The organism is Arenimonas sp. MALMAid1274, from assembly GCF_049195245.1.
In the GTDB taxonomy this organism is placed as follows: domain Bacteria; phylum Pseudomonadota; class Gammaproteobacteria; order Xanthomonadales; family Xanthomonadaceae; genus Arenimonas.
Map to the genome: position 1 here is coordinate 1 of NZ_JBMIRR010000019.1, position 52,722 is coordinate 52,722.

Sequence of the window (52,722 nt, forward strand, 5' to 3'; positions counted from 1 at the left end):
TGGAGACTTACGCGTGTTGAAGTCTATTCTTACTTGGAAGAAGGCGCGGCGTTGCCGCCGTTGCCTTGTCATGGCCAATAGGCCTAACTAATCATTCAAGCCGACGCCTTCGGCGCGGCTTAACTTAGGCGTTAGGCGTCAAGCAAATGTCCCGTCGCAAAGACAGTCAAACCTGGGCCATTTACTGCCGGAGCTTTCTGGTCACGGTTGGTATCGCAGTTGCCACCTTCGCGACGCTGCATCCCGCGGACTTGCTTGCTATCTCCGAGCACGGATATGTCTATGCAGCGCTTTATGCGCTAGCGGCGTCGGTGATTCTGGTAGGCCTTCTTGGTTCGACTCGATTCATGCAGGGGGTTGCGGAAGTAGTTGGCCACGACACATTCAGCGTTGTTCTCCTCGTCGTCGCTTTTCCCTTGTATCTTGTTATAAGGCCCTTCTACAGGTCACGCGGATAGCTCGTGGGCCTAACCAATCATTCAAGCCGAACCCACTGCCTGGGTCGGCTCAACTCAGGCGTTAGGCCTCATGTCCAACACTGCGCGCAAACTCCTCCTCTGGATCGCCGTGTTCGTGCTGTCTTTCCCGTTACTCAATCTCAGTGGCTGGTTTGGCGTTGGCATCCCCCTTGGTCTCGTCCTTTCGATCCTCTACTGGTTCGATCTCGCGCAAGAACTACGCAACAACCCAAATCCGAGTCGGCGAGTTCGCGTAGCCAGTGTCTTGATGGGTGTGCCCCAAGCAATGTTCGGCCTGGTGTGTGCTGGAATAGGCGTAGCAATAGTCGCCTGGGTCCTTTACAACACTTTCGTGGAGCGTCAACCCAGCTACTCAGGCGGCTTCCTTACCCTCGGTATAGGGCCCGCGTTGATTTTGTTCGGCTTGGGCTGGCTGGCGACGGCATTTCACCGCAACACAAACGGGCCGGATGAGGCCTAACTGATCATTCAAGCCGACGCCTTCGGCGCGGCTTAACTTAGGCGTTAGGCCTCATGAGCAAGCAAAAAGGATTGCCAGATTCCGCGCTAGCGGCTCGTGTTGTCGCAGGCGTGCGGGCGATCACCATGGAGTGGCCATTCGTCACCTCCGCCTCGGATCATTTCGCGGGCTACTTCAACGAGCTTGGCATAACCTTGACCATCGATTCCGATGCCCGAGACGATGACGTTCTGTCACTCCAGAATATGCTGCTGGCCTACCTAGACAGCTTCTGGGCTAAGGAGAAGCCTGATTTTACTTGGATGGTCATGTTCTCCGATGGAACAAAGACGATGGTGCCCCTAGTTCTTGGCGACGGTCCACGCTCTGGCTCTGATGATCTCCGGGCATGAGGCCTAACAATTCATTCAAACCGAACCCGCTTCGCGGGTCGGCTCAATTCTGGTGTTATATCTCTGAGGCCGCGTCATGACGAAGAACGCTTTGCTGATCTTGCTGCTCGCGATCCTCTTGCCACTTGGTAACGCAGGCGCAACAAGGCAAAAGGAGGCGTTGGAGAGATATAGCTTGCCGTCACTTTCCTATTGGCTGTTTAGCAAGGATGTTTGCGGCGATGCCGCATATGTTCTGGATGCGGACGGGTATGCTCACCGCGTGATTGTCGGTAGTTACATCGGCAGGAATCAGGGGCGTATCTCCAAGATAACTGAGCAAGCGATTGAACTGGTTGAACTCTATCCCGATGGCGAGGGTGGTTTGTACGAAAAAACTGCACAAATTGAGTTCGCGAACTAGGCTGAATCCACTTGCTTTGCGAGAATGCGCAATCCAACTAGTCATTCAAGCCGACGCCTTCGGCGCGGCATAACCAAGGCGTTAGGCCCCTATGCGAGCCTTATTGGCAATTGAAAGTGATCTTTGGCATGACGGCGACGGCCTGACCCGCTGTCGACTGCAACTATCCAACGATTTCTTTTCGGCCCGCACTTCGGCTTGGGGCAATGACGACCAGCATCTGGCCCTTGCATCCGCGCTATCCGGCTTCCCTGTTGCTCCATCTTCGGAGGTGGTCTTCCGATTTTGCACGCCAGGTACCGGCACCTGCGAACTTCACTACGCCTGTCTGGATGGAACTGGACATCTAGGCCTATGGGCGCACATTGAGGCGGAGGACCCGGCAAACAACGGGCGGCACGAGCGAGGCTCGCTGTTCATGCGATGCGATCCGGCGGGAGTCGACTCGTTCGTTGCCTCGCTCCGCGGGTTCATGGCAGGCTCGCCGAACAGGGCTGAGCTATCCTGGCTAGGGCCCTAACTGTTAATTCAAGCTGACGCCTTCGGCGCGGCTTAACTTAGGCGTTAGGCCTCAGATGTCAGTTCAAGGCAATCGAATCAGCTTGCGCCACGTGGCGATAATCACCGGTGCTCTCGTGCTTGCAGGAGCAGCCGGGCTCGCGTTGTTGGCCTATCGGGGCACAGGGCCGGTGCCAGTTGTCGTTAAGGCGGAGTGCCTTCCCACTCCGGGCAGCATCAAGAGTCTCGGCCCGGCTCTTGGCGCTGAGGAACTGGCAGCGCTTTCTCCGACTGACTCCGTCATCCTTCGAGAGCTTCGCCCACATCTCCAACCAGGCGACACGGTGCACCGGTTTGAGACAGGAGTCACCGGCGGACTTATGGGTCTTCGAGGTTCCTTCTATGTCGCTCAGCACGTATCTTGGATACGCTAAGGCCTAACTCAACATTCAAGCCGACGCCTTCCTGGCCCCGTATCTCATCTGGGCCAGCGCGCGGGCCGGCGGCGATGCAAGGATTCTGCTGCTAGGTGCTGGGCGCACCCCATAGGCTCGACGGCGCGTCCCCCCCCAATCATTCGTTCGAGTGGACTTGGCGGCATCACCCAACCATCATCCGACGACATCCCCCCGGCCACGGCACGAGGCGTCAGCTGTCATGAATCCAGCAAAGGTTGTCCGCGAAAAGCTGAAGAAGTTCACCGACCTGCCGAACATCGGTCCCGCCGCCGCCGGGGACTTCGAGGTCCTGGGTTTCACCAGTCCCCTTCAGCTGACGGGCGCGGACCCGCTCGAGTTGTACAGGACGCTCATCCGCGTTACCGGCACCCATCAGGACCCGTGTGTCCTGGATGTCTTCATTTCGGTCACGGATTTCCTGGCCGGCAATCCCCCGAAACCATGGTGGCACTTCACGGACCAGCGCAAGCAACGCTACGGGGACCTTCGCTTTCTTGATTCTCATCGGCCATCGTGACGCTGCGAAATGCCGCGGGGCGCGTGATGCCGCCGCCGGAGGCGTCCATGGAGAACCTCTAAGGGAGGTGCAGGATGGCCATCGAGATTCTTCAAGACGACCTAGCCTCGACGCAGGTCCACGCGCTCATCAACGAGCACCTCAATGGCATGCACGGCAGTTCCCCGCCTGGCCATGTGAATGCGCTCGCGATCAGCAGCCTGCAGGACCCCAGCGTCACCTTCTGGACGGCATGGATCGACGGGAACCTGTGCGGATGCGGCGCGCTGAAGCAGCTGGATTCGCGGACCGGTGAGGTCAAGTCCATGCGTACACGCCCCGCCTACCTGGGCATGGGCGTCGGCCAGTCCATTCTCGACAGGATCATGCTGACGGCAATCGAGCGCGGCTACTCGCGTCTGTTGCTCGAGACCGGCACCGGCCCCAGTTTTGAGCCCGCCCATCGGCTCTACCAGCGCAATGGCTTCGAGTGGAGCGGCGCGTTCGGCGACTACACGGCCACGGACTTCAACGTCTTCATGGTCAAGCGTCTCGGCTAGTCCTTCTTTGGACATGGCACGGGGCTTTCGGCAAGCGTCGTCCGGGGCTGGTGGCTCGGCGGAACCGCCTCCAACAGGGCGAGATGCTTGCCGTCCCGCGTGCGCTGACCTACGCTCCGGACGGGTCGTCGGTTCACGCCGACACCTTGCCCGGGCGCTCGCCCCCATCCACGGTCCCAGGAACGTCCATGACCCGATTGCTGCTTCTCTTTGCACTGCTCGTCCCGGCCACCCTGTCGGCGCGCGATTTCCAGTCGGAGGCCGAGACCCGGGCTTTCTGCGACAAGGTGATGACCCAGGTGGCGACCGGCGACCTGAAGGGCGAATTCGACCTGATTAAGGAAGCGTGGTTGATGAACTCATTCAATTTCTCGGACTCGGTGCTCGACGAGCTCTGATGAACCCTGCCCCTGGCCAGCCTGGATTGCTGGAAGACCTGATCATTCGCAGCGCGGACAACGCCGCGCTGCGGCCGCAACTGCTGGCCGCCCTGCGGCAGTCACGCATCGCCGTGCCGCTGGACAAGGGCCTGGAGAACGGCGCCTTGCCACCCGACTTCAAGCCCCTCACCCTGAACGCCGACCAGGGCTTTCCCGTGCTGGCCATCTTCACCCGACCGGAGAAGGCCACGCCCTGGATCAAGCAGCAGCCCGCTTTCCAGCACGTGCTGGTGACCGGGTTTGAATGGGCGCTTCGGATCACGCGGCCGCCGTTCGGCATCGCGGTCAATCCGGGCTACAAGTATTCAATTGCCCTGACGCCCGACGAAGTCGCGGCGCTGCGGGTGGAAGCGATGTCCGACCACTGAACTGCCGACCACCATCGCGAAGCCAGGAGGAGCCGTCCCATGACTGAGGCCAAGACCAAACCCACGTCGGCCAGCATCGAAGACTACCTCGCATCGCGCGCTTCGCCGGCGCAACTGGCCGACTGCCGCGAGTTGATGTCCCTGCTCAAGCGCGTCACCAAGGAATCGCCAAAGATGTGGGGCCCGAGCATCGTCGGCTACGGCAGCTACCGCTATCGCTATGACAGCGGCCGCACCGGCGAGGCCTGTGCCACCGGCTTTGCCATCCGCGGCCGCGAACTGGTGGTCTACATCGTTTCGGAAACGCCGGACCAGCAGCAGCTGCTGGCCAGGCTGGGCAAGCACAAGATGGGAAAGTCCTGCCTGTACATCAAGAACCTGGCGGACGTGGACCCGAAGGTGCTGGAAGCCCTTGTGAAAGGCTCCGTGGCCGAGATCCGACGTCGCCATCCCGACACGGCGCCGTAATCCGGCGTCCCGGCGACACCTGCGCGCACACGCAGACGACATCGCTCTCAGCCCGCCTTGTTCCCGACGCCCCGCTGCGACAAGCTTGCACGCAGCGCCCACCGGAAGCCTCCCGTCATGAAGCCCGCCTGCCTGCTGCTGTTCGCCCTCGCCTGCCAGCCCGTGCTGGCAGCCGTCGATGACTTCGACACCAAACTGGCGAAGGCCCGCGAGAACCTCGCCTCCGAAGCCGGCGCCGCCTACGACCGCAAGCTGGGCCTGGCCATGCAGGCCCTGCCTGCGTTGGTGCCGGCGATGAAGGACTGCGCCACCCGGCACCCGGAACAGCAGGATGTCCACGGCTACTTCGAGTTCACCGCCGGCGCGCCGTATCGCGTGGTGCTGCGGCCCGCGTCGCCCTACGCCGGCTGCCTGGAAAAGGCCCTCTCCGGCCACGACGTGCCCGCGCCGCCGCAGCTGCCCTGGTACAACCATTTCCTGTTCGCCACCGATCCCGCCGGTTAGCATTGGGCTCCGACAACAATGGATACCTCCATGACCTCCAGGTTTGCCCTGATCGCCCTCGCCGTACTGCTGGCCGCCTGTTCCGCTGCGCCCGCGCCGGAACCCGCGCCGTCCGCTGCGCCCGCAGTGACCGCCGATGCCGCCCCCGCGGCTGCGCCCACGGCGTCCGTGCCGGCCGTCAGTGCCCCGGCCGATGCCGACGACGCGCAGGCCTGGCTGCTCGGCACCTGGGAGCTCAGCTACGACCCGGACAACAGCCCCAAGGATCTGCTGGTGTTCGCCGACGGCGGCGCGCTGCAGATCCAGGACGCGCAGGGCGTCAAGGCCTACGACGGTCGCTGGTCGCTGAGCGGCTCCACGCTGTCCATGGCCTTCCAGGTCAATGGCCGCGAGGTCGCGTTCGACGCCACCGTCTCGCCCGCGCGCGACCGCATCACGAATGAAAGCGGCGCCTACTACACCCGCGTTCCCTGAGTCGCCGCAGCTCCTGACCCGCTGAGCCATGGCCACCGAATCGGGCAACGAACTCCTCAACGTGGTGGTGCTGCTGGGCGCCGCGGTGGTTGCCGTGCCGCTGTTCAAGCGCCTGGGCCTGGGCTCGGTGCTGGGCTACCTGGCCGCGGGCTTGGCCATTGGTCCCTTCGGCCTGGGACTGTTCTCGGACCCGCAGGCCATCCTGCACACGGCCGAGCTGGGCGTGGTGATGTACTTGTTCGTGATCGGCCTGGAAATGCGGCCCACGCACCTGTGGAGCCTGCGCGGCGAGATCTTCGGGCTGGGCTCGCTGCAGATCGGCCTGTGCGGGCTGATGCTGACCGGCGTGGGGCTGGCCTTCGGCTTTCCCCTCGGCGTGTCCTTCATCAGCGCCATGGGCTTCGTGCTCACGTCCACGGCGATCGTGATGCAGCTGCTGGGCGAGCGCGGCGATGTCGCCCTGCCCCGCGGCCAGCGCATCGTGGCGGTGCTGCTGTTCGAGGACATGCTGATCGTGCCGCTGCTGGCGATCGTGGCCTTCATGTCGCCGGCCGATGCGGCGCCGGTGGCGGCGGTGGAACGCTGGCGCGCGATCGGCATCGGCCTGGGCTCGCTGGCCGCGCTGGTGATGGCGGGCGTGTGGCTGCTCAACCCGATGTTCCGTGTGCTGGCCAAGGCGCGCGCGCGCGAGGTGATGACCGCCGCGGCTCTGCTGGTGGTGCTGGGCGCGGCGCTGCTGATGCAGCTGGGCGGGCTGTCGATGGCGATGGGCGCGTTCCTGGCCGGCGTGCTGCTGTCGGAGTCGAGCTTCCGGCACCAGCTGGAGGCCGACATCGAGCCCTTCCGCGGCATCCTGCTGGGCCTGTTCTTCCTGGCGGTGGGCATGTCGCTGGAGCTGGACGTGGTCTGGGCCAGCTGGCCGCTGATCGCCTCGGGCGTGCTGGCGATGATGGCGGTGAAAGGCCTGTGCATCTATGCCGTGGCGCGACTGATGAAGAGCGGCCACGCCGAAGCCCTGGACCGGGCGGTGCTGATGGCGCAGGGCGGCGAGTTCGCCTTCGTGCTGTTTTCGGCCGCGGCTGCCGCCGGCGTGATCGACGCCCGCGTGAACGCAAACATGACCGCCATCGTGGTGCTGTCGATGGCGCTGACGCCGCTGTTCGTGATCGCGCTGCGCAAGCTGTCCAAGGCCGCGGCGCCGTCGATGGAGGGCGTGGAGGAAGCGCGCGACCTCAAGGCCAAGGTGCTGCTGATCGGCTTCGGCCGCTTCGGCCAGATCGTCAGCCAGCCGCTGCTGGCGCGCGGCTTCGAGATCGTGATCATCGAGACCAGCACCGAGGACATCCGAAACGCCGCCGACTTCGGCTTCAAGGTCCACTACGGCGACGGCACCCGCATGGACGTGCTGCACGCGGCCGGGGCCGATGAGGCTTGCGCCATCCTGGTCTGCATCGACGACCGCGCCGCCGCCAACCGCATCGTCGAGCTGGCGCGGCCCGAGTTCCCGCACGCCAAGCTGATGGTGCGGGCGATCGACCGCGAGCATGCGTTCGAGCTGGTCAAGGCGGGCGTGGATTTCCACATCCGCGAGGTGTTCGAGTCGGCCATGGCCTTCGGCGAGGCCACGCTGCGCGAGCTGGCAGTGTCGCCGGAGGAAGCGGCCCAGGTGCTCGCCGACGTGCGCCGCCGCGATGGCGAGCGCTTCGAGCTCGAGACGGCCGGCGGCCTGTTCGCCGGGCGCGCGCTGATCTACGGCAACGCGGTGCCGCACGGCCTGAAGGCCACGCCCCAGGCAGCCGCGGCGGAACCCGAACGCAGCGACTGAGCCGTCGCGGCGCGCCGGCCCTGCGGTTGCCCTAGACCTCGCGCTCCATGCCGGGACGCGCCAGCACCACGTCACTGCCGAACTTCGCGCGCATCTGTTCGGCCAGCGCCTCGCGCGCATCGTCCTCGCCGTGCACCAGCAGCACGGGCGGGCGGTTCTCGATCTGCGCGTACCAGGCCAGCAGGCCGGGCTGGTCGGTGTGCGCCGACAGTCCGCCGACCGTGTGCATGGTGGCGCGCACGTGGATCGGCTCGCCGAACAGCCGCACCTCGCGCGCGCCGTCCACCAGGCGGCGGCCCAGCGTGCCGTGGGCCTGGTAGCCCACGAACATCACGTGCGCCTGCGGGCGGCCCAGGTTCTGCCGCAGGTGGTGCCGGATGCGGCCGCCGTTGCACATGCCCGAGCCGGCGATGATGATCGCGCCGCGCTCGTGCCCGTTGATGGCGCGCGACTGCTCCACGTCCGCGGTGAACTGCAGGTTCGGCAGCCGGAAAGGATGCGGCCGACCGCGCCACACCTTCTGCGCCTGCGGGTCGAACAGGCTCTCGTGGCGGTCGTAGACCTCGACCCCCTTCGCGGCCATGGGGCTGTCGAGGAAGATCTTCCAGCGCGCCAGCTTCCACTCGTCGAAATAGCGGGCGAACCAGTACAGCAGCTCCTGGCTGCGGCCGACCGCAAATGCGGGGATCAGCACGTTGCCACCCTCGTTCCAGGCCCGCTCCAGCACCTCGCCGATCTCGGCCAGGGTGGCCGCGCGTTCGCGGTGGCGGCGGTTGCCGTAGGTGGATTCCATCAGCAGCAGGTCGGCGCGCGGCACCGGCGCGGCGTCGCGCAGGATCGGCGTGCCCTTGGGGCCGAGGTCGCCGGAGAACACCAGAACGCGTTCGCCGCCGTCCTCGCGCACCGCCAGCTCGACGCTGGCCGAGCCCAGGATGTGGCCGGCATCGCGCAGGGTCAGGCGGATGCCGGGCAGGATGTCGTGCGGCGCGCCGTAGCCCAGCGGCCGCACCTGGGCCAGCACGCGCTTCACCTCGGCTTTCGTGAAGAGCGGCTGGTGCCGGGCGTGCCCGTCGCGCCGGTGCTTGTTGTCCTGCATCGCGTCCATCTCGGCCAGCGACGCGGCGTCCTCGAGCATGATGCGCAGCAGGTCGGCCGTGGCCGCCTGCGCCCAGATCGGCCCGGTGAATCCGCGCTTGACCAGCAGCGGCAGGCGCCCGCAGTGGTCGATGTGGGCGTGGCTGAGCACCACCGCGTCCACGCGCGCCGCATCGAAGCCGAACGGCTCCTCGTTGCGGCGCTCGTCTTCCTCGCTGCCCTGGATCATGCCGCAGTCCAGCAGCAGGCGATGGCCCGCGGCTTCCACCTCGTGGCAGGAGCCGGTGACCTCGCCGGCGGCACCGTGGAAGCGTACGCGCATGGCCGGGGCGGCGCGCCTCAGCGCTTGGCGCCCATCTCCTGCAGCAACTGCGGCGCCGGGTAGACCTTGTCCATGATCCACAGCATGTAGCGGTGGTCCACGGAGATCATGCGGGTCATGGCTTCGTCGAACACCCAGTTCGAGCTCACCGATTCCCAGTTGCCGTCGAAGGCCAGGCCCACCAGCTCACCCTTGCCGTTGAGCACGGGCGACCCGGAGTTGCCGCCGGTGATGTCCAGGTCCGACAGGAAGTTCACCGGCACCGCGGCGCGCTGCTGCGGGCTCATTGCCGCGATGGCGTCGAGCTGCGCCTTGGGCGCGTTGAAGGGTTCGGTGTCGGTGGCCTTGGCCACCACGCCATCGAGCGTGGTGAAGGGCGTGTACTCCACGCCATCCCGCGGCGTGTAGCCCTTCACGTTGCCGTAGGTGATGCGCAGGCTGAGGTTGGCATCGGGATAGACGCCCTCGCCCTGGCTGCGCTTGTACTCCTGCACGGCGGCCAGGTAGACCGGACGGTAGCGGCTGCTTTCGCCGCTGCGCGCCTTGGCGGTGTCCTCGAGCTGCATCATGGCCGGCTGCAGGGCCACCACCAGCTTGAGCAGCGGATCGGTGCTGGATTCGAAGCTGGCGCGGTCGGCATTGAGCAGGGCCAGGCGGGCATCGGTGCCGCCCAGCGTGGTCCTGGCGTAGGTGTCGTCCAGCGCGCGCTGGATCGCGGCCGCGTCATTGCCACCCAGCCAGGCATCGATGGCGGCCACGCGCTGGTCGGCCGGCAGCTTCACGTATTCGCCCAGCCAGTAGGCCAGCAGCTGCTTTTCCATCTTCGGGTCGTAGCGGCGCTCGAGCTGGCGGATGGCACCGTCGAAGCCCGGCAGGTCGCGTTCCTGGTACCCGGCGGCGCGCTCGGCGTTGGGCTTGGCGCGTTCGATCGACAGGCGGTACAGGCCGCGCACGTTCGAGAGCAGTCCGGTGTTGGCGAACTGGCCCACCAGCGCGTCGCGCAGACGGGTCTTGCGGGCCTCGGCGGCCACGGCCACCAGGCGCGCATGGGCGTCCAGCGCGGGCTGGCCGTCCTTGCCGCGGCTGCGCAGCCAGGCCAGCACGGCGTCTTCCTGGCGGCGCTTGCTGTCCAGCGCGTCAATGCGTTCGAAGCCCTCAAGCTGGCCCTGCCAGTTCTTCATCGCGTTCTGCCAGCCGCGGATGGTGGCGGCGTACTTCACGGCGATCTCGGGGTCGGCCTTGCCGGCGGCGTCCACCAGGCCCACCACGTCCTGCAGGTACTTGCCCTGCACCGGATACTGCCACTCGGCCACGGACTGGAATTCATCGAACAGCGCGTAGCGGTTGGTGCTGCCCGGGTAGCCGGCCACCATCACGAAGTCGCCGGTCTGCAGCGCGTCGGTGGCCAGGCGCAGGTGCTGGCGCGGCCTGAAGGGCACGTTGTCGGCCGAGTACGGGGCCGGCTTGCCGTCCTTGCCCACGTAGGCGCGGTAGAACGCGAAATCGCCGGTGTGGCGCGGCCACATCCAGTTGTCCACTTCACCGCCGTAGTTGCCGATCGCACCCGGAGGCGCATAGACCAGGCGCACGTCCTTGATCTCGATCTGGCGGAACAGGCGGTAGGTCTGGCCACCGAAGAAGCTGTAGAGCGTGCAGCGCATGCCGGGCTCGGTCTCGCAGTCGCCGATCAGGGCCTTCTGCGCGCCTTCGATCGCCTTCTGCCTGGCCAGGCCGTCCTGCGACGGGTTGGTGGCGGCCAGCACCTGGTCGGTGACGTCGGTGATCTGGTCCATCACGTAGACGCGGGCGTTGGGGCCGGCGGAGACTTCCTGCGCGCGCGTGGCGGCGTTGAAGCCGTCCTTCATCAAATTGCGCTCGGCGGTGGAGTTGAGCTGGATCGCGCCGTAGGCGCAGTGATGGTTGGTGACCACCAGGCCCTCGGGCGACACGAAGGAGGCGGTGCAACCCCCCAGCGCCACCACGGCGCCCATCGGATCGCCGGTGAGGTCGGCCAGCTGCTTCGGATCCAGCTTCAGGCCGGCCTGGCTCAGGGGGCCGGCGATCTCGGGCAGCTGCTGCGGGACCCACATGCCTTCCTTGGCCTGCACGGCCAGGGACGCGGACAGGGCGACGACGAGTACGGCAAGACGCATGGTGGCTTTCCTTGGGACGCGGGCAAGACCCCAAGCGTACCAGCGCCCGCATGGGCGCGGGCCGGTGGCCGGTATAGACTTTCGGCAGGAGACAATCGGGAGCGGATATGCGGGCGACGATGAGGGTCGGGCGGGTCCTGGTCTTGGCAGCCTTCGGCACGGGCTCCGCGTGGGCGCAATCACCCGATGCCGCACTGTCGGCCCGCTGGGACGCGGTCTGCGCCGGCGCCGTTCCCGCAGGTCCGCTGGCGGCGCGCTGCGCGGAGATCTTCGCGGGCGGTCCCGGCAGCCGCGATATCGCGGCGGCCGGCAATTTCCTCGGCGAGATTCCGGGCCAGGGCCGCGCGGCCACGCGCGACGGCGCGCCCGAGGACGGCGATCTTCGCACCGAGCTCGGCGCCGGGTGGTCGCTGTTCGCCAGCGCCGACACCGGCCGCCTCAAGCGCCGGGATGGCGTAAATGAAGCACCCTTCGACGGCGACACCGGCGCCATCAGCGCCGGCGTCGACTGGGCACCCGGCACCGACTGGCGCCTGGGGCTGCTGCTCAACCACGCCCGCGATGAACTCGATTTCACGCTGTCCGACGGCAGCCTGCGCACGCGCTTCACCGGCCTGATGGCGCTAGGCGGCTGGAACCTGGGCGAGCAGTGGTCGCTGGACGGCTACGCGGGCCGCCTCGATGGTGACTACCGCATCCAGCGGCGCATCAACTACCGATTCGTCGCGGGCGGTGGCGTGGACGCCGCCGCCTCGGCCCGACCCGATGCCGAGCGCGACCTGGCCGGCCTGGGCCTGACCTGGGCGCGGTCGCAGGGCGCCTGGGAATGGCAGCTGGGCGCCGGCCTGGACTGGCAGCGCACGAGCATCGAGCCCTACCGCGAAACCGGGGGCGCCGGCCTGGCCCTGACCGTTCCAGGTCGCGCCATCGTCAGCCGGCGCGGCCGCCTGGACGCCAGCCTGGGCCGCACCCTGTCCACCGGCTGGGGCGTGTTGCAGCCGTTGGCCCGGGTGGGCTGGCGGCACGAGTACGCCAACCCGGCGCGCCCGCTGACGGTGCGCTTCGTGGAGGACCTCAACGGCACGCCGGTGGTGTTCGAGACCGACGATGCCGACACCGGCTGGGGCGAGGCCAGCCTGGGCGCCGTGTTCGTGTTCACCGGCGGTCACTCGGCCTTCGTCGAGTACCGGCAGCGCTTCGGCCAAGATTTCCTGCAGGAACGCATCCTGTCGGTGGGCTGGCGCTTCGAGCTTCCCTGAACGGGCCGTTCCGGCCGGTGTGCGGGCGGCGGGTATAATCGCCGCCCTCAGGCCCGAGGGGCCCTGCCGGACACGACCATGGCACAGCAGATGATGAAGGCGCTGGTGAAGCGCCACGCGGAAAAGGGCATCTGGATGGAACAGGTGCCGGTGCCCTCGCCCGGCCCGAACGAAGTGCTGATCAAGCTCGAGAAGACCGCGATCTGCGGCACCGACCTGCACATCTACAAGTGGGACGAGTGGAGCCAGCGCACGATCACGCCGGGCCTGGTGATCGGCCACGAGTTCGTCGGCCGCATCGTCGAAATGGGTCCGGGCGTCACCGGCTATTCCGCCGGCGACCGCGTGTCGGCCGAAGGCCACCTGGTCTGCGGCCACTGCCGCAACTGCCGCGCCGGCCGCCAGCACCTGTGCCCCAACACCGTGGGCATCGGCGTCACCCGACATGGCGCCTTCGCCGAATACATCGTGATGCCGGCCAGCAACCTGTGGCCGATCCCGGACTCGATCCCGTCCGAGCTGGCCGCGTTCTTCGACCCCTACGGCAACGCCGCGCACTGCGCGCTGGAGTTCGACGTCGTCGGCGAGGACGTGCTGATCACCGGCGCCGGCCCGATCGGCATCATCGCCGCCGGCATCTGCAAGCACATCGGCGCGCGCAACGTGGTGGTCACCGACGTCAACGACTACCGCCTGAAGCTGGCGGCCGACATGGGCGCCACGCGCGTGGTCAACGTGTCCAAGCAGTCGCTGAAGGACACGATGAAAGAGCTGCACATGGAAGGCTTCGACGTGGCGCTGGAGATGAGCGGCAACCCGCACGCCTTCAACGACATGCTCGACGCGATGTACCACGGCGGCAAGATCGCCCTGCTGGGCATCCTGCCCAACGGCGCCGGCATCAACTGGGACAAAGTGATCTTCAAGGGCCTCACCCTGCACGGCATCTACGGCCGCAAGATGTACGAGACCTGGTACAAGATGACGCAGCTGGTGCAGTCGGGTTTCCCGCTGCAGAAGGTGCTGACCCACCAGGTGCACATCGACGACTTCCAGAAGGGCTTCGACCTGATGGACTCGGGACAGTGCGGCAAGGTCGTCTGCAGCTGGTCCTGACGCGCTCCGCCGTCGCCCCGCCCCGCCCCGCCCCTCGTCGCCGCCTGCGCCCCGCCGGGGTGCTGGCGGCGTGGCTGGCCTGCGCGTTCGCGCTGGTTCCAGCGCCGGCCTGGGCCGAGCGCGAGCCCGAGCTGGTGGCATCGGAGCTGGTGGACGCGCGGCTGCTGTCCGGCCCCGGCTGGCGCGTGGACCCGCAGGTGCAGGTGCGCGGCTACCAGGCGCGCTTCCGCATCTACACCGACTGGGGCGAGCTTGAAGCCGACAGCGTCGAGCTGCTGGCCGCGCGCATCGCTGAAATGCCGGCGGTGGAAGCGCTGCATCGCGCCGGCGTGAGCCAGGTGTTGCTTGAGTCCACGGCCGGCAAGTTCGGCGAGCCGGTGAACGCGGTCGGCGCGATCGCGGACGAGCCCGGACGCACCGCGCGCGGCTTGCCGCGCGGCGTGGGCCGCTACTTCGGCGAACGCTGGCAGCAGCTTCGCAGCCGGGTGCGCCGCCTGGCCGACCGGGGCCACGACGTGATCATGGTGGACGGGTCGCCCTACGATCGCCCGGACGGGCCGCTGGGGGCTTCGGGCCAGAAGGACGGTCCCTCGCGCAGCTGGTGGCAGCGCCGCGGCCGCGACGTGATGAAGCTGGCCAAGAGCGAGATCGGCTACCCCGGCGCGCGGCGCGCGCTGGCCGACCGGCTGGCCGTGGATCCCTACACGCGAAATCCGCTGATTGTGCCGCGGCTCGACGCGCTGGCCTGGGCCGAGACCGGCGGCCGCCTGGCCACCGGCGAAGTGCTGGGCCTGATCGGCGGCCCGGCGGGCGAAGCGCTGGTGCGTGCGGTGCAGATCAACCGACTGGTGCTTGAAGCGCAGCCCGAACAACTCAAGGTGCGCAACTTCGGCCTGCTGTCCGAGCACTGCGCCGACGAGCGCCTGATCCGCGCCTTCCTCTCCGACGGCGCCTACACGCCCAGCCTGCAAACCGCGTTCACCGACCTGGTGACTGCCCTTGATCCGTCGGCAGGTTGCGAGGCGCTTCTGGAGACCGCGCTGATGGCCGGCGACGAAGCCCAGGCCCGCTTCGTGGTCAGCGCGCTGCGCCTGATGCAGCACGCGCTGGACGAGGACGCACCCGGCGGGCGCTTCGTGCCGCAGGGCGCGCTGCTGGCCTACGAAACCACCAGCGGAGAATTCGTGCTGCCGCTGGCGGTGGACTGGCTGGCCTGGACCCCAGAAATCCGTCGCTGGTTCGATCTGCCCACGGTGGGCAACCGCCCGCGCCGCACGCTGCTGGTGGCCGGTGCGCTCAGCCCGCGCGCGGAGCGCGAGCTGACCGAACGCGGCTGGAGCCTGGTCACCCGCCTTCCCTATCCCGGCGCCCCGCCCTACCGGCGCGATCTGTCTTTCCCTACCCGGCCGGCTCACGGCACCTATTGAGTTCGGCGCTGGATCGGGTGCCGGGCGTACCGGGGAGGCGCAAGACCCAACACGACGCAAACAGAAAGGCCGCGCAGATGCGCGGCCCTTCTGATACAGCAGCAGCAGGTGAATCAGCCGCCGATCGAGAAGCTCAGCACGAGGCGGTTGTCGGCCACGTCGCCGAAGTTGTTGTCGCCGCTGGCGTCGGTGCCGTAGAAGCCCAGGGCCGCATTCACCGGGCCGAAGTCGCGGTTCACCGAGACCGACCAGTCGTTGTAGTCCTCGATGCCGGTGTCGCCGAAGGTGCTGTGGCCGAAGCTGACGTCCAGGCCGACGTCGTAACCCAGCGTCCAGCTGCCGGCGATGCCGTAGTAGAAACCGTCGTCGTCGAGATTGTAGACGTCGTTCGTGTAGCCGACCGTGAGGCTGTAGGTCTCGTCCAGGGCCAGGGTGGTGATGAACTCGTTGTAGTCGCCGTCGCCGAAGCCGTCCTGCTCGCCCAGGTAGTTGTAGCGGTTGAGCATCAGGTCCAGGTTCCAGCGGTCGCTGAGGTCGACGTTCCAGCCGATGTAGGTGTCGATCTCGATGTCTGGGCCGCCGCTGCCGAAGTCCACGTTCGAACCCCAGACGCCGACGTAGAAGCCGTTGTCGAAGTTCAGGTCGGCGCCCAGCTGCAGGGCCGCTTCCTCGTCGGTCTGGGACACGCCGCGGAAGACGTAGTCGCTTGCCAGGGTGGCGTTCCAGCTGAAGATGGATTCCTCTTCCTCGACCGCCACTTCCTCGGTGGCGACCTCGTCCTGGGCGAAGGAAGTCAGGGGCAGCGCTAACAGCGCGGCGGCGAGCGCGAGCGAAAGGGTGTGGCGGGTCATCGGGAACTCCTCGTCGGTGGCAGTAAGTGGCGCTGTCTTGCCTGGTTATGTGGTGCTGGTGTGGGGCCCTGCGCCGGCCGTGTCATATTCCGGCCGGGTGTTGAAAATAATGAGCATAGTGTCCGTCGGCATCTGCCATAAGGCATGCGGCGGTGCACCATTGCACTCTGCCCGCCGCCGCTTCGACCCGCAAGACCTGACCGCGGCGCGCCGACCACCGATAATGGCGCCCTCCCCAGCCCTGCGAGCCCACCCATGTCCGATGCCGACCTTGCCCGCTACGCCGCCGAACTCGACGCCCTGCGCGCGCAGGGCCTGTTCAAGGCCGAGCGCGTCATCACGGGCCCCCAGTCGGCGGAGATCGAACTGGCCGACGGCCGCCGCGTGCTCAATTTCTGCGCCAACAACTACCTGGGCCTGGCCGACCACCCCGAGGTGATCCGGGCGGCCAAGGACGCGCTGGACAGCCATGGCTTCGGCATGGCCTCGGTGCGCTTCATCTGCGGCACGCAAGACCTGCACAAGGACCTGGAGGCCCGGATCGCCCGCTTCTTCGGCACCGAGGACAGCATCCTCTACGCCGCCTGCTTCGATGCTAACGGCGGACTGTTCGAGCCTTTACTCGGTGAAGAGGACGCCATCATCTCGGACGCCCTCAACCACGCCTCCATCATCGACGGCGTGCGCCTGTGCAAGGCCAAGCGCTACCGGTACGCCAACAGCGACATGGCCGACCTGGAAAAGCAGCTGCAGCAGGCCCGGGCCGATGGCGCCCGCACGATCATGATCACCAGCGACGGCGTCTTCTCGATGGACGGCTTCATCGCCCCGCTCGACGAGCTGACCGCGCTGGCGGCGAAGTACGGCGCCCTGGTGCACATCGACGAATGCCACGCCACCGGCTTCCTCGGCGCCACCGGCCGCGGCAGCGCCGAGGTCAAGGGCGTGATGGACCGCATCGACCTGTTCACCGGCACCCTGGGAAAGGCCCTGGGCGGCGCGCTGGGCGGCTTCACCACCGGCCGCCGCGACGTGATCGAGCTGCTGCGCCAGCGCTCGCGTCCCTACCTGTTCTCCAACTCGCTGCCGCCGCACGTGGTGGCCGCCGGCATCCGGGTTTTCGACATGCTGTCTCAGGCCGACGACCTGCGCGCGCGGCTGGCGGAGAACACGCGCTACTTCCGCGAGCGCATGGCGGCGCTGGGCTTCGACCTCAAGCCGGGCGTGCATCCGATCTGCCCGGTGATGCTGTACGACGCACCGCTGGCGCAGAAATTCGCCAGCCGGCTGCTGGAGGAAGGCATCTACGCGATCGGCTTCTTCTTCCCGGTGGTGCCCAAGGGCCAGGCGCGCATCCGCACCCAGATGTCGGCGGCGCACACGCGCGAGCACCTGGACCGGGCCATTGCGGCCTTCGCCAAGGTCGGCGCCGAGCTGGGCGTGATCAAGGGCTGAGCGGCGCCAGCGCTGCCGCTTCGGCGTCGCTGAGCGCGCGCCACTGGCCCTTGGGCAGCTCGCCCAGGGCCAGCGGCCCGATGGCCACGCGGATCAGCCGCAGCACGCCCAGGCCGTGCAGGGCCAGCAGGCGCCGGATCTGGCGGTTGCGGCCCTCCGACAGCACGATCTCGAGCCAGGCGTTGCGGTTGCCGTTGCGCAGCAGCGTGGCCGAAGTGGCGCGCAGGAAGTCGCCCCCGTCGCTGCGGCCCGCCATCAGGGACGCGAGCAGCGCGGCGTCGGGCACGGCGTCCACCTGCACGTGGTAGGTCTTGTCGGGGCCGGTCGCTGGGTCGGTGATCGCGGCCGCCCAGGCTGGGTCGTTGCTCATCAGCAGCAGGCCTTCGCTGGCCTGGTCGAGCCGGCCCACCGGCGCCAGCCAGGGCAGGTCCGCACCGGCCAGGCAGGTGTAGACGGTGTCGCGGCCGCGCTCGTCGCGGGCGGTGGTGACCAGGCCGCGGGGTTTGTTCAAGGCCAGGTAGACGCGACGGGCCTCGGCCAGGTCGCGGCCGTCCAGGGCGAGGCGGTCGCTGCCGGGGCGTACCGGATGCTCGGGATCGCGCACGGTGCGACCATTGACCGCAACGCGTCCTTCGCGCACCCATTCGGCCGCCTGCGTTCGCGAGCACACTCCGCGCTTGGACAGCGCGCGTGCGACCCCGTGCCGCGGCGTCGAAGGCGCCGCACCGATGGGTTCGGCGCGCGCGCTGCGCGGCGGGGGTCGCTTGCGAGGCGGTGGCATCGGCATCCGCGAAGCATGGCGCATGCGTAGGGAGTGAGGCCAGCGCCGCACGCGCCGGTTCCAGACAGCTGCGGTTCACCCACCCATCACCGTTGGAAAACGACCATACGCCCATGCCCATGACTCCCCACGACGCCCCTGCCCTTCCGGCCTGGCGACGCGCCGCCCGCGCGGCCGCGCTCTGGTTCGACACCCGCGCCGTGCCCGCCGACGACGGCGATCCGGACCGGATCGACTGGCTGCGCGTGGTGCCCTTCATCGCGCTGCACCTGGCCTGCCTGGCGGTGTTCTGGGTCGGCGTGTCCTGGTTCGCGGTGGGCGTGGCGGTGGCGCTGTACGCGGTGCGCATGTTCGCAATCACGGGCTTCTACCATCGGTACTTCTCCCATCGCGCGTTCAAGACCTCGCGGCCCGTGCAGTTCGTGTTCGCGGTGCTGGGCGCGGCCTCGGTGCAGCGCGGTCCGCTGTGGTGGGCGGCGCACCACCGCCACCACCACCGCCATGCCGACACCGCGCTGGACCTGCATTCGCCGCGGCACGGCTTCTTCCGCAGCCACATGGGCTGGTTCCTGACCCGGCGCGGCTTCGGCACCAACCTTGACGCGATCAAGGACATGGCGCGCTTCCCCGAACTTCGCCTGCTGGACCGCTTCGACATCGTGGTGCCGGTGCTGCTGGCCGTGGGCCTGTACGCGCTGGGCGCCTGGCTCGAGGGCGCCTACCCGGGCCTGGGCACGAATGGTCCGCAGCTGCTGGTGTGGGGCTTCTTCGTGTCCACCATCGTGCTGTTCCATGTCACGGTCACCATCAACTCGCTGGCGCACCGCTGGGGCACGCGCCGCTACCCCACCCGCGACGACAGCCGCAACAACGCGCTGCTGGCGCTGCTGACCTTCGGCGAGGGCTGGCACAACAACCATCACCACTACCCCGGCTCGGCCCGCCAGGGCTTCAAGTGGTGGGAACTGGACCTCACCTACCTGGGCCTGCGCGCGATGGCGCTGCTGGGCCTGGTGCGCGATTTGCGTCCGGTGCCCGCCTCGGCACTGAACAAGCCGCGGGCGGAAGCCGCATGAGGATCGCGGTGGTGGGCAGCGGCATCGCCGGACTCGGCGCGGCCTGGCTGCTGTCGCGCCAGCACGAGGTGGTGCTGTTCGAGCGCGAGGCGCGGCTGGGCGGGCACACGCATACGCACCGCGTGCAGCAGGCCGGCCGCGAGTACTCGGTGGACAGCGGCTTCATTGTCTTCAATGCCGACAACTACCCGCTGCTGACCGAACTGCTGCAGGGCCTGGACGTGCCGTCGCAGGCCACCACCATGAGCTTCTCGGTGCAGGACGCGCGCAGCGGGCTGGAGTACAACGCCACCGACCTGGACAGCCTGTTCTGCCAGCGGCGCAACCTGGTGTCGCCACGGTTCTGGGGCATGGTGCGCGACATCCTTCGCTTCTACCGCGAGGCCCCCGCGCTGCTGGCGCTGGCCGACGACGGTCCGTCGCTGGGCGACTACCTCGGGGAAAACCGCTACGGGCGCATGTTCATCGAGGACCACCTGGTGCCGATGGCGTCGGCGCTGTGGTCGTCGCCCGTGAATGGGGTGATGGGCTTTCCGGCCAAGTACCTGGCGCGCTTCATGGACAACCACCACATGCTGCAGGTGCAGGACCGGCCGGCCTGGCGCGTGGTGACCGGCGGCTCGTCCAGCTATGTGCGCGCGCTGCAGAAGACCTGGGCCGCCAGCGTGCGCCTGTCCTGCCCGGTGCGCGCCGTGCGGCGCGACGCCGGCGGCGTGAGCGTGCGCACCGACATCGGCGAGGAAAGGTTCGACCAGGTGGTGCTGGCCTGCCACAGTGACCAGGCGCTGGCGCTGCTGGCCGATCCCAGCGATGCCGAGCGCGAGGTGCTGGGCGCCATCCCCTACCAGGCCAACGAAACCGTGCTGCACACCGACCGCCGCCTGCTGCCGCGCAACCGCAAGGCCTGGGCCGCGTGGAGCGCCTACGTGCCGGCCCAGGCCGGTGCGCCCTGCACCGTGAGCTACTGCATGAACCTGCTGCAGGGCCTGCAGTCACCCGAGCCCTTCGTGGTCACGCTAAACCGCAGCAAGGACATCGACCCGGCCAAGGTGCTGGCGCGCATGCAGTACCACCATCCGGTCTACACCCATGCCAGCGTCGCCGCGCAGAAGCGGCGGCACGAGGTCAGCGGCGTGAACAACACCTGGTACGCCGGCGCCTACTGGGGCTTCGGCTTCCACGAGGACGGGCTGCGCAGCGGCGTGGACGTGGCGCGGGCGCTGGGCGCGTCGTGGCCCTGAATTCGGCGATCTACGAAGGCTGGGTGCGCCACCGCCGGCACGCGCCGCGCGCTCACGCTTTCCGCTATCGCATGTTCCAGCTCTACCTGGACCTGGCCGAGCTCGACCAGCTTTTCGCGGGTCGCTGGTTCTGGTCGCTGGACCGGCGCAACCTGGCCCAACTGCGCCGCCAGGACACCTACGGCGACCCCGCGCTGCCGCTGGATACCGCGGTGCGCGACCGCGTGCAGGCCGAGCTGGGCCGGCGCCCGGACGGCCCGATCCGGCTGCTCACGCACGGACGCTACTTCGGCGTGACCATGAATCCGGTGAGCTTCTACTACGGTTTCCTGGCCGACGGCGTGACCCTGGACTGGGTGCTGGCCGAGATCACCAACACCCCCTGGAACGAACGCCACGCCTACCTGCTGCAGGCCGCCGATGCGCAGCGCCATGGCCAGGTGCTGCAGTGGGACTTCGCCAAGGATTTCCACGTCTCGCCCTTCATGCCGATGCAGCGCCAGTACCGCTGGGCCCTGCAGCCGCCCGGGGAGACCCTGCGCGTGCACATGGACGTCAACGACGGCGACACCCACGAATTCGACGCCACGCTGGTGATGCAGCGAAGGCCCTGGAATGCCCACACGCTGGCTTCATGCCTGGCGCGGTATCCCTTGCTCACCGCCAAGGTCGCCACGGCCATCTACTGGCAGGCCGCCCGGCTCTGGCTCAAGCGCATTCCCTTCCAGCCCCATCCCCATCCCCGGAGTTCCCGATGAGCAGCCCTGCCGACAGCCTGGACCACGGCACGACCGCCGCCGACCGCTACGGCGCGCTTGACCGTGCGCTGCGCAAGCGCCTGCTCGATACGCTGGACGGCCTGCAGGGCGGCGTGGTGACGGTGCGCGACGCGATCGGCACGGTCCGCGTGGGCGAAGGCGGCGCGCTGGCGGTTCACCTGGACGTGCTCGACCCGGGTTTCTATCGCGCCATCGCTTCCAACGGGTCAGTGGGTGCCGGCGAGTCCTACATGGACGGCCAGTGGCGCTGCGACGACCTGGTGGGCCTAATGCGCCTGCTGGTTCGCAACCGCGACCGCCTGGATGCGATGGAGACCGGCCTGGCGCGCCTGGGCGGCATGGCCATGCGCGCCTGGCATGCCTTCCGCCGCAACACCCGCAGCGGCAGCCAGCGCAACATCGCGGCCCACTACGACCTGGGCAACGACCTGTTCAAGCTGTTCCTGGACGACAACCTGATGTACTCCTCGGCGATCTTCGCCGACCCGGGCGAGTCGCTGGAGGCCGCGCAGCGCCGCAAGCTCGAGCGCATCTGCCGCAAGCTCGACCTCAAGCCCAGCGACCACCTGGTGGAGATCGGCACGGGCTGGGGCGGCATGGCCCTTTACGCCGCCCGCAACTTCGGCTGCCGCGTCACCACCACCACCATCTCGAAGGAACAGCACGCGCTGGCCACGGCCCGCGTCGCCGAGGCCGGGCTGTCTGACCGCGTCACCGTCCTGCTGGAGGACTACCGCGACCTGCAGGGCCGCTACGACAAGCTGGTGTCGATCGAGATGATCGAGGCCATCGGCCACCAGTACCTGGAAACCTACCTGGCCAAGTGCGCGTCCCTGCTGACCGACGAGGGCCTGGCGCTGGTCCAGGCCATCACCATCGAGGACCGCCGCTACGAGCAGGCGCTGGGCTCGGTGGACTTCATCAAGCGGCACATCTTCCCGGGCAGCTTCATCCCCTGCGTCAGCGCCATCACGTCGGCGGCCGCCAAGGCCAGCGACCTGCGCCTGGTGAACCTGGAGGACATCGGTCCGAGCTACGCGATCACCCTGCACCACTGGCGCCTGCGGTTCCTGGCGCGCCTGGACCAGGTGCGGGCGCTGGGCTACGACGACCGCTTCATCCGCATGTGGGAGTTCTACCTTGCCTACTGCGAGGGCGGCTTCATCGAGCGCTCGATCGGCGACGTGCACCTGCTGTTCGCGCGGCCGGGCAACCGCCGCGACCAATACCTGCCTGCACCCGAGGCAGCGTGAGATGAACCGCACGCTGTTCACCGCCGCCAATGTCGTGGGTTACCAGCTGGTATGGCTGGCCAGCGTGGCCGGTGCCGGCCAGGGCATGGCCTGGGCCGGCCCGCTGGCCTCGCTGGTATTCGTGGCGCTCACGCTGGCCTTCGGAGGCAAGCGCCAGGCCGACCTGCGCATTCTGGGCCTGGCCCTGGTGCTGGGCTTCGTGCTGGACACCGCGTTCGCCGCATCGGGCTGGCTGGTGTACGCGCAGGCCTGGCCCTGGGCCTGGGCGGCGCCGGTGTGGATCTGGTCGCTGTGGGCGGGCTTCGCGATGACGCTCAACCATTCCATGGCCTTCCTGCACGACCGCCCCTGGGCTGCCGCCCTGCTTGGCCTGTTCGGCGGTCCGCTGGCCTACTGGGCCGCCGCAGGCGCCTTTGACGCCGTCAGCTTCGGGGCGCCGGTGCCGTGGGTGATCGCGGCCCTGGCGCTGGGCTGGGCCGTGGTGCTGCCGCTGCTGCTCGCGCTGCAGCGCCGGCTGTCGCCCCGGATCGGCGCGCGGGTGCCGGCATGAGTCTCTGGCTTGCCGTCGCCCTGGTCTGGCTGGCCTCGGCGCTGGGCATGACCGCGCTGTGGCTGTTCTCGATGCGCGTGCGAAACGTCGGCTACGTCGACGTGGGCTGGGCCGGGCTGATGGCCCTGGCGGCGCTGTTCGCCAGCGTGGTGGGCGAAGGCTCGCCGCTGTCGCGCGGACTGGTGGCGATGTTCGGCAGCGTCTGGGGCGCACGGCTGTGCCTGCACCTGCTGCACCGCGTGCTCAACGAGGAGGAGGACGGCCGTTATCGCGCGCTGCGTGCGGAATGGAACGGCAGCCCCGCGAAGTTCTTCGGGTTCTTCCAGGTGCAGGCCGTGGTGGTCGCCCTGTTCAGCCTGCCCTTCCTCGCCGCGGCCGGCAACGCGAAGGCCCAGCCCGACCTTTGGACCGTGGCCGCGCTGGCGGTCTGGCTGTTGTCCATGGCCGGCGAAAGCCTGGCCGACCGACAGCTGGCGCGCTTCCGCGCCGACCCCGCCAACCGCGGCAAGACCTGCCGGGTCGGGCTGTGGGGCTGGTCGCGGCATCCCAACTACTTCTTCGAGTGGCTGCACTGGTCCAGCTACGTGCTGCTGGCCGTAGGCGGCGGCTTGTTCTGGCTGAGCCTGCTCGGCCCGATCGTGATGTTCGCCTTCCTCTACCGCGTCAGCGGAATCCCCTGGACCGAGGCGCAGGCGCTGCGCTCGCGGGGCGAGGACTATGCGCGCTACCAGCGCGAAGTCAGTGCATTCTTTCCCTGGCCGCCGCGCCGCAAACCCTGATCCACGGAGCTGCTGAATGTCCCTGATAGACCTGTGCGAGCGCGGGCTGGTGCCCGATGCCCTGACCCGCCTCGGCATCCGTCGTCTGAGCGCCCAGCGCCTGCGCGACGAGGGCGCGCTGGACGTGGCCGCGGCCGACGCCCGCTTCCGCACCCTGCTCGACTCGCTGCGCCAGAGCCCCATCGCGATCGAGACCGCCGCCGCCAACGAGCAGCACTACGAAGTGCCCACGCGCTTCTTCGAGCTGTGCCTGGGCCGCAACCTGAAGTACTCCAGCTGCTACTACGCCACCGGCAATGAAAGCCTGGACGAAGCCGAGGACGCGATGCTGGCCCTGTACGGCGAACGCGCCGGGCTGGCCGATGGCCAGCGCATCCTGGAGCTCGGCTGCGGCTGGGGCTCGCTGACGCTGTGGATGGCCTCGCGCTTCCCGAACGCGCGCATCACCGGCGTGTCCAACTCACGCACCCAGCGCGAGCACATCCTGGCGCAGGCGGCCAAGCGCGGCCTGGGCAACATCGAGATCCTCACCTGCGACGTCAACCGGCTGGAGCTGCCGGCCGGCGAGTTCGACCGCTGCGTGTCCATCGAGATGTTCGAGCACATGCGCAACTACCAGCACCTGCTGGGCAACATCGCCGGCTGGCTCAAGCCGGGCGGCAAGCTGTTCGTGCACATCTTCTGCCACCGCAGCCTGATGTATCCCTTCGAGACCGAAGGCGAGGACAACTGGATGGGCCGCTACTTCTTCACCGGTGGCCTGATGCCATCGGCCGATACGCTGCTGCACTTCCAGCATCAGCTGCAGATCGAACAGCGCTGGCTGCTGCCGGGTACCCACTACGAGCGCACCGCCAACCATTGGCTGGACAACCAGGACCGGCACCGCGACGAAGTGATGTCGGTGCTCACGGCCGCCTACGGCGCGCAGGACGCCGCGCGCTGGCACCAGCGCTGGCGGATGTTCTGGATGGCCTGTGCCGAGCTGTTCGGCTACGCCGGCGGCAACGAGTGGCTGGTGGCGCACTACCGGTTCGTCAAGCCCGCCTGACCCGGGCGGCGTTCTTCCGCCGGCGGCGCCCTGCGGCGCCTGCCGGCCTGCCTTGCCTCAGCAGGTGACCGTCGCCGAAGGCACGCAGCCCTGTGCCGCGGGCGCCGGTGCGGCAGCGGCAGGAGCCGCCGCGGTGGGCGTGCTGGCACCGGGCTTGCCGGTGGCGACGCGGATGCCCTTGGCCTTCATCCACGCATCGAATTCTTCGGCGGTCATGCGACGGCCGTTCTGGGTCATGTCGAAACGCCACGGCGTGTTGTCGTGCGCGGTCTTGGGCACGTAGGCGCCCTGCGCAGCAGGCGTGGCAGCGCGCGGCGCCATCGGCGCGACCGGCTGGCGCAGGCGCGCAGTGAACGCGGCCAAGTCGACGCAGCGCAGGATGGCGGTGGCGGGACGCGCCATTTCGGGAGCCGGCACCGAGGCCGGCAGCGGCGCCAGCGGCGGCGTGCCGCAGGGAGCCGTGGAAGCCAGCGCAGCGGCCGGGGCGAACAGGGAAACAAGCAGGAGGCTGCGGATCATGGGGCACCGGCCGGAAACGGGAATGCCCGAAGCTTAGGCGCGACCATCGGATCGCGCAATGGTGAAGCACAAAAAAACGAAGCCCGGCACTGGGCCGGGCTTCGGGTCTTGCCGTGGAGACTGAAGTATCAGTTCTGCACGTTCAGCTCGGTGCGGCGGTTACGCGCGCGGCCTTCGCTGGTGTCGTTGGTGTCGATCGGGCGGCTCTCGCCGAAACCGTTCGGACCGACCAGGCGGCTCGCGTCGACGCCGTTGTTGGTCAGGTAGTTGTACACCGTGGCGGCGCGACGCTCCGACAGGCCCTGGTTGTACTGCTCGGTACCGACGGAGTCGGTGTGGCCGGCAACTTCAACCTTCAGCTGCGGGTACTTCTGCAGGATCTGCACGGCCTCGGCCAGGATGGCCTCGGCGTCCGGACGCAGGGTGTCCTTGTCGAAGTCGAAGTTCACGCCCTTCAGGTCGATCGAGAGCGCAACCACGCAACCGTCCGGACCGATGGCCTGGCCGGCAACCGAACCCGGGCACTTGTCGTCGCAGTTGTTGATGCCGTCGCCGTCGTCGTCCAGATCGGCGCAGGTCTGCTGCGGCGCGGTCGGGGTTTCCGGCACGACCGCGACCGGCAGGTCGCCCAGGCGCACCAGCATGGTGATGCCGGCGATCAGGTCACCGAAGCTGTTGGAGTTCGGCGCCACGACGCTCTGGTCGTCGAAGTCGACGCGGGTGGCCACTTCACCACGCACGGCGATGCGCTCGTAGTTGGCCTGCAGGCCAACACCGATCTTGCCGGCGAGGTTGGTGTCTTCACGCTGACCCGGGGAGTTCGGGCTCGGGAAGGTGCTGAACTCTTCCTCGACGCGCTGCGCGCCGATACCGGCGACGATGTACGGCGCCCAGGTACGGGCATCGCTGACGAAGTGGTAACGGGCATCGACGGAGATGCCGTACTGGCTGAACAGCAGGTCGCCGCCGCCGTCCTGGAAGGACGGGTTCTGGTAGTTCAGCTCAGCGTCGATGGACCAGTTCGGGGAAATGAACTTGCCCAGGCCGAGGGTGCCGAACATGGCGTTCTCGGTTTCACGATCGCTATCCTGGAAATTCTGGCCGACGCCGCCGGAGACATACCAGCGATCATCGAAATCTTGGGCAGCAGCGGACTGCGAAATGGCGGCCGCGGCAAGCAGGGCGCAGCACAGCAGGTTCTTCTTCATGACTAGCTCCATATTCACGGGGAAAACTTTATACGACAGTTTGCAAACCGTGTCAGACCGGCTCGCGCGCACTAACTACAACGCCAAAGTGTGTTTGCGTTAACGGGAATCTAACAAACCAGGACCCGGTGCGCAAGCTTTCACATTAGAGCGTGAACAAATCGACAAAACGGTGGAGGGGGGTGGCCTCGAAACGGGAGGTGTCGCCGGTCAGCGCCAGGATCTGGTCGACCTTCCGGGCAGGCAGCTGGCCACGGACCGCTGCCTCGAACTTGTTCAAAAGCAAGGGGATACCTTCGCCGCGACGTTCGCGATGGCCGACCGGGGTATCGATGGACACCTTTTCGGTCGAGCTTCCGTCCTTGAAGAAAACCTGAACGGCGTTCCCGATGAACCGCTTTTCGGGGTCCAGGTACTCCTCCGAAAAGCGCGGGTTCTCCTTTACCTGCATCTTCCCGCGAAGGGCGTCCAGGCGAGGATCGGCCGCCACGGCGTCGGAATAGTCGTCCGCGCCAAGCCGCCCGAACGCCAGCGGCACCGCCACCATGTACTGCAGGCAATGGTCGCGGTCGGCGTAATTGGCCAGGGGGCCGGTCTTGTCGATGATGCGCATCGCCGCTTCCTGCGTCTCGATCTCGATGCGGTCGATCTGGTCCAGCCGCCCGGCCACCTGCGCGTGCAGCTGCATGGCGCACTCCACCGCGGTCTGGGCATGGAATTCTGCCGGATGGCTGATCTTGAACAGCACGTTCTCCATCACATGGCTGCCGAAGGGGCGCTCGAACTCGAAGGCCTTGCCCTTGAACGCGACGTCGTAGAAACCCCAGGTCTTGGCCGTGAGCGCACTGGGATAACCCACCACGCCCTTGACCGCGTTGAGCGCGTGGGTGACGGCCCGGCGGCAGGCGTCGCCCGCGGCCCAACTCTTGCGCGGCCCGGTGTTGGGCGCGTGCCGGTAGGCGCGCAGCGCGCCGCCATCGAGCCAGCTGTGGCTGACGGCGGTGATGATCTCGTCCTTGCCGCCGCCCAGCATGTGGGTGGCCACGGCGGCGGAGGCCAGGCGGACCAGGATCACGTGGTCCAGGCCGACCCGGTTGAAGCTGTTCTTGATGGCATACGCGCCCTGGATCTCGTGCGCCTTGATCGCCCAGGTCAGGATGTCGCGCACCGTGATCGGCTTGCCGTTCTCGCGCTCGGCCTTGCGGCTCAGGTAGTCGCCCACGCCCAGGATGGCGCCGAGGTTGTCGGAGGGATGGCCCCACTCGGCCGCCAGCCAGGTGTCGTTGAAGTCCAGCCAGCGCACCTGCACACCGATGTTGTAGGCCGCCTGCACCGGGTCAAGCTCGAAGGACGTGCCCGGCACGCGGGCCCCGCCCGGCAGGTGCGCGCCCGGCACCAGCGGACCCAGGTGCTTCACGCATTCGGGGTGGCGCAGGGCCAGCATCGCGCAGGCCAGCGAGTCGAGCAGCATGTAGCGCGCCGTGGTGTAGGCCTCGGAGGAACCGATGTAGTAGTCGGTGATGTAGTTGGCGATGTCGACCATCGCCTGGTCGGGATCGGGACGCTTGGCGGAACGGATGTCGTGGGAGCTCATGGGCAGGCGGTCCGTGCGGGCGGGCGTGAAGGGTCATGGTGCCAGAAGCCGGCACGGGATGGGCGCCGGTTCTCCGCAGGTAAACGCGCCCGGACCGGCGCGCCGGCCGCGCACGCCAGGACAGCCACCAGCGCGGCCGGGGCGCTCCATACGCTTGTCGGGGCCGGGCTTTCCGGGCAAGGTTCCGGACTTGCCTGTCCCGCGCGAATGCCATGACCGCCACGCCCTATCCGCACCTGTTCCAGCCGCTCGACCTCGGCTTCTGCACCCTGCCCAACCGCGTCCTGATGGGTTCGATGCATACCGGCCTGGAAGACCACGCGCGCGACTTCCCGAAGCTGGCGGCCTACTTCCGAGAGCGCGCCGAGGGCGGCGTGGGCCTGATCGTCACCGGCGGCATCGCGCCCAACCTGGTGGGCTGGCTCAAGCCCTTCGCCGGCAAGCTCAGCTGGCCCTGGGAAATCCACAAGCACCGCATCGTCACCCAGGCCGTGCACGCCTCGGGCGGCCGGATCTGCCTGCAGATCCTGCACGCGGGCCGCTACGCCGCGCATCCGCTGCTGGTGTCGGCCTCCAAGGTGAAGGCGCCGATCAGCCCGCTCACCCCGCGCGCGCTTACCGCCTGGGGCGTGGAGCGGCAGATCAAGGCCTTCGTCAACACCGCCCGCCTGGCCCGCGACGCCGGCTACGACGGCGTCGAGGTGATGGGCTCGGAGGGCTACCTGATCAACCAGTTCCTCTCGGCGCGCACCAACCGCCGCACCGACGCCTGGGGCGGCAGCGCCGAGAACCGCATGCGCTTCGCGGTGGAGATCGTCCGCCGCATCCGCGAGGCGGTGGGCAAGGACTTCATCCTGATCTATCGCCTGTCCATGCTTGAACTGGTGGAAGGCGGGTCGGACTGGGACGAGATCGTGCTGCAGGCCAAGGCGATCGAGGCCGCGGGCGCGACCATCATCAATACCGGTATCGGCTGGCACGAGGCGCGTGTCCCCACCATCGCCACCTCGGTGCCGCGCGCGGCCTTCGCCGGCGTCACCGCCAAGCTCAAGCCGCACGTGGCGCTGCCGCTGGTGGCCACCAACCGCATCAACATGCCCGAGGTGGCGGAATCCATCCTGGCCCAGGGCCAGGCCGACATGGTGTCGATGGCCCGCCCGCTGCTGGCCGACCCGGAATGGGTGAACAAGGCCCGCACCGGTCGCCGCGACGAGATCAACACCTGCATCGCCTGCAACCAGGCCTGCCTGGACCACGTGTTCGTGTCGAAGAAGGCCAGCTGCCTGGTGAACCCGCGGGCCTGCGCCGAGACCGAGCTCAATTACGTGCCCACCACGGCTCCAAAGCGCATCGCCGTGGTGGGTGCTGGCCCCGCCGGCCTGGCCTGCGCCACCGTGGCGGCGGGACGTGGCCACAAGGTGGTGCTGATCGACGCCGCGACCGACATCGGCGGGCAGTTCAACCTGGCCAAGAAGATCCCGGGCAAGGAAGAGTTCCACGAGACGCTGCGCTACTTCGGCCGGCGGCTTTCCCTGACCGGGGTCGAGCAGCGGCTCGGCGCGCGCGTGGACGCGGACGAACTGCTGGCCGGCGGCTACGACGAGATCGTGCTGGCCACGGGCATCCGGCCGCGCAAGGTGGACTTCCCCGGCGCCGACCATCCCAAGGTGGTCAGTTACCTCGACGTGCTGACGGGCAAGGTGGTGCCAGGCGCACGGGTGGCCATTATCGGCGCGGGTGGCATCGGCTTCGACGTGGCCGAGTACCTGGTGCACGACGGCCCGTCCTCGACGCTCGACACCGGCCGCTGGCTGGCCGAATGGGGCGTGGCGGCGGACTTCGAGGGACCGGGCGGCCTGGCCAAACCGCATCCAGAAGCACCCGCTCGCGAGGTCTGGCTGCTGCAACGCAGTCCCGGCAAGCCGGGCGCGCGGCTGGGCAAGACCACGGGTTGGATCCATCGCTCGGCGCTCAAGGCCAAGCAGGTGCAGGCCCTCGGTGGCGTCGAGTACCTGGGCGTGGACGACAGCGGCTTCCGCATCCGGGTCGACGGCCGCGAGCAGCTGCTGCCGGTGGACCACGTGGTGGTCTGCGCAGGACAGGAGCCGCTGAGGGCCCTGCTGGAGCCCCTGCTGGCGGCGGGCCGGAGCCCGCACCTGATCGGCGGCGCCGACGTCGCGGCCGAGCTGGACGCCAAGCGCGCCATCGACCAGGGCAGCCGCCTGGCCGCTGCGTTCTGAGCCTGCGCGCGGCCTGGATTCGCGCTCCCAGAGCAATTACTCCAATAAAAATCAAAGGCTTGTGATCCGGCGTTCAGCCAGGGTTCGGGTCCGGCCCGTACCATGCGCTTCGGATCCGGCCCCTGCCCCAGGCGACCGCCGGCCACATACGGCCCCCCGGCACATGGCCAGGGGGGTTTCCGGACGGCGCCCCACCAGACGACGCCCCGACCGGAATGCGAGCCCCGCTCGTCCATCCCCAAAACGCCAGGCCGCAGGCCCTCCCCCGCCCCGTTGATCCATGACAGGCGACCCCGCGCGATGCGGGCGGGAGATTGCGGCGCAACGGAGCAAGGAGTTCCGCCATGAAACTGTCCTTCATCCTGTGGCTTGCCTCGATCCTGCCGCAGCCCGCCGCTGACCCGCTGTGCCTGGCGACGACGGTGTACCTGGAAGCCCGCGACCAGTCCGAGCTGGGCCAGCGTGCCGTGGCCGAGGTGGCCCTGCGCCGCCGCGACAGCGGCCAGTGGGGCGAGTCGGTCTGCGACGTGGTCACCGCCCGCAAGCAGTTCGCCCCGACCATCGTCAATCCGGGGCTGCGCATGCGCAACCTCGAAGCCTGGGAAAAGGCCGTGCAGGTCGCCTTCCAGACCCAGAGCGACTGGCAGCTGCCGCCGGGCCAGCGCAACGAGGTGGTGCCGGGTGCCAGCCATTTCGCAGCCCTGGGCATCGCCAGCCCCGCCTGGGCCAGCGCGCCCCGCGTGGCGACCATCGGCGACCACACCTTCTTCCGCGTGCAGCGCCTGACCCCGCCGGCGGCCACGGTCGCGATCTCCGCGCACCTGGCACCCTGATCCGAGGTTCACGGATCGTGGGGCTGGCCCCACAAGCAACCCGACGCAAAAAAAAGGCCGCGCAGATGCGCGGCCTTTTTGCGTGGTGCCCGCTGACGATCAGCGCTTGTCGATCGGCACGAAGGCGCGGTCTTCCGGGCCGGTGTAGTTGGCGCTGGGGCGGATGATCTTGCCGTCGATGCGCTGCTCGATCACGTGGGCGCTCCAGCCGCTGGTGCGCGCGATCACGAACAGGGGCGTGAACATCGCGGTCGGCACGCCCATCATGTGATAGGCCGACGCGCTGTACCAATCGAGGTTGGGGAACATCTTCTTGAGGTCCATCATCAGGTTCTCGATGCGCTCGCTGACGTCGAACAGCACCTGGTTGCCGCCCTCCCTGCAAAGCTTGCGGCTGATTTCCTTGATGATCGGATTGCGCGGGTCGCCGATGGTGTACACCGGGTGGCCGAAGCCGATGACGATTTCCTTGCGCTCCACGCGGGCGCGGATGTCGGCCTCGGCCTCGTCGGCGCTGCCGTAGCGCGCGATGATCTCCATCGCCACTTCGTTGGCGCCGCCGTGCTTGGGGCCGCGCAGCGCGCCGATGGCGCCGGTGATGCAGCTGAAGATGTCCGAGCCGGTGCCGGCGATCACGCGGGAAGTGAAGGTGGACGCGTTGAACTCGTGCTCGGCGTACAGCACCAGCGACTGGTCCATGGCGCGCGCATGCGAGGCGCTGGGCGGTTCGCCGTGCAGCAGGTGCAGGAAGTGCGCGGCAATGGTGTCGTCGTCGGTCTCGACGTCGATGCGGCGGCCGTTGCGGGTGAAGTGCCACCAGTACAGCAGCATCGAGCCGAAGCTGGCCATCAGCTTGTCGGCGATGTCGCGGGTTTCATTGACCGGGTGGCCGTCGCGCTCGGGCAGCACCACGCCCAGCACCGAGCAGCCGGTGCGCAGCACGTCCATCGGGTGGGCATTGGCGGGGACCAGCTCCAGCGCATCGGTGACGATCGCCGGCAGGCCGCGCAGGCGCTTGAGCTTGGTCTTGTAGGCGGCCAGCTGGCTGGCGGTGGGCAGCGCGCCGTGCACCAGCAGGTGCGCCACTTCCTCGAAGCCGGCGTGGGTGGCCAGGTCGTGGATGTCGTAACCGCGGTAGTGCAGGTCATTGCCGCTGCGGCCGACGGTGCACAGCGCGGTGTTGCCGGCCGGGGTGCCGCTCAGCGCGACGGACTTCTTGGCCTTGGGCAGGGTGGATTCGGTCATGGCGCTCTCCCTTACTTCTTGCGGGCGAACAGCGCGTCGAGGCGCTGCTCGTAATCGTGGTAGCCGATGCGGTCGTAGAGCTCCTCGCGCGTCTGCATGGTGTCCACCACGGCCTTCTGGTGGCCGTCACGGCGGATGGCGGTGTACACGGCCTCGGCCGCGCGGTTCATCGCGCGGAACGCCGACAGCGGGTAAAGCTGGATCGCCACGCCCACCGAGGCCAGCTCGTCGCGGGTGAACAGCGGCGTCTGCCCGAACTCGGTGATGTTGGCCAGCACCGGTACTTTCACCGCGTCCACGAAGCGCTTGTAGGTGGGCAGGTCGTAGGCGGCTTCGGCAAAGATGCCGTCGGCGCCGGCCTCGACACAGCGCACTGCACGTTCGATGGCGGCGTCCACGCCATCCACCGCAATGGCGTCGGTGCGGGCGATGATGAAGAACTGCGCGTCCGTGCGGGCATCCACGGCCGCCTTCACCCGGTCGACGAACTCGTCCACCGGCACGATCTCCTTGCCCGGGCGGTGGCCGCAGCGCTTTGCGCCGACCTGGTCCTCCAGGTGGCAGGCGGCGGCGCCCGCCTTGATCAGCGACTTCACCGTGCGCGCCATGTTGAAGGCGCTGGGGCCGAAGCCGGTGTCGATGTCCACCAGCAGCGGCAGGTCGCACACGTCGGTGATGCGGCGGGTGTCCACCAGCACGTCTTCCATGCCGGTGATGCCCAGGTCCGGGATGCCCAGCGAACCGGCCGCGACACCGCCGCCCGACAGGTAGATCGCGCGGTAGCCGGCGCGCTTGGCCAGCAGGGCGTGGTTGGCATTGATGGCGCCGATCACCTGCAGCGGTGATTCGGCGGCAAGCGCGGCGCGGAAGCGCGCGCCGGCGGAACTCGATGGCGTCATTTCGTTTCCTTCATGCGCGAAAGCCAGGCGCAGGCACGTGCGGGTGCCGCCGCAGGCAGGACGCCCTTGGCGCCCGGCCCGGGGGCCGCCTTCGCATTCACGTCAAAGCAGGTGGGCGACACCGGCACGCTCTTCCTCGAGCTCGGCCAGGGTCTTGTCCATCATGCTGCGGCTGTAGTCATCGATTTCCAGCCCCTGCACGATCTCGTATTTGCCGTCCTTGCAGGTCACCGGGAAGCCGTACATCACGTCCTTCGGGATGCCGTAGCTGCCGTCCGAAGGAATGCCCATGGTGGCCCACTTGCCATTCGTGCCCAGCACCCAGTCGTGCATGTGGTCGATGGCGGCATTGGCGGCCGAGGCGGCCGAGGACAGGCCGCGCGCTTCGATGATCGCGGCGCCGCGCTTGCCGACCTTGGGAATGAAGGTCTCGCGGTTCCAGGCCTCGTCGCCGATCTTGTCCTTCAGCGAGCCACCCTTGACGGTGGCGAACCGGTAGTCGGGATACATGGTCGGGCTGTGGTTGCCCCACACCACCAGCTTCTCGATGTCGGCCACGGCCACGCCGGCCTTGATGGCCAGCTGCGACAGCGCGCGGTTGTGGTCCAGGCGCAGCATCGCGGTGAAGTTGTTGGGGTTGATGTCCGGCGCCGACTTCATGGCGATGTAGGCGTTGGTGTTGGCCGGGTTGCCCACCACCAGCACCTTGATGTCGCGCGACGCCACGGCGTTGATGGCCTTGCCCTGTACAGTGAAGATCTCGGCGTTCTTGAGCAGCAGGTCCTTGCGCTCCATGCCCGGGCCGCGCGGCATCGCGCCGACCAGCAGGGCCACGTCGGCGTCCTTGAAGGCCACCATCGGGTCGTCGGTGCCGACCACGCCGGCCAGCAGCGGGAACGCGCAGTCCTCCAGCTCCATGATCACGCCCTTCAGCGCGGCCTGGGCCTTCTCCATCGGCAGCTCGAGCAGCTGCAGGATCACCGGCTGGTCCTTGCCCAGCATCTCGCCCGAGGCGATGCGGAACAGCAGGGAATAACCGATCTGGCCGGCGGCGCCGGTGATGGCAACACGGACTGGGGTTTTCATAGTGGCTCCTGGAAGGGGTTCGGGCCTGGCGGCCCGCCTACAAGACAGCGGCGTCCGGGAAAGGACGCCGCGAAAGGGTCACGCGAGTTCGGCGAAGAACTCCTGGATGCGCTGCAGGCCGACCGGCAGCTGCGCGGTCGGACAGGTGTAGCTGATGCGCAGCGCGCGCGGCTCGCCGAAGGCCGAGCCCGGCACGCAGGCCACGCCCTTGGCCTCCAGCAGCACGCTGCAGAAGTCGACGTCGTTGTTGATGGCCACGCCCTGGTGCGACTTGCCGAACGCGCAGCTGATGTCGGGGAACACGTAGAACGCGCCCTGCGGCTTGGGGCAGACCACGCCCGGGATGGCGTTCATCGTGGCCACCACCAGGTCGCGCTTGGTCTGGAACTCGGCGCACTTGCCTTCCGGCACGTCCTGCGGGCCGGTCAGCGCGGCGATCGCCGCGGCGGTGACGACTTCGGGCAGGTTGGTGATGTGGGTGGAATTGAGCACCGTCATCGCCTTGGCCACCACTTCCGGGCCGGCCATGAAGCCGACGCGCCAGCCGGGCATGCCGTAGGTCTTGGACAGCGAGTCGACGAAGATCACGCGGTCGCGCAGCTCGGGGCGGGAGTGCACGAAGTTGTGGTAGCCCAGGCCGTCGAACACCATGGTGTTGTAGATGTCGTCGGTGATGACCCAGGTGTCGGGATGGCGGGCGACCACGTCGGCCAGCGCGGCGATTTCCTCGCGCGTGTAGACCATGCCGGTCGGATTGTTGGGGTTGTTGAACAGGAACACCTTGGGCCGGGTCGCCAGCGCGGCGTCGAGCTGGGCCGGCGTGAGCTTGTAGTCCTGGCTGGCCGGGCACGGCAGCTCGAGGATCTTCGCGTTCAGGACTTCGGCGATGTCGGCGTAGGTGGTCCAGTACGGCACGGCGTAGGCGATGGTGTCGCCTTCGTCGAGCAGGGCCTCGGCCAGGTTGTAGAGGATGTGCTTGGCACCGATGCCGGTGGCGCAGTTCATGCGCGTGTAGCCGGTCAGGCCCAGGGGCTCGATGTGCTTGAGGAAGGCGTCGAGCAGGGCGTCGGAGCCCCGGTTGCTGCCGTACTGGCCGCTGTCCTTGGCCAGGGCCTCGCGGGCGGCGGCGTAGACGTGCTCGCCGGGCAGGAAGTTGGGCACGCCGATGGAGAAGCTGACGATGTCCCGGCCTTCGGACTTGAGCTTCTTGGCCTTTTCGGCGACGGCCATGATGGCGCTGGGCTTGGCACGGCCCATGCGCTTGGCAAGCTGGGGCATCACGATCCTCGCGGGTGGGGTGGCGGGGCGGAAAAACCCCGAAAGGATACCACGCCGCCCCCGGGCGACGGGCCGGCGGGGCTTGCCGGCGGCTCGCGTTCGGGCATGCTGGGCACCGGAGGTGGTCCATGACCCGAAGCCTGTTCACACGCCCCCGCAGGCAGCTCGCCCGGCTGCTGCTGGCGATCGCGCTGCTGCCCCTTCCGGCCCTGGCCTACAACCAGAACCGCGTGGCCACCGACGAGGCCGGCCAGCCGGTGCGCATTGCCGGCAGCGTGGTGGTGGTCGAGCCCGACATCGAGCTGACCCTGGTCACGGCCGGTGGCATGCAGGAGCCGCGGCGCGAGTGGTCCGACGCCGCGCGCCGGCTGTTCCCGGCGGAAGTGGCCCGCCGCCTGGGCCGGGAAGGCACCGAGCTCAAGCCCGAGTTCGAAGTCCGCGACGACCTGCCGCCGCAGTCGCGCCTGGGCCAGGTGGTGCGGCTCAACGAAGCGGTGGCCACCAGCATCGCGGTCTACACCCGCAGCGGCAGCTACCTGGCGACCAAGGGCCGGCGGCTTGACTGGACGCTGGGTCCGGGTGTGGAGGAACTGCGCGCGGCGACCGGCGCCGACTACGCGCTGTTCACCTATATCCGCGACAGCTACGCCAGCGAGGGCCGCAAGGCCATGCGCGTGCTCGGCTTCCTGGCGGGTGCCGCCATGGGCAGCGTGGTGGACATCGGCGGCGGCCAGCAATTGGGCGTCGCGACCCTGGTGGACCTGCGCACGGGCCAGGTGGTGTGGTTCAACCTGATGGCCAACCAGTCCGGCGACCTGCGCGACGCCGAGGGCACCGAGAAAACCGTGCAGCAGATGCTGACCGGGTTCCCGCTGTGACCTCCCGCCCTGCCCTGCTGCTGGCGCTGAGCCTGGCCTGGGCCGGGCACGGCGTGGCCGCGGCGCAGGCGCCGGTGGACTCGGCCAAGCCGGGCCAGCGGCCGCCCGCGGGCAGCGACGAAGACGAACTGTGGTACGCGATGGAGCGCGCCGAACGCGAGCTGCAGCAGCACCCGCTGCTGGTGCGCGACGAGGCGCTGAATGCCTACGTGCGCGGCGTGGCCTGCAAGGTGGCGGCCGATTACTGCAGCGACCTGCGGGTGTACATCGTCGAGCAGCCCTGGTTCAACGCGTCCATGGCGCCCAACGGAATGATGGTGGTCTGGACCGGCGCCCTGCTGCGTTTCCAGGACGAGGCCGAGCTGGCGCTGGTGCTGGGCCACGAGTTCGCGCATTTCCGGCAGCGGCATTCGCTGCAGATGTGGCGCAAGGCCAAGCGCACCTCGGCGGTGCTCAGCTCGTTCGGACTGCTGGCCTACGGCGGCGGCGCGGGTGCGGCCGGCTACCTGGCCAACTTCATCGGCGTGGCGCAGATGTACCAGTTCTCGCGCGAGGCCGAGCGCGAGTCCGATCGCCTGGGCTTCGCGGCGGCCACCGGGCAGGGTTACGACGCCGACGCGGGTACCCGGCTGTGGCAGCGCATGAAGGACGAGGAGGACGCGCGACGCTACGGCAAGCCCATCCCTGTCTTCGCCAGCCATCCCAAGACCGCCGAGCGGCTGGCCGACGTGCAGGCGGCGGCGCAGGCCAGCGGCAGCGGCGGCGATGCCGGGCGGGAAGGCTACCGTCAGGCGGTGCGGCCTTTCCTGGCCGACTGGCTGGAGGATGAACTGTCGCGACGGATGTACGACACCTCCATTCGCGTCATCACCGACCTGCGCGCGCTGTCCGAGCCGGACCTGCAGGCCACCTACACGTTTTTCCTCGGCGAGGCCTACCGCCGCCGGGGCAAGGACGGCGACGCGGCCCAGGCGGCGGCGCTCTACGCGCAGGCCGCGTCGGGCGAAAACCCGCCCCCGGCGGCGTTCCGCGAACAGGGCATGGCGCTGCGCGCTGCGGGACGCCGCGACGAGGCTGCGGCCGCGCTGACCCGCTATCTGGCGCTGGCCCCGGAGGCCGAGGATGCCGCCTTCATCCGCCACTACCTGACCGAACTGGAGTCCCGACCGTGATGCGCCACCCTTTACGGATCCTGATCGCCGCAGCGCTGCTGGTGCTGCTGGCCGCCTGTGCCGGCGCCGGTGGACGCCTGCAGCAGGCCGGCGACGCACGCGTGTTCGACCTGGCGCTGGACACCAGTCTGGACTGGGCGCGCGTGCGCACGCCGCGCCAGGAAACCTGGACCATCGACGGCACGCCGCTCAACCAGCTGAGCATCATTTCCCGGATCCGGCCCAAGGAGCACGTGTTCCTGCAGGCACGCGAGCGCCGGAGCCGCCCGGATGGCCCCTGGTTCCGCGAAGGCATGCGTCCGGATGAAGTGCGCGACATCGTGCTGGACGGACTGCGCGGCTCGGGCTGGGCGAACGTGCGCGGCAGCCAGCTCCGGCCCGCGAGTTTCGGCGGCGTGCCGGGCCTGCGGTTCGAGCTGGACCTGGACAACCCCACCGGCCTGGTTTACCGCGGCATGGTGGCGGCCGCCGAACGCGAGGGCCGGCTGACGGTGCTGGTGTGGATCGCCCCGGCCGAGCATTACTACGGCCGCGACGCCGAGGCGGTCTCGCGGATGTTCGACAGCCTGCGCTTCGTACCCTGATCCGGCCGGGACACGCGGTCCCGGCCGAGGGGCGACTCAGGCGGTGCCGAGCACCTTGTTCCACTCGTCCACGCGGGCCGACTGGGCGGCCAGCAGCGCGGTGGTGTCGCCTTCCAGCGTGATGGACTCGATCTTGTCGCCGCCGCGCACCGCGTCCACGACCTGCTGGTCGCCGGCGCCGATCACTTCGCCGAACACGGTGTGCTTGCCGTCCAGCCAGGGCGTGGCGACGTGGGTGATGAAGAACTGGCTGCCATTCGTGCCCGGGCCGGCATTGGCCATGGACAGCACGCCCGGCTTGTCGTGGCGAAGGTCGGCGCGGGTCTCGTCCTCGAACTTGTAGCCCGGGCCGCCGGTGCCGCTGCCCTTGGGGCAGCCGCCCTGGATCATGAAGTCCGGGATGACGCGGTGGAAGGTCAGGCCGTTGTAGTAGCCGCGCTGCACCAGGTTGACGAAGCTGGCGACGGTGACCGGGGCCTTGTCGGCGTGCAGGCGGACGCGGATCGGGCCGCGCGAGGTGGTGAAAGTGGCAATCAGGGACATTCGGGGCTCCGTGGGGTACCGGGCCAGGGTCGGCCGGTGGGCTGCCTAGGATGCCACAGGCCCTGCCCGCCGGGCCCCGTTCAGGCGAAGCGCGGGTCCATTCAGGCTATAATGCCCGGCTTACTTCCCCACGAGACAGCGCGCCGCCCGGCGCCCATCCGCATGTCCATCGAAAAGCTCCGCAACATCGCCATCGTCGCCCACGTCGACCATGGCAAGACCACCCTCGTCGATTGCCTGCTCAAGCAGTCGGGCACCTTCAGCGAGCGCACGGTGACCACCGAGCGGATGATGGACAGCAACGACATCGAAAAGGAGCGTGGCATCACGATCCTTTCCAAGAACACCGCGATCCGCTGGAAGTCGCCGGACGGCGAGGAATACCGCATCAACATCGTCGACACCCCGGGCCACGCCGACTTCGGCGGCGAGGTCGAGCGCGTGCTGTCCATGGTGGATTCGGTGCTGATCCTGGTGGACGCGATGGACGGCCCGATGCCGCAGACGCGGTTCGTGACCCAGAAGGCGTTCGCGATGGGCTTCAAGCCGATCGTGGTGGTGAACAAGGTCGACCGCCCCGGCGCGCGCCCGAACTGGGTGCTGGACCAGACCTTCGACCTGTTCGACCGCCTGGGCGCCACCGACGAGCAGCTCGACTTCACCACCGTCTACGCCTCGGCGCTCAACGGCTATGCCGGCATGGAGCCGGACGTGCGCTCGGGCGACATGACCCCGCTGTTCCAGACCATCATCGACCATGTCGCGCCGCCGCCGGTGGACCTGGACGGCCCGTTCCAGATGCGAGTCACCTCGCTCGATTACAACAACTACGTCGGCATCATCGGCGTGGGCCGCATCCAGCGCGGGCGCGTGCGCACCAACATGCCGGTCACCGTGATCGACCGCAACGGCAAGACCCGCAACGCCAAGGTGCTGCAGGTGCTGGGCTTCATGGGCCTGGAGCGCCACGAGGTGAAGGAAGCGCAGGCCGGCGACATCGTGGCCATCTCCGGCATCGAGGGTCTGGGCATTTCCGAGACCGTGTGCGACCCGTCCGCGGTGGAGCAGCTGGAAGTGCTGACCGTCGACGAGCCGACCATCAGCATGACCTTCCAGGTGAACAATTCGCCGTTCGCCGGCAACAAGGACCGCAGCGGCGGCAAGTTCCTCACTTCGCGCCAGCTGCGCGACCGCCTGATGCGCGAGACCCAGCACAACGTCGCGCTGAAGGTGGAAGACACCGACGACGCCGACAAGTTCAAGGTCAGCGGCCGCGGCGAACTTCACCTGTCCATCCTGATCGAGAACATGCGCCGCGAAGGCTACGAGCTGGCCGTGTCGCGCCCCGAGGTGATCATCAAGGACATCGACGGCGTGAAGTCCGAGCCGATCGAGGCCCTGGTGGTGGACCTGGAGGAGCAGTACCAGGGCGGCGTGATGCAGCGCCTGGGCGAACGCAAGGCGCTGCTGCAGAACATGGAGCCCGACGGCAAGGGTCGCGTCCGCATGGACTTCATGATCCCGGCCCGTGGCCTGATCGGCTTCCAGACCGAGTTCCGCACCATCACCGCCGGCACCGGCCTGCTGTTCCACGTGTTCGACCACTACGGCCCCAAGGCCGACGGCGACATCGGCCAGCGCCAGAACGGCGTGCTGATTTCCAACGGCCAGGGCCCCTCGCCCGCCTATGCCCAGATCGCGATGCAGGAGCGTGGCCGCCTGCTGATCGAGCCGGGCGAGGAAATCTACGAAGGCCAGATCGTCGGCATCCATGCCAAGGACAACGACCTCACGGTCAACGCCCTGCGCGGCAAGCAGCTGACCAACTTCCGCGCCTCGGGCACCGACAAGGACGAGGGCCTGATCCCGGCCATCAAGATGTCGCTGGAGCAGGCGCTGGAGTTCATCGACGACGACGAACTGGTCGAAGTCACCCCGGTCGCCATCCGCCTTCGCAAGAAGGACCGCACCGAGAACGAGCGCAAGAAGGCCAGCCGCGGCTGATCCTTTGGCACGCCGGCCATGTCCCCTGAGCTCTGGCTGCTCACCGGGCTGGCCGGCTTCGCCGCCGGCCTGCTCGACAGCATCGTCGGCGGCGGCGGCCTGATCCTCACGCCGGCGATGCTGAACCTGCATCCGGGCCTGAACATCCTGCAGACCATCGCCACCCAGCGCACCAGTTCGCTGCTGGGTACCAGCGTGGCCGCCTGGAATTATTTCCGGCACGTCAGCGTCGAGCGCCGCATCGTGGTGCCTGCGCTGGTGTCCGCCCTCGCCTTCTCGGCCATCGGCGTCCAGTTCGCCAAACGCATCGACCCCGACGTGCTGAAGATGGCCGTGCTGTCGGTGTGCGTGCTGCTGGCCGTCTACACCGTGCTGCGCAAGGACCTGGGCCTGCGCGAACAGCGCCGCTATCCGCCGCGGGCCGAAGCCTGGGCGGCGGTGGCCGTGGGCGGCGCCTGCGGCTTCTACAACGGGCTGATCGGACCGGGCACGGGAACGCTGATGGTGTTCGCTTTCGTCAGCGTGATCGGCCTGGATTTCCTCAAGTCCTCGGCCGTGTCCAAGTCCACCAATGTCGCGGCCGACCTGAGTTCGTGGACCGTGCTGGCGCTGTCGGGCTACGTGGTGTGGCTGCTGGCGATCCCGCTGATCATCGGCAACATGCTGGGCAGCTACGTGGGCAGCAAGCTGGCGATCCGCCAGGGCGACCGCTTCATCCGCTTCGTCTTCCTGGCCGTGGTGCTGGCGCTGGTGGCACGCGTGGGCTGGGGCCTGCTGCAGTAGCGTTTGCGGCGGCAACCCGCGGGGGCAATACTCCGCCTGCCCTTCCCCACGTCCCGGGATTTCCGATGCGCCGACTGAGCCTCGTGGCCTGCCTGTTGCTGCTGGCCGGCTGCGGCCGCGATCCTGTGCCCGCCGCGACGGCACCAGACGCCCCGTCCGTTCCCGCCGCCTCCGATCGCGCCCTTGGCCCGGTCGTCGCGGAGATGAGCCTGGTGGACGCGGCGGCGCAACTGGGCGCCGGCGACCTGAGCTCCGAGGCGCTGGTGCAGGCCTACCTTGATCGCATCGAGCAGATCGACCGCGGCGGCCCGGCCCTGAATTCGATCATCGAGCTCAACCCGAACGCACTGGCCGACGCCCGCGCGCTGGACGCCGAACGCCGCGCCGGCCAGGTGCGCGGTCCCCTGCACGGCATCCCGGTTCTGCTCAAGGACAACATCGATGCGGTCGGCATGGCCAATTCGGCCGGCTCGCTGGCCCTGGCCGGCAACCGGCCCGCGCGCGACGCCTTCCTGGTCGCGCGGCTGCGTGCGGCAGGCGTCGTGATCCTGGGCAAGACCAACCTCAGCGAGTGGGCCAACTTCCGCTCGACCCGCTCCAGTTCCGGCTGGAGCTCGCGCGGCGGGCAGACCCGCAACGCCTATGTGCTCGACCGCAACCCCTGCGGCTCCAGTTCCGGCACCGGCACCGCCATCGCCGCCAGCCTGGCCGCGGTGGGCGTGGGCACCGAGACCGACGGCAGCATCCTCTGCCCGTCGGCGGTGAACGGCCTGGTGGGTCTGAAGCCGACCGTCGGACTGGTCAGCCGCGGCGGCATCATCCCGATCTCCGCATCGCAGGACACGGCGGGACCGATGGGCCGCAGCGTTTCCGACGTCGCGGCACTGATGAACGTACTGGCGGCGGTGGATCCGGCCGACCCCGCCGCGGCGGACGCCGCGGGCCGGATCGCGACGGATTATTCCGCGGGCCTGACGACGGACGCGGTGCGAGGCAAGCGCTTCGGCGTGCTGCGCCAGGCCATGGGCTTCCATCCCGACGTGGACGCGGCAGTGGAACGCGCGATCGTCAGCCTGCGCGCCGCGGGGGCCGAGGTGGTGGACGTCGAGGTGGCCACCTGGGGACAGTGGGGCGGTGACGAACTGCAGGTGCTGCTGTACGAGTTCAAGGACGGCCTGAACATCTACCTGGCCGGCGCGGGCGGCGAACACGCGTCGCTGGAGTCACTGATTGCCTGGAACCGCGCGCACGCCGCCGAAGCGATGCCGCACTTCGGCCAGGAGCGCTTCGAGCAGGCGCAGGCCAAGGGTCCGCTCACCGAGCCCGCCTACCTGCGGGCGCGCGATCGTGCCCGCCGGCTGGCGCGCGAGGAAGGCCTGTTGGCCACGATGGACCAGCATCGCCTGGACGCGGTGATCGCGCCCACCACCTCGCCCGCCTGGCCCACGGACCACGTCAATGGCGACCATTTCTCCGGCGCGGGCTACGGCATCGCCGCGGTGGCGGGAACGCCCAGCATCACCGTGCCCGCGGACGAGGTGCGCGGGCTGCCGGTGGGACTGGTGTTCATGGGCCGCGCCTGGAGCGAGGCCGAGCTGCTGGCCTACGCCTACGCCTTCGAACAGGCCACGCAGGCCCGCAAACCGCCCCGGTTCCTGCCGACGCTGCCTTACTGAGCCTGCGCGGGCCGGGCGATCTGGCCCTGCTTGCGCACGATCAGCATGGCGATCTCCAGCGACTGCTCGTAGTTCAGGCGCGGGTCCACCGTGGACCGGTAGGCGCGCTCGAGGTCGATGTCGGTCAGGTCGCGGGCGCCGCCGGTGCATTCGGTGACGTTCTCACCGGTGAGCTCCAGGTGCACGCCGCCCAGGCGGGTGCCGGCCGCGGCGTGCAGCTCGAAGCTGGCCTCCACTTCGCCGCGGATGTTGGCGAATCGGCGGGTCTTGAAGCCGTTGCTGGTGCTTTCGGTGTTGCCATGCATCGGGTCGCAAATCCACAGCACGCGGCGGCCCTCGCGGCGCACGGCGTCGAGCAGCGGCGGCAGCTTCTCGGCGACCTTGGCGTTGCCCATGCGGTGGATGTAGCTCAGGCGGCCGGGCTCGTTCTCCGGATTGAGCGCGTCGGTGAGGCGCAGCAGCTGGTCGGGCGTGACCGAGGGGCCGATCTTCACCGCCACCGGATTGCGCAGGCCGCGGAAGTATTCGACGTGCGCGCCGGCCAGGTCGGCGGTGCGCATGCCGATCCAGGGGAAGTGGGTGGACAGGTTGAACCAGCCCCACTGGCGCGGCACCTGGCGCGTCAGCGCCTCCTCGTAGGGCAGCAGCAGGGCTTCGTGCGAGGTGTAGAAATCGGCGCGGTTGAGGTCGTGCAGGGCGTTGCCGGAAATCGTTTCCATGAAACGCACGGCGTCGCCCACCGCCGCGACCATGCGCCGGTACTCATCCGACAGCGGCGAATGACCGACCCAGTCCAGGTCCCAGTATTCGGGGTGGTGCAGGTCGGCGAAGCCGCCGTCGATCAGGGCGCGCACGAAGTTCATCGTCATCGCCGAGCGCGCGTGGCCCTTGACCATGCGGCGCGGGTCCGGGATGCGGGCCTGCGCGGTGAACTCGGGCTGGTTGATGAAGTCGCCGCGGTAGCTGGGCAGCGAGACGCCGTCGCGCTCCTCCAGGTCGGCCGAGCGCGGCTTGGCGTACTGGCCGGCGAAGCGGCCCACGCGTACCACCGGCAGGCGCAGGCCGTGCACCAGCACCAGGCTCATCTGCAGCAGCACCTTGAGCCGGTTGGAAATCAGGCCCGATTCGCAGTCGGCGAAGCTTTCGGCGCAGTCGCCGCCCTGCAGCAGGAAGCGCTTGCCTTCCTGGGCCTCGGCCAGCTGCTTCTTCAGCGCCAGGATCTCCCAGGACGTGACCAGCGGCGGCAACCGGCCCAGTTCGTCCTGCACCTGGGCCAGGGCCTCCGGATCGGGATAGATCGGCTGCTGGGTCGCGACCTTGCCGCGCCAGCCGGCCGGCGTCCAGTCACTGGGCACCGATACGGGGTGGAGGTTGCGGTCGCTGGCGTTCATCGGTGCGGGATCCAGGGTGCGGAATGCGTCGGGGAAAGGAAATCATGCCACAGCGGCCTGCGCGGCAGGTCCGCGATGCCGGCGATGGGACGCGGGGCTGCCGGTACTCAGGCGGGACGGCGGCGCAGCGCGGCCCACAGCGCGCCCAGGCCCAGGCCAATGAACCAGGCCAGGGTCCAGCCGGGCATGGACACGCCCAGGAAGGTCCAGTCCACCTTGGCGCATTCACCGGATCCCTGCAGCACCTTGGCCAGGGCACTCATCGGGCCCATCGCCTCGACCATGTAGTCCAGGCCCATGCTGGTGCACAGCGGCACCTGGTCGGCGGGCAGGCCCTGCAGCCAGACGTGGCGACCGGCGATACCCGCACCCACGGCGGCCGGCACCAGCGCCAGCAGGCCGTACACCGCGCGGCCCACCCGGCCAACTGGCGCATGCAGGCCACCGATCAGGAACACCAGGCCGAGCACGGCGAAAGCGATGCGCTGCAGGATGCACAGCGGGCACGGCAGCATCAGCATGTTGAACTGCACATACAGCGCATAGGCCAGCAGCGCGGCGCAGAGCAGGAAGCCGGTGAGGAACTGCTTGCGGAAGGACCAGGCGAAGGGATTGGCGCTCATGGACGGGCTCGTGGTTGGCATCCAGCGTACACAGACTGCGCGCAGGCGGGGAAGTTTCCGCCGGCAAACAAAAACCCCGGCCGGGGCCGGGGTCTTCGCGTGATGCGGGGCGAGGCGGCCGATTATTCGGCGGCTTCGACCTGCACCGGACGATCCACCAGCTCGACATAGGCCATCGGGGCGTTGTCGCCCGGACGGAAGCCGCACTTGAGGATGCGCAGGTAACCGCCGGGACGGGCCTGGTAACGCGGGCCGAGCTCGACGAACAGCTTGCCGACCGCTTCCTTGTCACGCAGGCGGGACATGGCCAGGCGACGGTTCGCCACGCCATCGATCTTGCCGATGGTGATGAGCGGCTCGGCGACGCGGCGCAGTTCCTTGGCCTTGGGCAGGGTGGTGCGGATCAGCTCGTGCTTGATCAGGGACGCGGCCATATTGCTGAACATCGCTTCGCGATGCGCGCTGGTACGGCTGAATTTGCGTCCGGAGTTCTGGTGGCGCATGGTCGTGGTTCCTTAGTGAATTACCGGGCTCAGCCCAGCATGCCCTGCTGCAGGCCGGCCGGCGGCCAGTTTTCCAGCTTCATGCCGAGGGACAGGCCGCGCTGTGCCAGCACTTCCTTGATCTCGGTGAGCGACTTCTTGCCCAGGTTCGGGGTCTTGAGCAGCTCGACCTCGGTACGCTGGATCAGGTCGCCGATGTAGTAGATGTTCTCGGCCTTGAGGCAGTTGGCCGAACGTACCGTCAGCTCGAGGTCGTCGATCGGGCGCAGCAGCACCGGATCGATGCCCGTGGCGGACGGCTTGGCGGCGCTGCGGTCACGCTGGGTGAAGTCGCCGAACACCGACAGCTGGTCCGTGAGGATGTCAGCGGCGGTGCGGATGGCGTCTTCGGCGTCGATCGTGCCGTTGGTCTCGATTTCCAGGACCAGCTTGTCCAGGTCGGTGCGCTGCTCGACGCGGGCCGCTTCCACGGCATACGCGACGCGACGGACCGGCGAGAACGTGGCGTCCAGCACCAGGCGACCGATCGCACGGGACTCTTCGTCCGGGCGGCGGCGATCGGCGGCCGGCTGGTAGCCGAAACCGCGCTCGATCTTCAGGCGCATGTTCAGCGCCGTGTCCTTGGTGAGGTGGGCAATCACGTGGTCGCCATTAAGGATCTCGACGTTGTGGTCGACCTTGATGTCGGCGGCGGTGACGATGCCCGGGCCCTTCTTCTGCAGCGTCAGCGTGGTGTGGTCCACGTTGTGCATGCGGATGGCCACGTCCTTGAGGTTGAGCAGGACTTCAAGCACGTCCTCCTGCAGACCCTCGACGGTGGTGTACTCGTGCAGCACGCCGTCGATCTCGACTTCCGTGATGGCAAAGCCGGGGATCGACGACAGCAGCACGCGACGCAGGGCGTTGCCCAGCGTGTGGCCGTAGCCGCGCTCGAGCGGTTCGATGACGACCTTCGCGCGGTTGGAGCCGAGGCGTTCAATGTGGGGGCCGCGCGGACGCAGCACCGAAGTAGCGGTAACCGTCATGGTCAAGGTGTCTCCTGGGAGGATTACTTCGAGTACAACTCGACGATCAGCGCTTCATTGATATCCGAGGGCAGGTCGGCGCGGTCCGGGACGGCCTTGAAAACGCCGGCGAACTTCTTCGCGTCGACTTCGCACCAGCTCGGGACCAGGTCCATCTGCTGGGAGAGGTTGAGTGCTTCCTGCACGTTGAGGTGCTTCTGCGCCTTTTCGGTCAGCTCAACGCTGTCGCCAGCCTTGATCTGGAACGACGGAAGGTTGACGGACTTGCCGTTGACCAGCACGCCCTTGTGCGAGACCAGCTGGCGGGCCTGGGGACGGGTGACCGCGAAACCCATGCGGTACACGACGTTGTCCAGGCGCTGCTCGAGCATCTGCAGCAGGGTTTCGCCGGTGTTGCCCTTCTTGCGCGAAGCCTTGGTGTAGTACGAGCGGAACTGACGCTCCAGCAGGCCGTAGATGCGCTTGACCTTCTGCTTCTCGCGAAGCTGGGTGGCGTAGTCGGACAGCTTGCCCTTCTTGGCGACGGCGCCATGCTGGCCGGGTTTCTGCTCCAGCTTGCACTTGGAGTCGATGGCGCGAGCCGGCGACTTCAGGCTGAGGTCGGCGCCTTCGCGACGGGCGAGCTTACAGGTGGGACCAATGTAACGAGCCATTTTTTAGTCTCCAGTTCCCGTTAGACGCGGCGCTTCTTCGGCGGCCGGCACCCGTTGTGCGGGATTGGGGTAACGTCGATGATGTTGGTGATCTTGTAGCCGACCGCGTTCAGCGAACGCACGGCCGACTCGCGGCCCGGGCCGGGGCCCTTGATCCGCACTTCCAGCGTCTTCACACCGTAGTCGAGGGCGGCCTTGCCGGCCTTCTCGGCGGCCACCTGGGCGGCGAACGGCGTGGACTTGCGGGAGCCGCGGAAACCCGCGCCGCCCGAAGTGGCCCACGACAGCGCATTGCCCTGGCGGTCGGTGATGGTGACGATGGTGTTGTTGAAAGAAGCCTGGACGTGGGCGATACCGTCGGTGACGATCCGCTTGATCTTCTTCTTGGTCTTGACTGCCGGCTTGTTCATTGGGCCAGGTCCTTACTTCTTGATGGCTTTGCGCGGACCCTTGCGGGTACGGGCGTTGGTCCGGGTACGCTGACCGCGCATCGGCAGGCCGCGACGGTGACGCAGGCCGCGATAGCAGCCCAGGTCCATCAGGCGCTTGATCGACATGCCGACCTCGCGACGGAGGTCACCCTCGACGGTGTACTTGGCCACTTCGGCGCGGATGCGCTCGATTTCAGGCTCGGACAGATCACGGATCTTGGTGGCCGAGGCCACGCCCGCCGCTTCACAAACAAGCTTCGACCGGGTACGGCCGATGCCAAAGATACTCTGCAGGCCCACCCAGACATGCTTCTGGACAGGCAGGTTGACACCCGCAATGCGCGCCATCAGGCGTTCTCCAACTTAAATTTGAGCGCAGTGAATCACGAAGTATAACAGGGCTTGGGGTTCAATTGTAGCCCCCCGGGCCTTTCGACCCGGGAAACCCGGCATGGGGAGTGTGCCCATGCTCCGGCGACAAGCCCGGACCTGCCCTGCCCCGTTCCCGGGTCGGGCGCCCCGCGCTACTCCAGCGCAGGGACGGGTCCTGGCTTATCCGCGCGCCAAGCTGCCGCGCGGACCGCCCATCGTTGGCCTCAGCTGCGGCTCAGGCCGCGGCTTCCGCCTTTCAGATTTGCCTTCTTCATCAGGCTCTCGTACTGATGCGACATCAGGTGAGCCTGGACCTGGGCGGTGAAATCCATCACCACCACGACCACGATCAGCAGCGAGGTGCCGCCGAAGTAGAACGGGACCGCAAGGAAGGAGCGGATCAGCTCGGGCAGCAGGCAGACCAGCACCAGGTACAGCGAGCCGATCAGCGTGAGGCGGGTCAGCACGCCGTCGATGTAGTCGGCGGTGGCCTTGCCCGGCCGGATGCCCGGCACCAGGGCGCCCGACTTCTTGAGGTTGTCGGCGGTTTCCTGCGAGTTGAACACCAGCGCGGTGTAGAAGAACGCGAAGCCGATGATCATCGCGCCGTAGAGCAGCATGTGCAGCGGCTCGCTCGGGGCCAGCATCTGGCTCAGGTCCTGCATCCACACCATCAGCTTCTCGCGCCAGCTGTCGCCGGTCGCGCCGGCGGCACCGGCCTGCCCGAACCACTGCGACAGGGTCGCCGGGAACATGATCAGGCTGGAGGCAAAGATGGGCGGGATGACACCGGCCATGTTGAGCTTGAGCGGCAGGTGCGAGCTCTGGTTCATGTAGGCCTGGCGGCCGCCCTGGCGACGGGCGTAGTTCACGGTGATGCGGCGCTGGCCGCGCTCCATGAACACCACGAAGTAGGTCACCGCGACGATCAGCACCAGGATGACCAGGATCGCGAAGGCGCTGATTTCGTCGTTGGCCACCTGCTGCAGCGTGCTCAGGGCGGCGCCCGGCAGGCTGGCGACGATGCCGGCGAAGATGATCAGCGAGATGCCGTTGCCGATGCCGCGCTCGGTGATCTGCTCGCCCAGCCACATCAGGAAGATGGTGCCGGCGGTGAGCGCCACGATGGCGGTGAGCACGAAGCCCGGACCCGGGGCGTAGACGACCGGGATGCCGGCGCCGGCGCTCTGGCCCTGCAGCATGCTGGCGATCGAGCCGGCCTGGATGATCGCCAGCACCACGGCGAAGATGCGCGAGTACTGGGTCAGCTTGCGCCGACCGCTCTCGCCTTCCTTCTTCAGCGCCTTCCAGGGCTCGTAGATCTGGCCCATGAGCTGCACGATGATGGAGGCGGAGATGTAGGGCACCACGTTCAGCGCGAACAGGCTGAAGCGGTTCAGGGCGCCGCCCGAGAACATGTTGAACATGTCCACGATGGTGCCCTGCTGCTGTTCCATCAGCTGCAGCATGGCCGCGGGATCGATGCCCGGCACCGGGATGAAGCTGCCGATGCGGTACACGATCAACGCCAGGACCACGAAGATCAGGCGCTGGCGAAGCTCGGTGAATTTACCGAGCCCACCCAGGGAACTTGCTGCGGAAGAGGACTGCGTCAAGTGCTTACTCCGTCAGGCTGCCGCCGGCGGCTTCGATCGCGGCCTTGGCGCCGGCGGTCGCGAGCACGCCCTTGAGGACGAACTTCTTGCTCAGCTCGCCCTTCTTGACGATCTTCGCCTGCTTGGCGTTGGCCGGCACGAGCTTGGCGGCGCGCAGGGCGGCGAAATCGATCTCGCCGGCCTCGAGCTTGTCGAGCTGGTAGAGCAGCACTTCGGCCGTGTCGTTCTTCAGCTTGGAGCGGAAGCCGACCTTGGGCAGGCGCTTGTACATGGGCATCTGGCCGCCTTCGAAACCGGCCTTGATCTTGCCCTTGCCCGAACGCGCGAACGAGCCCTTGTGGCCGCGACCGGCGGTCTTGCCGAGGCCGGAACCGATGCCGCGACCGACGCGGACGCGGTCCTTGCGGGCGCCGTCGGCGGGCTTGAGAGTATTGAGCTTCATATGGGTTCTCCTTGGTCCGATCAGGATTCGACGCGGACCAGGTAATGCACCTGGTTGATCAGGCCGCGCACGGACGGGGAGTCCTTGAGTTCGCGGACATCATTGACCTTGTTCAGGCCGAGCGCCTTCACCGAAAGGCGGTGGCGGGCCTGGCAGCCACGAAGGCCCTTGACCAGGCGGACGGTGACGGTCTTCTCAGCCATTGAGGATCTCCTCGAGCTTCTTGCCACGCTTGGCGGCGATACGCGCCGGCGAGGTGGTCTCGGTGAGGCCCTTGACGGTGGCGCGCACCAGGTTGATCGGGTTGCGCGAGCCGACGGCCTTGGCCAGCACGTTCTTGACGCCGACGGCTTCCAGCACGGCGCGCATGGCGCCACCGGCGATCACGCCGGTACCTTCCGAGGCGGGCTGCATGAAGACGCGGGCGGCGCCGTGGCCGGCCTTGACCGGGTGCCACAGGGTGCCTTCGTTGAGGTCGACCTGGACCATCGCCTTGCGGGCGTATTCCATCGACTTCTGGATGGCGACCGGCACTTCACGCGCCTTGCCGTAACCGAAACCGACCTTGCCAGCACCGTCGCCGACCACGGTCAGCGCGGTGAAGGTGAACTGACGACCGCCCTTGACGGTCTTGGAGACGCGGTTGACGGCGACCAGCTTCTCGATGAAGCCGTCGTCGCTTTCCCCGCGATTGCGATCGCGCTCGTTGCTGCTCATGTGGATTCCTGGGTGTGCTTACGGCCTATGGCCGCTTATGGTTGTGGTTGGTTCTGGGAACTCAATACCCCTGCCCTCGCGGGCCCGGGCTTAGAACTGCAGGCCACCCTCGCGGGCGGCGTCGGCCAGGGCCTTGATGCGGCCATGGTAACGGTAGCCGGAACGATCGAAGGCCACCTTCTCGATGCCCGCGGCGAGCGCCTTGGCGGCGATCGTGCGGCCGACCTTGGCGGCGGCTTCCATGTTCTTGCTGCCCTTCAGGCCATCCTTGACTTCGGCCTGCACGGTGGAGGCCGAAGCCAGCACCTTGGAGCCGTCGGCGGTGAACAGCTGGGCGTAGATGTGCTGGCCCGAGCGCAGCACCGACAGGCGGGCGACGCCGAGCTTGCGGATGTGCGAACGCGTGGTCTTGGCGCGGCGCAGACGAGCGATGTTCTTGTCCATGATTATTTACCTCGAGGAAGCGGAAGCGCCCATTAGGCCTTCTTGGCTTCCTTCATGATGATCTTCTCGCCGGAGTAACGGATGCCCTTGCCCTTGTAGGGCTCCGGCTTGCGGTACGCGCGGATCTTGGCTGCAACCTCACCCACCTGCTGCTTGTCCGCACCCGAAACCAGGATCTCGGTCTGGGTGGGGGTAGCGAGCGTGATGCCTTCGGGGGCGACGTACACCGTGGGGTGCGAGAAGCCCAGGCTCAGCGCCAGGTCCTTGCCCTGCATGGCGGCGCGGTAACCGACGCCGACCAGCTCGAGCTTGCGGGTGAAGCCTTCGGCCACGCCCTGGATCATGTTGGCCAGGATGGCGCGGGCGGTGCCGGCCATCGGCAGGTCGTCGGCATTCACGGCCGACAGCTGGAGTACGCCGTCTTCCAGGGTGAACTCGACGCCCTTGGGCTTGGCGAGGTTCAGGGTGCCCTTCGGGCCCTTGACGGTGACCTGGTCGGCGGTGGACTTGAATTCGACGCCCTTGGGCATCTGGATCGGCTTCTTGGCAACGCGGGACATGGGTGCGTTCTCCTTAGGCCACGAGGCAAATGACTTCGCCGCCCACGCCCGCAGCGCGGGCCTGGCGATCGGTCATCAGACCCTGGGAGGTGGAGATGATGGCGATGCCCAGGCCGGCCAGCACCTTCGGCAGCTCGTCCTTGCCCTTGTACTTGCGCAGGCCGGACCGGGAGACGCGCTCGATGCGCTCGATCACCGGCTTGCCCTCGTAGTACTTCAGGGAGATTTCAAGCTTGGCCTTGGCCACTTCGCCGTTCACGCGGAAGTCGCCGATGTAACCCTCGGCCTTCAGCACGGTGGCGATCGCCAGCTTCATCTTGGAGGCAGGCATGGAAACCTGCGGCTTGCCGACGGCGAGCGCATTCTTGATGCGCACCAGCATGTCGGCGA

Annotated in this window: 56 protein-coding genes (1 of these 56 only partly in view); 30 read left to right on the forward strand and 26 right to left on the reverse strand. The window is 68.0% G+C overall.

The window, feature by feature from the left end:
- The first annotated feature begins 528 nt into the window (after positions 1-528).
- From ACOQFR_RS00385 to ACOQFR_RS00435, 11 genes are all read left to right on the forward strand, one after another.
- Complete coding sequence (locus ACOQFR_RS00385) at positions 529-939, forward strand: hypothetical protein (protein WP_421377479.1); 411 nt, start codon at positions 529-531, stop codon at positions 937-939.
- Between the two features lie 53 nt (positions 940-992).
- Positions 993-1,331, forward strand: a complete 339-nt coding sequence (locus ACOQFR_RS00390) for a hypothetical protein (RefSeq protein WP_421377481.1) — start codon at positions 993-995, stop codon at positions 1,329-1,331.
- Positions 1,332-1,407: 76 nt separating this feature from the next.
- A complete protein-coding gene (locus tag ACOQFR_RS00395; protein WP_421377483.1) occupies positions 1,408-1,734 on the forward strand; it encodes a pilus assembly protein PilP in 327 nt (108 codons plus the stop codon).
- Between the two features lie 1,155 nt (positions 1,735-2,889).
- Complete coding sequence (locus ACOQFR_RS00400) at positions 2,890-3,207, forward strand: helix-hairpin-helix domain-containing protein (protein WP_421377484.1); 318 nt, start codon at positions 2,890-2,892, stop codon at positions 3,205-3,207.
- A gap of 74 nt (positions 3,208-3,281) precedes the next feature.
- The gene (locus ACOQFR_RS00405) at positions 3,282-3,746 is read left to right on the forward strand and encodes a GNAT family N-acetyltransferase (RefSeq protein WP_421377486.1); all 465 of its coding nucleotides are present in this window, start codon (positions 3,282-3,284) and stop codon (positions 3,744-3,746) included.
- Positions 3,747-3,934: 188 nt separating this feature from the next.
- Positions 3,935-4,144, forward strand: a complete 210-nt coding sequence (locus tag ACOQFR_RS00410; RefSeq protein ID WP_421377488.1) for a hypothetical protein — start codon at positions 3,935-3,937, stop codon at positions 4,142-4,144.
- Positions 4,144-4,554 carry an SseB family protein gene (locus ACOQFR_RS00415; protein ID WP_421377490.1) on the forward strand — a complete coding sequence of 137 codons (411 nt, stop codon included), beginning with the start codon at positions 4,144-4,146 and terminating at the stop codon, positions 4,552-4,554. The genes ACOQFR_RS00410 and ACOQFR_RS00415 overlap by 1 nt, the downstream gene beginning before the upstream one ends.
- Before the next feature lie 39 nt (positions 4,555-4,593).
- On the forward strand, positions 4,594-5,022 hold the full coding sequence (locus ACOQFR_RS00420; protein WP_421377492.1) for a DUF1801 domain-containing protein: 429 nt from the start codon (positions 4,594-4,596) through the stop codon (positions 5,020-5,022).
- A gap of 117 nt (positions 5,023-5,139) precedes the next feature.
- Positions 5,140-5,526 carry a hypothetical protein gene (locus ACOQFR_RS00425; protein WP_421377493.1) on the forward strand — a complete coding sequence of 129 codons (387 nt, stop codon included), beginning with the start codon at positions 5,140-5,142 and terminating at the stop codon, positions 5,524-5,526.
- A 30-nt stretch (positions 5,527-5,556) separates the two neighbouring features.
- Positions 5,557-6,000 carry a hypothetical protein gene (locus ACOQFR_RS00430; protein WP_421377495.1) on the forward strand — a complete coding sequence of 148 codons (444 nt, stop codon included), beginning with the start codon at positions 5,557-5,559 and terminating at the stop codon, positions 5,998-6,000.
- Positions 6,001-6,028: 28 nt separating this feature from the next.
- A complete protein-coding gene (locus ACOQFR_RS00435) occupies positions 6,029-7,825 on the forward strand; it encodes a monovalent cation:proton antiporter-2 (CPA2) family protein (protein WP_421377497.1) in 1,797 nt (598 codons plus the stop codon).
- A gap of 31 nt (positions 7,826-7,856) precedes the next feature.
- Here ACOQFR_RS00435 and ACOQFR_RS00440 read toward each other — a convergent pair whose 3' ends face one another.
- Together ACOQFR_RS00440 and ACOQFR_RS00445 are read right to left on the reverse strand one after the other, a co-directional pair.
- A complete protein-coding gene (locus tag ACOQFR_RS00440; protein ID WP_421377499.1) occupies positions 7,857-9,242 on the reverse strand; it encodes an MBL fold metallo-hydrolase RNA specificity domain-containing protein in 1,386 nt (461 codons plus the stop codon).
- 17 nt (positions 9,243-9,259) lie between these two features.
- Positions 9,260-11,332 (reverse strand): S46 family peptidase, encoded by a 2,073-nt coding sequence (locus tag ACOQFR_RS00445; RefSeq protein WP_421377593.1) that lies wholly within the window; start codon positions 11,330-11,332, stop codon positions 9,260-9,262.
- Positions 11,333-11,514: 182 nt separating this feature from the next.
- Here ACOQFR_RS00445 and ACOQFR_RS00450 point away from each other — a divergent pair, with 182 nt between their 5' ends.
- The 3 genes from ACOQFR_RS00450 to ACOQFR_RS00460 all read left to right on the forward strand — a co-directional run bounded on the left by ACOQFR_RS00450 (position 11,515) and on the right by ACOQFR_RS00460 (position 15,197).
- Positions 11,515-12,654 carry an autotransporter outer membrane beta-barrel domain-containing protein gene (locus tag ACOQFR_RS00450; RefSeq protein ID WP_421377500.1) on the forward strand — a complete coding sequence of 380 codons (1,140 nt, stop codon included), beginning with the start codon at positions 11,515-11,517 and terminating at the stop codon, positions 12,652-12,654.
- Between the two features lie 78 nt (positions 12,655-12,732).
- Positions 12,733-13,770, forward strand: a complete 1,038-nt coding sequence (tdh, locus tag ACOQFR_RS00455; protein ID WP_421377502.1) for an L-threonine 3-dehydrogenase — start codon at positions 12,733-12,735, stop codon at positions 13,768-13,770.
- Positions 13,740-15,197, forward strand: a complete 1,458-nt coding sequence (locus tag ACOQFR_RS00460) for a hypothetical protein (RefSeq protein ID WP_421377504.1) — start codon at positions 13,740-13,742, stop codon at positions 15,195-15,197. Before tdh ends, ACOQFR_RS00460 begins: the two co-directional genes overlap by 31 nt.
- Before the next feature lie 113 nt (positions 15,198-15,310).
- On the opposite strand, the gene ACOQFR_RS00465 is transcribed toward ACOQFR_RS00460, so the two are convergent.
- The gene (locus tag ACOQFR_RS00465) at positions 15,311-16,048 is read right to left on the reverse strand and encodes a TorF family putative porin (RefSeq protein ID WP_421377506.1); all 738 of its coding nucleotides are present in this window, start codon (positions 16,046-16,048) and stop codon (positions 15,311-15,313) included.
- Between the two features lie 255 nt (positions 16,049-16,303).
- Here ACOQFR_RS00465 and kbl point away from each other — a divergent pair, with 255 nt between their 5' ends.
- A complete protein-coding gene (kbl, locus tag ACOQFR_RS00470; protein WP_421377508.1) occupies positions 16,304-17,503 on the forward strand; it encodes a glycine C-acetyltransferase in 1,200 nt (399 codons plus the stop codon).
- On the opposite strand, the gene ACOQFR_RS00475 is transcribed toward kbl, so the two are convergent.
- Positions 17,493-18,308, reverse strand: coding sequence for a pseudouridine synthase (locus ACOQFR_RS00475; protein WP_421377594.1), 816 nt, complete (start codon positions 18,306-18,308; stop codon positions 17,493-17,495). The two genes, kbl and ACOQFR_RS00475, sit on opposite strands and share 11 nt — an antisense overlap.
- A gap of 89 nt (positions 18,309-18,397) precedes the next feature.
- Here ACOQFR_RS00475 and ACOQFR_RS00480 point away from each other — a divergent pair, with 89 nt between their 5' ends.
- The 7 genes from ACOQFR_RS00480 to ACOQFR_RS00510 are packed head-to-tail and all read left to right on the forward strand — an operon-like array spanning position 18,398 to position 25,013.
- Complete coding sequence (locus tag ACOQFR_RS00480; protein ID WP_421377509.1) at positions 18,398-19,360, forward strand: acyl-CoA desaturase; 963 nt, start codon at positions 18,398-18,400, stop codon at positions 19,358-19,360.
- Complete coding sequence (locus ACOQFR_RS00485) at positions 19,357-20,601, forward strand: NAD(P)/FAD-dependent oxidoreductase (protein WP_421377511.1); 1,245 nt, start codon at positions 19,357-19,359, stop codon at positions 20,599-20,601. The genes ACOQFR_RS00480 and ACOQFR_RS00485 overlap by 4 nt, the downstream gene beginning before the upstream one ends.
- On the forward strand, positions 20,523-21,359 hold the full coding sequence (locus ACOQFR_RS00490; RefSeq protein WP_421377596.1) for a DUF1365 domain-containing protein: 837 nt from the start codon (positions 20,523-20,525) through the stop codon (positions 21,357-21,359). The genes ACOQFR_RS00485 and ACOQFR_RS00490 overlap by 79 nt, the downstream gene beginning before the upstream one ends.
- Positions 21,356-22,633, forward strand: coding sequence for a class I SAM-dependent methyltransferase (locus ACOQFR_RS00495; RefSeq protein WP_421377513.1), 1,278 nt, complete (start codon positions 21,356-21,358; stop codon positions 22,631-22,633). Before ACOQFR_RS00490 ends, ACOQFR_RS00495 begins: the two co-directional genes overlap by 4 nt.
- Before the next feature lies 1 nt (position 22,634).
- Positions 22,635-23,183, forward strand: a complete 549-nt coding sequence (locus ACOQFR_RS00500) for a DUF2878 domain-containing protein (protein WP_421377514.1) — start codon at positions 22,635-22,637, stop codon at positions 23,181-23,183.
- On the forward strand, positions 23,180-23,962 hold the full coding sequence (locus ACOQFR_RS00505; RefSeq protein ID WP_421377516.1) for a DUF1295 domain-containing protein: 783 nt from the start codon (positions 23,180-23,182) through the stop codon (positions 23,960-23,962). The genes ACOQFR_RS00500 and ACOQFR_RS00505 overlap by 4 nt, the downstream gene beginning before the upstream one ends.
- 16 nt (positions 23,963-23,978) lie before the next feature.
- Positions 23,979-25,013, forward strand: coding sequence for an SAM-dependent methyltransferase (locus ACOQFR_RS00510; RefSeq protein WP_421377518.1), 1,035 nt, complete (start codon positions 23,979-23,981; stop codon positions 25,011-25,013).
- A gap of 57 nt (positions 25,014-25,070) precedes the next feature.
- Here ACOQFR_RS00510 and ACOQFR_RS00515 read toward each other — a convergent pair whose 3' ends face one another.
- The 3 genes from ACOQFR_RS00515 to ACOQFR_RS00525 form a co-directional block, all read right to left on the reverse strand.
- Positions 25,071-25,532: a hypothetical protein gene (locus ACOQFR_RS00515; RefSeq protein WP_421377520.1), complete on the reverse strand. Its 462-nt coding sequence runs from the start codon at positions 25,530-25,532 to the stop codon at positions 25,071-25,073.
- A gap of 128 nt (positions 25,533-25,660) precedes the next feature.
- Positions 25,661-26,740 (reverse strand): OmpA family protein, encoded by a 1,080-nt coding sequence (locus ACOQFR_RS00520; RefSeq protein ID WP_421377522.1) that lies wholly within the window; start codon positions 26,738-26,740, stop codon positions 25,661-25,663.
- 145 nt (positions 26,741-26,885) lie between these two features.
- Positions 26,886-28,334 (reverse strand): bifunctional 2-methylcitrate dehydratase/aconitate hydratase, encoded by a 1,449-nt coding sequence (locus tag ACOQFR_RS00525; RefSeq protein ID WP_421377524.1) that lies wholly within the window; start codon positions 28,332-28,334, stop codon positions 26,886-26,888.
- A gap of 212 nt (positions 28,335-28,546) precedes the next feature.
- On the opposite strand from ACOQFR_RS00525, the gene ACOQFR_RS00530 reads away from it, so the two are divergent.
- Complete coding sequence (locus ACOQFR_RS00530; RefSeq protein WP_421377526.1) at positions 28,547-30,574, forward strand: FAD-dependent oxidoreductase; 2,028 nt, start codon at positions 28,547-28,549, stop codon at positions 30,572-30,574.
- Positions 30,575-30,918: 344 nt separating this feature from the next.
- On the forward strand, positions 30,919-31,407 hold the full coding sequence (locus ACOQFR_RS00535) for a cell wall hydrolase (protein ID WP_421377528.1): 489 nt from the start codon (positions 30,919-30,921) through the stop codon (positions 31,405-31,407).
- A gap of 99 nt (positions 31,408-31,506) precedes the next feature.
- On the opposite strand, the gene prpC is transcribed toward ACOQFR_RS00535, so the two are convergent.
- The 4 genes from prpC to ACOQFR_RS00555 all read right to left on the reverse strand — a co-directional run bounded on the left by prpC (position 31,507) and on the right by ACOQFR_RS00555 (position 35,915).
- Complete coding sequence (prpC, locus tag ACOQFR_RS00540) at positions 31,507-32,652, reverse strand: bifunctional 2-methylcitrate synthase/citrate synthase (protein ID WP_421377530.1); 1,146 nt, start codon at positions 32,650-32,652, stop codon at positions 31,507-31,509.
- A gap of 11 nt (positions 32,653-32,663) precedes the next feature.
- A complete protein-coding gene (prpB, locus tag ACOQFR_RS00545; RefSeq protein WP_421377531.1) occupies positions 32,664-33,551 on the reverse strand; it encodes a methylisocitrate lyase in 888 nt (295 codons plus the stop codon).
- Positions 33,552-33,653: 102 nt separating this feature from the next.
- Entirely contained in the window at positions 33,654-34,637 is a 984-nt protein-coding gene (locus ACOQFR_RS00550; protein WP_421377533.1) for a malate dehydrogenase, read from the reverse strand.
- 78 nt (positions 34,638-34,715) lie between these two features.
- Positions 34,716-35,915: a pyridoxal phosphate-dependent aminotransferase gene (locus ACOQFR_RS00555; RefSeq protein WP_421377535.1), complete on the reverse strand. Its 1,200-nt coding sequence runs from the start codon at positions 35,913-35,915 to the stop codon at positions 34,716-34,718.
- 128 nt (positions 35,916-36,043) lie between these two features.
- Here ACOQFR_RS00555 and ACOQFR_RS00560 point away from each other — a divergent pair, with 128 nt between their 5' ends.
- From ACOQFR_RS00560 to ACOQFR_RS00570, 3 genes are read left to right on the forward strand one after another with little or no spacing between them, the layout of a single operon-like run.
- Entirely contained in the window at positions 36,044-36,793 is a 750-nt protein-coding gene (locus ACOQFR_RS00560; protein ID WP_421377537.1) for a hypothetical protein, read from the forward strand.
- Entirely contained in the window at positions 36,790-37,965 is a 1,176-nt protein-coding gene (locus tag ACOQFR_RS00565) for a M48 family metalloprotease (protein WP_421377538.1), read from the forward strand. Before ACOQFR_RS00560 ends, ACOQFR_RS00565 begins: the two co-directional genes overlap by 4 nt.
- Positions 37,965-38,549 carry a hypothetical protein gene (locus ACOQFR_RS00570; protein WP_421377540.1) on the forward strand — a complete coding sequence of 195 codons (585 nt, stop codon included), beginning with the start codon at positions 37,965-37,967 and terminating at the stop codon, positions 38,547-38,549. The genes ACOQFR_RS00565 and ACOQFR_RS00570 overlap by 1 nt, the downstream gene beginning before the upstream one ends.
- A 36-nt stretch (positions 38,550-38,585) precedes the next feature.
- Here ACOQFR_RS00570 and ACOQFR_RS00575 read toward each other — a convergent pair whose 3' ends face one another.
- A complete protein-coding gene (locus ACOQFR_RS00575; protein ID WP_421377542.1) occupies positions 38,586-39,092 on the reverse strand; it encodes a peptidylprolyl isomerase in 507 nt (168 codons plus the stop codon).
- A gap of 162 nt (positions 39,093-39,254) precedes the next feature.
- Here ACOQFR_RS00575 and typA point away from each other — a divergent pair, with 162 nt between their 5' ends.
- The 3 genes from typA (at position 39,255) to ACOQFR_RS00590 (ending at position 43,555) form a co-directional block, all read left to right on the forward strand.
- A complete protein-coding gene (typA, locus tag ACOQFR_RS00580) occupies positions 39,255-41,096 on the forward strand; it encodes a translational GTPase TypA (protein WP_421377544.1) in 1,842 nt (613 codons plus the stop codon).
- An 18-nt stretch (positions 41,097-41,114) separates the two neighbouring features.
- On the forward strand, positions 41,115-41,879 hold the full coding sequence (locus ACOQFR_RS00585; protein WP_421377546.1) for a sulfite exporter TauE/SafE family protein: 765 nt from the start codon (positions 41,115-41,117) through the stop codon (positions 41,877-41,879).
- Between the two features lie 65 nt (positions 41,880-41,944).
- Positions 41,945-43,555, forward strand: a complete 1,611-nt coding sequence (locus ACOQFR_RS00590; protein WP_421377548.1) for an amidase — start codon at positions 41,945-41,947, stop codon at positions 43,553-43,555.
- Here ACOQFR_RS00590 and ACOQFR_RS00595 read toward each other — a convergent pair.
- From ACOQFR_RS00595 to rpsH, 14 genes are all read right to left on the reverse strand, one after another.
- Positions 43,549-44,946 carry a class II 3-deoxy-7-phosphoheptulonate synthase gene (locus ACOQFR_RS00595; protein WP_421377549.1) on the reverse strand — a complete coding sequence of 466 codons (1,398 nt, stop codon included), beginning with the start codon at positions 44,944-44,946 and terminating at the stop codon, positions 43,549-43,551. The two genes, ACOQFR_RS00590 and ACOQFR_RS00595, sit on opposite strands and share 7 nt — an antisense overlap.
- Positions 44,947-45,053: 107 nt before the next feature.
- Positions 45,054-45,569 (reverse strand): disulfide bond formation protein B, encoded by a 516-nt coding sequence (locus ACOQFR_RS00600; protein WP_421377550.1) that lies wholly within the window; start codon positions 45,567-45,569, stop codon positions 45,054-45,056.
- Between the two features lie 122 nt (positions 45,570-45,691).
- Entirely contained in the window at positions 45,692-46,072 is a 381-nt protein-coding gene (gene rplQ, locus ACOQFR_RS00605; protein ID WP_421377552.1) for a 50S ribosomal protein L17, read from the reverse strand.
- A gap of 29 nt (positions 46,073-46,101) precedes the next feature.
- On the reverse strand, positions 46,102-47,097 hold the full coding sequence (locus ACOQFR_RS00610) for a DNA-directed RNA polymerase subunit alpha (RefSeq protein ID WP_421377554.1): 996 nt from the start codon (positions 47,095-47,097) through the stop codon (positions 46,102-46,104).
- 23 nt (positions 47,098-47,120) lie between these two features.
- Complete coding sequence (rpsD, locus tag ACOQFR_RS00615; protein WP_421377556.1) at positions 47,121-47,750, reverse strand: 30S ribosomal protein S4; 630 nt, start codon at positions 47,748-47,750, stop codon at positions 47,121-47,123.
- A gap of 20 nt (positions 47,751-47,770) precedes the next feature.
- Entirely contained in the window at positions 47,771-48,160 is a 390-nt protein-coding gene (gene rpsK, locus ACOQFR_RS00620; RefSeq protein WP_290781651.1) for a 30S ribosomal protein S11, read from the reverse strand.
- A 12-nt stretch (positions 48,161-48,172) separates the two neighbouring features.
- Positions 48,173-48,529: a 30S ribosomal protein S13 gene (rpsM, locus tag ACOQFR_RS00625; RefSeq protein ID WP_421377558.1), complete on the reverse strand. Its 357-nt coding sequence runs from the start codon at positions 48,527-48,529 to the stop codon at positions 48,173-48,175.
- A 248-nt stretch (positions 48,530-48,777) separates the two neighbouring features.
- Positions 48,778-50,169, reverse strand: a complete 1,392-nt coding sequence (gene secY, locus ACOQFR_RS00630) for a preprotein translocase subunit SecY (protein ID WP_421377559.1) — start codon at positions 50,167-50,169, stop codon at positions 48,778-48,780.
- Positions 50,170-50,173: 4 nt separating this feature from the next.
- Positions 50,174-50,611: a 50S ribosomal protein L15 gene (gene rplO / locus ACOQFR_RS00635; RefSeq protein ID WP_421377560.1), complete on the reverse strand. Its 438-nt coding sequence runs from the start codon at positions 50,609-50,611 to the stop codon at positions 50,174-50,176.
- 20 nt (positions 50,612-50,631) lie between these two features.
- Entirely contained in the window at positions 50,632-50,814 is a 183-nt protein-coding gene (rpmD, locus tag ACOQFR_RS00640) for a 50S ribosomal protein L30 (protein WP_421377562.1), read from the reverse strand.
- On the reverse strand, positions 50,807-51,328 hold the full coding sequence (rpsE, locus tag ACOQFR_RS00645) for a 30S ribosomal protein S5 (protein ID WP_421377564.1): 522 nt from the start codon (positions 51,326-51,328) through the stop codon (positions 50,807-50,809). The genes rpmD and rpsE overlap by 8 nt, the downstream gene beginning before the upstream one ends.
- 90 nt (positions 51,329-51,418) lie before the next feature.
- Positions 51,419-51,778 (reverse strand): 50S ribosomal protein L18, encoded by a 360-nt coding sequence (gene rplR, locus ACOQFR_RS00650; protein WP_421377598.1) that lies wholly within the window; start codon positions 51,776-51,778, stop codon positions 51,419-51,421.
- Between the two features lie 26 nt (positions 51,779-51,804).
- Positions 51,805-52,332, reverse strand: coding sequence for a 50S ribosomal protein L6 (rplF, locus tag ACOQFR_RS00655; protein ID WP_421377566.1), 528 nt, complete (start codon positions 52,330-52,332; stop codon positions 51,805-51,807).
- A 13-nt stretch (positions 52,333-52,345) separates the two neighbouring features.
- Positions 52,346-52,722: the 3' portion of a 30S ribosomal protein S8 gene (gene rpsH, locus ACOQFR_RS00660; RefSeq protein ID WP_421377567.1), read on the reverse strand. The gene runs 19 nt beyond the window's last position; 377 of the gene's 396 nt are visible here — the last part of the coding sequence; the start codon falls outside the window, past its right edge; it ends in the stop codon at positions 52,346-52,348.

What these genes read in the sequence shown, in the direction of transcription:
- ACOQFR_RS00385 (WP_421377479.1), top strand. Translation starts at nt 529, where the DNA reads ATGTCCAACACTGCGCGCAAACTCCTCCTCTGGATCGCCGTGTTCGTG.
- ACOQFR_RS00390 (WP_421377481.1), top strand. Translation starts at nt 993, where the DNA reads ATGAGCAAGCAAAAAGGATTGCCAGATTCCGCGCTAGCGGCTCGTGTT.
- ACOQFR_RS00395 (WP_421377483.1), top strand. Translation starts at nt 1,408, where the DNA reads ATGACGAAGAACGCTTTGCTGATCTTGCTGCTCGCGATCCTCTTGCCA.
- ACOQFR_RS00400 (WP_421377484.1), top strand. Translation starts at nt 2,890, where the DNA reads ATGAATCCAGCAAAGGTTGTCCGCGAAAAGCTGAAGAAGTTCACCGAC.
- ACOQFR_RS00405 (WP_421377486.1), top strand. Translation starts at nt 3,282, where the DNA reads ATGGCCATCGAGATTCTTCAAGACGACCTAGCCTCGACGCAGGTCCAC.
- ACOQFR_RS00410 (WP_421377488.1), top strand. Translation starts at nt 3,935, where the DNA reads ATGACCCGATTGCTGCTTCTCTTTGCACTGCTCGTCCCGGCCACCCTG.
- ACOQFR_RS00415 (WP_421377490.1), top strand. Translation starts at nt 4,144, where the DNA reads ATGAACCCTGCCCCTGGCCAGCCTGGATTGCTGGAAGACCTGATCATT.
- ACOQFR_RS00420 (WP_421377492.1), top strand. Translation starts at nt 4,594, where the DNA reads ATGACTGAGGCCAAGACCAAACCCACGTCGGCCAGCATCGAAGACTAC.
- ACOQFR_RS00425 (WP_421377493.1), top strand. Translation starts at nt 5,140, where the DNA reads ATGAAGCCCGCCTGCCTGCTGCTGTTCGCCCTCGCCTGCCAGCCCGTG.
- ACOQFR_RS00430 (WP_421377495.1), top strand. Translation starts at nt 5,557, where the DNA reads ATGACCTCCAGGTTTGCCCTGATCGCCCTCGCCGTACTGCTGGCCGCC.
- ACOQFR_RS00435 (WP_421377497.1), top strand. Translation starts at nt 6,029, where the DNA reads ATGGCCACCGAATCGGGCAACGAACTCCTCAACGTGGTGGTGCTGCTG.
- ACOQFR_RS00440 (WP_421377499.1), bottom strand. Translation starts at nt 9,242, where the DNA reads ATGCGCGTACGCTTCCACGGTGCCGCCGGCGAGGTCACCGGCTCCTGC.
- ACOQFR_RS00445 (WP_421377593.1), bottom strand. Translation starts at nt 11,332, where the DNA reads ATGTGGGTCCCGCAGCAGCTGCCCGAGATCGCCGGCCCCCTGAGCCAG.
- ACOQFR_RS00450 (WP_421377500.1), top strand. Translation starts at nt 11,515, where the DNA reads ATGAGGGTCGGGCGGGTCCTGGTCTTGGCAGCCTTCGGCACGGGCTCC.
- tdh (WP_421377502.1), top strand. Translation starts at nt 12,733, where the DNA reads ATGGCACAGCAGATGATGAAGGCGCTGGTGAAGCGCCACGCGGAAAAG.
- ACOQFR_RS00465 (WP_421377506.1), bottom strand. Translation starts at nt 16,048, where the DNA reads ATGACCCGCCACACCCTTTCGCTCGCGCTCGCCGCCGCGCTGTTAGCG.
- kbl (WP_421377508.1), top strand. Translation starts at nt 16,304, where the DNA reads ATGTCCGATGCCGACCTTGCCCGCTACGCCGCCGAACTCGACGCCCTG.
- ACOQFR_RS00475 (WP_421377594.1), bottom strand. Translation starts at nt 18,308, where the DNA reads ATGCGCCATGCTTCGCGGATGCCGATGCCACCGCCTCGCAAGCGACCC.
- ACOQFR_RS00480 (WP_421377509.1), top strand. Translation starts at nt 18,398, where the DNA reads ATGCCCATGACTCCCCACGACGCCCCTGCCCTTCCGGCCTGGCGACGC.
- ACOQFR_RS00485 (WP_421377511.1), top strand. Translation starts at nt 19,357, where the DNA reads ATGAGGATCGCGGTGGTGGGCAGCGGCATCGCCGGACTCGGCGCGGCC.
- ACOQFR_RS00495 (WP_421377513.1), top strand. Translation starts at nt 21,356, where the DNA reads ATGAGCAGCCCTGCCGACAGCCTGGACCACGGCACGACCGCCGCCGAC.
- ACOQFR_RS00500 (WP_421377514.1), top strand. Translation starts at nt 22,635, where the DNA reads ATGAACCGCACGCTGTTCACCGCCGCCAATGTCGTGGGTTACCAGCTG.
- ACOQFR_RS00505 (WP_421377516.1), top strand. Translation starts at nt 23,180, where the DNA reads ATGAGTCTCTGGCTTGCCGTCGCCCTGGTCTGGCTGGCCTCGGCGCTG.
- ACOQFR_RS00510 (WP_421377518.1), top strand. Translation starts at nt 23,979, where the DNA reads ATGTCCCTGATAGACCTGTGCGAGCGCGGGCTGGTGCCCGATGCCCTG.
- ACOQFR_RS00515 (WP_421377520.1), bottom strand. Translation starts at nt 25,532, where the DNA reads ATGATCCGCAGCCTCCTGCTTGTTTCCCTGTTCGCCCCGGCCGCTGCG.
- ACOQFR_RS00520 (WP_421377522.1), bottom strand. Translation starts at nt 26,740, where the DNA reads ATGAAGAAGAACCTGCTGTGCTGCGCCCTGCTTGCCGCGGCCGCCATT.
- ACOQFR_RS00525 (WP_421377524.1), bottom strand. Translation starts at nt 28,334, where the DNA reads ATGAGCTCCCACGACATCCGTTCCGCCAAGCGTCCCGATCCCGACCAG.
- ACOQFR_RS00530 (WP_421377526.1), top strand. Translation starts at nt 28,547, where the DNA reads ATGACCGCCACGCCCTATCCGCACCTGTTCCAGCCGCTCGACCTCGGC.
- ACOQFR_RS00535 (WP_421377528.1), top strand. Translation starts at nt 30,919, where the DNA reads ATGAAACTGTCCTTCATCCTGTGGCTTGCCTCGATCCTGCCGCAGCCC.
- prpC (WP_421377530.1), bottom strand. Translation starts at nt 32,652, where the DNA reads ATGACCGAATCCACCCTGCCCAAGGCCAAGAAGTCCGTCGCGCTGAGC.
- prpB (WP_421377531.1), bottom strand. Translation starts at nt 33,551, where the DNA reads ATGACGCCATCGAGTTCCGCCGGCGCGCGCTTCCGCGCCGCGCTTGCC.
- ACOQFR_RS00550 (WP_421377533.1), bottom strand. Translation starts at nt 34,637, where the DNA reads ATGAAAACCCCAGTCCGTGTTGCCATCACCGGCGCCGCCGGCCAGATC.
- ACOQFR_RS00555 (WP_421377535.1), bottom strand. Translation starts at nt 35,915, where the DNA reads ATGCCCCAGCTTGCCAAGCGCATGGGCCGTGCCAAGCCCAGCGCCATC.
- ACOQFR_RS00560 (WP_421377537.1), top strand. Translation starts at nt 36,044, where the DNA reads ATGACCCGAAGCCTGTTCACACGCCCCCGCAGGCAGCTCGCCCGGCTG.
- ACOQFR_RS00570 (WP_421377540.1), top strand. Translation starts at nt 37,965, where the DNA reads ATGCGCCACCCTTTACGGATCCTGATCGCCGCAGCGCTGCTGGTGCTG.
- ACOQFR_RS00575 (WP_421377542.1), bottom strand. Translation starts at nt 39,092, where the DNA reads ATGTCCCTGATTGCCACTTTCACCACCTCGCGCGGCCCGATCCGCGTC.
- typA (WP_421377544.1), top strand. Translation starts at nt 39,255, where the DNA reads ATGTCCATCGAAAAGCTCCGCAACATCGCCATCGTCGCCCACGTCGAC.
- ACOQFR_RS00585 (WP_421377546.1), top strand. Translation starts at nt 41,115, where the DNA reads ATGTCCCCTGAGCTCTGGCTGCTCACCGGGCTGGCCGGCTTCGCCGCC.
- ACOQFR_RS00590 (WP_421377548.1), top strand. Translation starts at nt 41,945, where the DNA reads ATGCGCCGACTGAGCCTCGTGGCCTGCCTGTTGCTGCTGGCCGGCTGC.
- ACOQFR_RS00595 (WP_421377549.1), bottom strand. Translation starts at nt 44,946, where the DNA reads ATGAACGCCAGCGACCGCAACCTCCACCCCGTATCGGTGCCCAGTGAC.
- ACOQFR_RS00600 (WP_421377550.1), bottom strand. Translation starts at nt 45,569, where the DNA reads ATGAGCGCCAATCCCTTCGCCTGGTCCTTCCGCAAGCAGTTCCTCACC.
- rplQ (WP_421377552.1), bottom strand. Translation starts at nt 46,072, where the DNA reads ATGCGCCACCAGAACTCCGGACGCAAATTCAGCCGTACCAGCGCGCAT.
- ACOQFR_RS00610 (WP_421377554.1), bottom strand. Translation starts at nt 47,097, where the DNA reads ATGACGGTTACCGCTACTTCGGTGCTGCGTCCGCGCGGCCCCCACATT.
- rpsD (WP_421377556.1), bottom strand. Translation starts at nt 47,750, where the DNA reads ATGGCTCGTTACATTGGTCCCACCTGTAAGCTCGCCCGTCGCGAAGGC.
- rpsK (WP_290781651.1), bottom strand. Translation starts at nt 48,160, where the DNA reads ATGAACAAGCCGGCAGTCAAGACCAAGAAGAAGATCAAGCGGATCGTC.
- rpsM (WP_421377558.1), bottom strand. Translation starts at nt 48,529, where the DNA reads ATGGCGCGCATTGCGGGTGTCAACCTGCCTGTCCAGAAGCATGTCTGG.
- rplO (WP_421377560.1), bottom strand. Translation starts at nt 50,611, where the DNA reads ATGAAGCTCAATACTCTCAAGCCCGCCGACGGCGCCCGCAAGGACCGC.
- rpmD (WP_421377562.1), bottom strand. Translation starts at nt 50,814, where the DNA reads ATGGCTGAGAAGACCGTCACCGTCCGCCTGGTCAAGGGCCTTCGTGGC.
- rpsE (WP_421377564.1), bottom strand. Translation starts at nt 51,328, where the DNA reads ATGAGCAGCAACGAGCGCGATCGCAATCGCGGGGAAAGCGACGACGGC.
- rplF (WP_421377566.1), bottom strand. Translation starts at nt 52,332, where the DNA reads ATGTCCCGCGTTGCCAAGAAGCCGATCCAGATGCCCAAGGGCGTCGAA.